The 56085-nt window shown below is 70.6% G+C and carries 58 protein-coding genes (2 of these 58 cut by a window edge); 36 read left to right on the forward strand and 22 right to left on the reverse strand.

Features of this window, described 5'->3' with window-relative positions; genetic code table 11:
- From AB0M48_RS04980 to AB0M48_RS04990, 3 genes are all read left to right on the forward strand, one after another.
- Positions 1–1473: the 3' portion of a helix-turn-helix domain-containing protein gene (locus tag AB0M48_RS04980; RefSeq protein ID WP_363836038.1), read on the forward strand. The gene continues 714 nt to the left of window position 1, outside the view; 1473 of the gene's 2187 nt are visible here — the last part of the coding sequence; its start codon lies beyond the left edge, outside the window; it ends in the stop codon at positions 1471–1473.
- Between the two features lie 229 nt (positions 1474–1702).
- Positions 1703–3529, forward strand: a complete 1827-nt coding sequence (locus tag AB0M48_RS04985) for a protein kinase (RefSeq protein WP_363836039.1) — start codon at positions 1703–1705, stop codon at positions 3527–3529.
- A 3-nt stretch (positions 3530–3532) separates the two neighbouring features.
- On the forward strand, positions 3533–5671 hold the full coding sequence (locus AB0M48_RS04990; protein WP_363836040.1) for an ATP-binding cassette domain-containing protein: 2139 nt from the start codon (positions 3533–3535) through the stop codon (positions 5669–5671).
- On the opposite strand, the gene AB0M48_RS04995 is transcribed toward AB0M48_RS04990, so the two are convergent.
- The 3 genes from AB0M48_RS04995 to AB0M48_RS05005 all read right to left on the reverse strand — a co-directional run bounded on the left by AB0M48_RS04995 (position 5662) and on the right by AB0M48_RS05005 (position 10161).
- Positions 5662–6627: a hypothetical protein gene (locus AB0M48_RS04995; protein ID WP_363836041.1), complete on the reverse strand. Its 966-nt coding sequence runs from the start codon at positions 6625–6627 to the stop codon at positions 5662–5664. The two genes, AB0M48_RS04990 and AB0M48_RS04995, sit on opposite strands and share 10 nt — an antisense overlap.
- Positions 6628–6758: 131 nt before the next feature.
- Positions 6759–8861: a tetratricopeptide repeat protein gene (locus tag AB0M48_RS05000; protein WP_363836042.1), complete on the reverse strand. Its 2103-nt coding sequence runs from the start codon at positions 8859–8861 to the stop codon at positions 6759–6761.
- 82 nt (positions 8862–8943) lie between these two features.
- Positions 8944–10161, reverse strand: a complete 1218-nt coding sequence (locus tag AB0M48_RS05005; protein WP_363836043.1) for an SEFIR domain-containing protein — start codon at positions 10159–10161, stop codon at positions 8944–8946.
- A 206-nt stretch (positions 10162–10367) separates the two neighbouring features.
- On the opposite strand from AB0M48_RS05005, the gene AB0M48_RS05010 reads away from it, so the two are divergent.
- From AB0M48_RS05010 to AB0M48_RS05030, 5 genes are all read left to right on the forward strand, one after another.
- Positions 10368–12101 (forward strand): S8 family serine peptidase, encoded by a 1734-nt coding sequence (locus AB0M48_RS05010; RefSeq protein ID WP_363836044.1) that lies wholly within the window; start codon positions 10368–10370, stop codon positions 12099–12101.
- A 68-nt stretch (positions 12102–12169) separates the two neighbouring features.
- Positions 12170–12811, forward strand: coding sequence for a hypothetical protein (locus AB0M48_RS05015; protein ID WP_363836045.1), 642 nt, complete (start codon positions 12170–12172; stop codon positions 12809–12811).
- A 16-nt stretch (positions 12812–12827) separates the two neighbouring features.
- Positions 12828–13730, forward strand: a complete 903-nt coding sequence (locus AB0M48_RS05020) for a LysR family transcriptional regulator (RefSeq protein ID WP_363836046.1) — start codon at positions 12828–12830, stop codon at positions 13728–13730.
- A gap of 69 nt (positions 13731–13799) precedes the next feature.
- Positions 13800–14795 carry a putative sulfate exporter family transporter gene (locus tag AB0M48_RS05025; protein ID WP_363836047.1) on the forward strand — a complete coding sequence of 332 codons (996 nt, stop codon included), beginning with the start codon at positions 13800–13802 and terminating at the stop codon, positions 14793–14795.
- Positions 14796–14825: 30 nt separating this feature from the next.
- A complete protein-coding gene (locus tag AB0M48_RS05030) occupies positions 14826–15359 on the forward strand; it encodes a cysteine dioxygenase family protein (protein ID WP_363836048.1) in 534 nt (177 codons plus the stop codon).
- Here AB0M48_RS05030 and AB0M48_RS05035 read toward each other — a convergent pair.
- Positions 15346–15960, reverse strand: coding sequence for a TetR/AcrR family transcriptional regulator (locus AB0M48_RS05035; RefSeq protein WP_363836049.1), 615 nt, complete (start codon positions 15958–15960; stop codon positions 15346–15348). The two genes, AB0M48_RS05030 and AB0M48_RS05035, sit on opposite strands and share 14 nt — an antisense overlap.
- A gap of 74 nt (positions 15961–16034) precedes the next feature.
- Between AB0M48_RS05035 and AB0M48_RS05040 the strand changes: the two genes are divergently transcribed.
- Genes AB0M48_RS05040 through AB0M48_RS05075 form a run of 8 tightly spaced genes read left to right on the forward strand, consistent with a single transcriptional unit; the run spans position 16035 to position 23223 of the window.
- A complete protein-coding gene (locus AB0M48_RS05040) occupies positions 16035–16700 on the forward strand; it encodes a 3'(2'),5'-bisphosphate nucleotidase CysQ (RefSeq protein ID WP_363836050.1) in 666 nt (221 codons plus the stop codon).
- Positions 16697–17584, forward strand: a complete 888-nt coding sequence (cysD, locus tag AB0M48_RS05045; RefSeq protein ID WP_363836051.1) for a sulfate adenylyltransferase subunit CysD — start codon at positions 16697–16699, stop codon at positions 17582–17584. Before AB0M48_RS05040 ends, cysD begins: the two co-directional genes overlap by 4 nt.
- A complete protein-coding gene (gene cysC / locus AB0M48_RS05050; protein WP_363836052.1) occupies positions 17584–19359 on the forward strand; it encodes an adenylyl-sulfate kinase in 1776 nt (591 codons plus the stop codon). Before cysD ends, cysC begins: the two co-directional genes overlap by 1 nt.
- A 58-nt stretch (positions 19360–19417) precedes the next feature.
- Complete coding sequence (locus tag AB0M48_RS05055) at positions 19418–20473, forward strand: DUF1214 domain-containing protein (RefSeq protein ID WP_363836053.1); 1056 nt, start codon at positions 19418–19420, stop codon at positions 20471–20473.
- On the forward strand, positions 20470–21618 hold the full coding sequence (locus AB0M48_RS05060) for a sulfotransferase (protein WP_363836054.1): 1149 nt from the start codon (positions 20470–20472) through the stop codon (positions 21616–21618). The genes AB0M48_RS05055 and AB0M48_RS05060 overlap by 4 nt, the downstream gene beginning before the upstream one ends.
- On the forward strand, positions 21618–22397 hold the full coding sequence (locus AB0M48_RS05065) for an SDR family oxidoreductase (protein ID WP_363836055.1): 780 nt from the start codon (positions 21618–21620) through the stop codon (positions 22395–22397). The genes AB0M48_RS05060 and AB0M48_RS05065 overlap by 1 nt, the downstream gene beginning before the upstream one ends.
- Positions 22394–22861, forward strand: coding sequence for an SRPBCC domain-containing protein (locus tag AB0M48_RS05070; RefSeq protein ID WP_363836056.1), 468 nt, complete (start codon positions 22394–22396; stop codon positions 22859–22861). The genes AB0M48_RS05065 and AB0M48_RS05070 overlap by 4 nt, the downstream gene beginning before the upstream one ends.
- A gap of 47 nt (positions 22862–22908) precedes the next feature.
- Positions 22909–23223: a hypothetical protein gene (locus AB0M48_RS05075; protein ID WP_363836057.1), complete on the forward strand. Its 315-nt coding sequence runs from the start codon at positions 22909–22911 to the stop codon at positions 23221–23223.
- Here the strand turns inward: AB0M48_RS05075 and AB0M48_RS05080 are convergent, their stop codons facing one another.
- Positions 23224–23859: a TetR family transcriptional regulator gene (locus AB0M48_RS05080; RefSeq protein ID WP_363836058.1), complete on the reverse strand. Its 636-nt coding sequence runs from the start codon at positions 23857–23859 to the stop codon at positions 23224–23226.
- 74 nt (positions 23860–23933) lie between these two features.
- On the opposite strand from AB0M48_RS05080, the gene AB0M48_RS05085 reads away from it, so the two are divergent.
- A complete protein-coding gene (locus AB0M48_RS05085; protein ID WP_363836059.1) occupies positions 23934–25148 on the forward strand; it encodes a cytochrome P450 in 1215 nt (404 codons plus the stop codon).
- Positions 25145–25339, forward strand: a complete 195-nt coding sequence (locus AB0M48_RS05090; protein ID WP_363836060.1) for a ferredoxin — start codon at positions 25145–25147, stop codon at positions 25337–25339. Before AB0M48_RS05085 ends, AB0M48_RS05090 begins: the two co-directional genes overlap by 4 nt.
- Positions 25340–25341: 2 nt before the next feature.
- On the opposite strand, the gene AB0M48_RS05095 is transcribed toward AB0M48_RS05090, so the two are convergent.
- From AB0M48_RS05095 to AB0M48_RS05120, 6 genes are all read right to left on the reverse strand, one after another.
- Positions 25342–25815: a cupin domain-containing protein gene (locus tag AB0M48_RS05095; protein ID WP_363836061.1), complete on the reverse strand. Its 474-nt coding sequence runs from the start codon at positions 25813–25815 to the stop codon at positions 25342–25344.
- A 260-nt stretch (positions 25816–26075) separates the two neighbouring features.
- Positions 26076–26966 (reverse strand): LLM class flavin-dependent oxidoreductase, encoded by an 891-nt coding sequence (locus AB0M48_RS05100; protein ID WP_363836062.1) that lies wholly within the window; start codon positions 26964–26966, stop codon positions 26076–26078.
- 26 nt (positions 26967–26992) lie between these two features.
- Positions 26993–27283 (reverse strand): antibiotic biosynthesis monooxygenase, encoded by a 291-nt coding sequence (locus AB0M48_RS05105; protein WP_363836063.1) that lies wholly within the window; start codon positions 27281–27283, stop codon positions 26993–26995.
- Positions 27284–27326: 43 nt separating this feature from the next.
- Entirely contained in the window at positions 27327–27797 is a 471-nt protein-coding gene (locus tag AB0M48_RS05110) for a MarR family winged helix-turn-helix transcriptional regulator (protein ID WP_363836064.1), read from the reverse strand.
- Between the two features lie 9 nt (positions 27798–27806).
- Positions 27807–28430: a hypothetical protein gene (locus AB0M48_RS05115; RefSeq protein ID WP_363836065.1), complete on the reverse strand. Its 624-nt coding sequence runs from the start codon at positions 28428–28430 to the stop codon at positions 27807–27809.
- A 92-nt stretch (positions 28431–28522) separates the two neighbouring features.
- Positions 28523–29077, reverse strand: coding sequence for an EF-hand domain-containing protein (locus AB0M48_RS05120; protein WP_363836066.1), 555 nt, complete (start codon positions 29075–29077; stop codon positions 28523–28525).
- A gap of 217 nt (positions 29078–29294) precedes the next feature.
- On the opposite strand from AB0M48_RS05120, the gene map reads away from it, so the two are divergent.
- Entirely contained in the window at positions 29295–30113 is an 819-nt protein-coding gene (gene map / locus AB0M48_RS05125; RefSeq protein WP_363836067.1) for a type I methionyl aminopeptidase, read from the forward strand.
- Positions 30114–30205: 92 nt separating this feature from the next.
- Positions 30206–30493 (forward strand): helix-turn-helix transcriptional regulator, encoded by a 288-nt coding sequence (locus AB0M48_RS05130; RefSeq protein ID WP_363836068.1) that lies wholly within the window; start codon positions 30206–30208, stop codon positions 30491–30493.
- Here the strand turns inward: AB0M48_RS05130 and AB0M48_RS05135 are convergent.
- The 5 genes from AB0M48_RS05135 to wecB form a co-directional block, all read right to left on the reverse strand.
- Complete coding sequence (locus AB0M48_RS05135) at positions 30439–30771, reverse strand: S26 family signal peptidase (RefSeq protein ID WP_266041482.1); 333 nt, start codon at positions 30769–30771, stop codon at positions 30439–30441. The two genes, AB0M48_RS05130 and AB0M48_RS05135, sit on opposite strands and share 55 nt — an antisense overlap.
- Complete coding sequence (locus AB0M48_RS05140; RefSeq protein ID WP_363836069.1) at positions 30771–32552, reverse strand: ABC transporter ATP-binding protein; 1782 nt, start codon at positions 32550–32552, stop codon at positions 30771–30773. The genes AB0M48_RS05135 and AB0M48_RS05140 overlap by 1 nt, the downstream gene beginning before the upstream one ends.
- Positions 32549–33484, reverse strand: a complete 936-nt coding sequence (locus tag AB0M48_RS05145) for a MauE/DoxX family redox-associated membrane protein (RefSeq protein ID WP_363836070.1) — start codon at positions 33482–33484, stop codon at positions 32549–32551. The genes AB0M48_RS05140 and AB0M48_RS05145 overlap by 4 nt, the downstream gene beginning before the upstream one ends.
- Before the next feature lie 58 nt (positions 33485–33542).
- Positions 33543–33704: a hypothetical protein gene (locus AB0M48_RS05150; protein WP_319982767.1), complete on the reverse strand. Its 162-nt coding sequence runs from the start codon at positions 33702–33704 to the stop codon at positions 33543–33545.
- A gap of 100 nt (positions 33705–33804) precedes the next feature.
- On the reverse strand, positions 33805–34920 hold the full coding sequence (wecB, locus tag AB0M48_RS05155) for a UDP-N-acetylglucosamine 2-epimerase (non-hydrolyzing) (RefSeq protein ID WP_363836071.1): 1116 nt from the start codon (positions 34918–34920) through the stop codon (positions 33805–33807).
- Positions 34921–35026: 106 nt separating this feature from the next.
- Between wecB and AB0M48_RS05160 the strand changes: the two genes are divergently transcribed.
- Genes AB0M48_RS05160 through AB0M48_RS05210 form a run of 11 tightly spaced genes read left to right on the forward strand, consistent with a single transcriptional unit; the run spans position 35027 to position 44922 of the window.
- Positions 35027–35854, forward strand: a complete 828-nt coding sequence (locus AB0M48_RS05160; protein WP_363836072.1) for a hypothetical protein — start codon at positions 35027–35029, stop codon at positions 35852–35854.
- The gene (locus AB0M48_RS05165) at positions 35851–36795 is read left to right on the forward strand and encodes a polysaccharide deacetylase family protein (RefSeq protein WP_363836073.1); all 945 of its coding nucleotides are present in this window, start codon (positions 35851–35853) and stop codon (positions 36793–36795) included. The genes AB0M48_RS05160 and AB0M48_RS05165 overlap by 4 nt, the downstream gene beginning before the upstream one ends.
- Positions 36786–37958 carry an O-antigen ligase family protein gene (locus AB0M48_RS05170; protein ID WP_363836074.1) on the forward strand — a complete coding sequence of 391 codons (1173 nt, stop codon included), beginning with the start codon at positions 36786–36788 and terminating at the stop codon, positions 37956–37958. Before AB0M48_RS05165 ends, AB0M48_RS05170 begins: the two co-directional genes overlap by 10 nt.
- Positions 37940–38974, forward strand: a complete 1035-nt coding sequence (locus tag AB0M48_RS05175; protein ID WP_363836075.1) for a glycosyltransferase — start codon at positions 37940–37942, stop codon at positions 38972–38974. The genes AB0M48_RS05170 and AB0M48_RS05175 overlap by 19 nt, the downstream gene beginning before the upstream one ends.
- The gene (locus tag AB0M48_RS05180; protein ID WP_363836076.1) at positions 38971–39825 is read left to right on the forward strand and encodes a hypothetical protein; all 855 of its coding nucleotides are present in this window, start codon (positions 38971–38973) and stop codon (positions 39823–39825) included. The genes AB0M48_RS05175 and AB0M48_RS05180 overlap by 4 nt, the downstream gene beginning before the upstream one ends.
- Positions 39822–39974, forward strand: a complete 153-nt coding sequence (locus AB0M48_RS05185) for a hypothetical protein (RefSeq protein WP_363836077.1) — start codon at positions 39822–39824, stop codon at positions 39972–39974. Before AB0M48_RS05180 ends, AB0M48_RS05185 begins: the two co-directional genes overlap by 4 nt.
- Complete coding sequence (locus AB0M48_RS05190; RefSeq protein ID WP_363836078.1) at positions 39971–40120, forward strand: hypothetical protein; 150 nt, start codon at positions 39971–39973, stop codon at positions 40118–40120. The genes AB0M48_RS05185 and AB0M48_RS05190 overlap by 4 nt, the downstream gene beginning before the upstream one ends.
- Positions 40117–41367, forward strand: coding sequence for a glycosyltransferase 87 family protein (locus AB0M48_RS05195; protein ID WP_363836079.1), 1251 nt, complete (start codon positions 40117–40119; stop codon positions 41365–41367). The genes AB0M48_RS05190 and AB0M48_RS05195 overlap by 4 nt, the downstream gene beginning before the upstream one ends.
- Positions 41364–42764 carry an oligosaccharide flippase family protein gene (locus tag AB0M48_RS05200; protein ID WP_363836080.1) on the forward strand — a complete coding sequence of 467 codons (1401 nt, stop codon included), beginning with the start codon at positions 41364–41366 and terminating at the stop codon, positions 42762–42764. The genes AB0M48_RS05195 and AB0M48_RS05200 overlap by 4 nt, the downstream gene beginning before the upstream one ends.
- Positions 42761–43828, forward strand: a complete 1068-nt coding sequence (locus AB0M48_RS05205) for a glycosyltransferase (RefSeq protein WP_363836081.1) — start codon at positions 42761–42763, stop codon at positions 43826–43828. Before AB0M48_RS05200 ends, AB0M48_RS05205 begins: the two co-directional genes overlap by 4 nt.
- Entirely contained in the window at positions 43825–44922 is a 1098-nt protein-coding gene (locus tag AB0M48_RS05210; RefSeq protein ID WP_363836082.1) for a glycosyltransferase family 4 protein, read from the forward strand. Before AB0M48_RS05205 ends, AB0M48_RS05210 begins: the two co-directional genes overlap by 4 nt.
- On the opposite strand, the gene AB0M48_RS05215 is transcribed toward AB0M48_RS05210, so the two are convergent.
- Together AB0M48_RS05215 and AB0M48_RS05220 are read right to left on the reverse strand one after the other, a co-directional pair.
- A complete protein-coding gene (locus AB0M48_RS05215; protein WP_363836083.1) occupies positions 44903–46030 on the reverse strand; it encodes a putative glycoside hydrolase family 15 protein in 1128 nt (375 codons plus the stop codon). The genes AB0M48_RS05210 and AB0M48_RS05215 overlap by 20 nt on opposite strands.
- Positions 46031–46119: 89 nt before the next feature.
- Entirely contained in the window at positions 46120–47463 is a 1344-nt protein-coding gene (locus AB0M48_RS05220; RefSeq protein ID WP_363836084.1) for a sugar transferase, read from the reverse strand.
- A gap of 338 nt (positions 47464–47801) precedes the next feature.
- Between AB0M48_RS05220 and AB0M48_RS05225 the strand changes: the two genes are divergently transcribed.
- From AB0M48_RS05225 to AB0M48_RS05245, 5 genes are all read left to right on the forward strand, one after another.
- Entirely contained in the window at positions 47802–48626 is an 825-nt protein-coding gene (locus AB0M48_RS05225; RefSeq protein WP_363836086.1) for a glycosyltransferase, read from the forward strand.
- A complete protein-coding gene (locus AB0M48_RS05230; RefSeq protein ID WP_363836087.1) occupies positions 48626–49960 on the forward strand; it encodes an NAD(P)/FAD-dependent oxidoreductase in 1335 nt (444 codons plus the stop codon). Before AB0M48_RS05225 ends, AB0M48_RS05230 begins: the two co-directional genes overlap by 1 nt.
- Positions 49957–50892, forward strand: a complete 936-nt coding sequence (locus AB0M48_RS05235; RefSeq protein ID WP_363836088.1) for a lysyl oxidase family protein — start codon at positions 49957–49959, stop codon at positions 50890–50892. Before AB0M48_RS05230 ends, AB0M48_RS05235 begins: the two co-directional genes overlap by 4 nt.
- A gap of 364 nt (positions 50893–51256) precedes the next feature.
- Positions 51257–52360, forward strand: coding sequence for a tryptophan dimethylallyltransferase family protein (locus AB0M48_RS05240; protein ID WP_363836089.1), 1104 nt, complete (start codon positions 51257–51259; stop codon positions 52358–52360).
- Positions 52361–52425: 65 nt separating this feature from the next.
- Positions 52426–53787 (forward strand): tryptophanase, encoded by a 1362-nt coding sequence (locus AB0M48_RS05245; RefSeq protein WP_363836090.1) that lies wholly within the window; start codon positions 52426–52428, stop codon positions 53785–53787.
- Between the two features lie 52 nt (positions 53788–53839).
- Here AB0M48_RS05245 and AB0M48_RS05250 read toward each other — a convergent pair whose 3' ends face one another.
- The 4 genes in view from AB0M48_RS05250 to AB0M48_RS05265 are tightly spaced (at most 25 nt apart) and all read right to left on the reverse strand, a layout consistent with a single transcriptional unit that may run on beyond the window.
- Positions 53840–54448, reverse strand: coding sequence for an ATP/GTP-binding protein (locus tag AB0M48_RS05250; RefSeq protein ID WP_363836091.1), 609 nt, complete (start codon positions 54446–54448; stop codon positions 53840–53842).
- A complete protein-coding gene (locus AB0M48_RS05255) occupies positions 54429–54806 on the reverse strand; it encodes a DUF742 domain-containing protein (protein WP_266041505.1) in 378 nt (125 codons plus the stop codon). The genes AB0M48_RS05250 and AB0M48_RS05255 overlap by 20 nt, the downstream gene beginning before the upstream one ends.
- Positions 54803–55240, reverse strand: coding sequence for a roadblock/LC7 domain-containing protein (locus AB0M48_RS05260; protein ID WP_266041506.1), 438 nt, complete (start codon positions 55238–55240; stop codon positions 54803–54805). Before AB0M48_RS05260 ends, AB0M48_RS05255 begins: the two co-directional genes overlap by 4 nt.
- A 25-nt stretch (positions 55241–55265) precedes the next feature.
- On the reverse strand, positions 55266–56085 hold the final stretch of the coding sequence (locus AB0M48_RS05265; RefSeq protein WP_363836092.1) for a nitrate- and nitrite sensing domain-containing protein. It continues 1577 nt past the right edge of the window; 820 of the gene's 2397 nt are visible here — the last part of the coding sequence; the start codon falls outside the window, past its right edge — the gene reads right to left on this strand; it ends in the stop codon at positions 55266–55268.

A 56085-nucleotide genomic window follows, 5' to 3' on the forward strand; every position in this document is an offset into this window, starting at 1 on the left:
GACGCGCTGTCGCCCCCGGAGGCGTTGCGCCTGTTCCAGTCGTTGATGCGCGGCACGACCACGGTCGACGAGCCGGACGCCGCCGCGATCGTCGCGCACTGCGGGCACCTGCCGCTCGCGATCCGGATCGCCGCGGCCAGGATCCTGCGCGGCGGCTGGAGCGCGCGGCGGTTCCTGCAACGGCTGGCCGACCGCTCGACCAAGCTCGCCTACCTGGAGGAGACCGAGCGGGGCGTCAGCGCCGCCCTCGCCATCACCTGCGACCTGCTGCCTCCCCAGCAGCGCGAACTGCTCGGGCTGATGGCGAACCACCCCAGCACGAGCATGCCGGTGCCGTCGGTCCAGGCGGTCGCGGGGCTCGGCCCGGGAGACACGGACCTGCTGCTCGACGGCCTGCACGAGGCCCACCTGGTCTCCAGGTCCGGGGACGAGCAGGTGCACCTGCACGACCTCGTGCACACCTACGCCATGCAGCACGTGCGCCCGGCGGACGAGGTGTCCCGCCCGGCGTTCGACCGGCTCACCGACCACTACCTGGCCGCCGCGATCGCCGCCGACAAGCTGCTCGAACCGGCACGGCACCGCCCCGCGATCGAGGCGTCCCTGCACTCGGAACACCCGTTCGAGGACGCGGCCGGCGCGCTGGCGTGGATGCGGTCGCAGTGGCCGACGCTCGTCCGGCTGACCGACCTGGTCACCGACCAGCGGTGCTGGCAGCTCGCTCTCGCGGTGAGGGGCTTCTTCTTCCAGGAGAAGCTGTACGACTCGTGGATCCACATGCACCTGGCCGCGCTCACCGCCGCGGCGGGTGATCCGGCGGCCACGGGCAGGGTGCTCAACGGGATCGGCATGGCCCGGCTGGAGATGGGGCAGGTGGCGGAGTCCGTCGAGTGCCACGAGCGGGCGCTCGCGTCGTTCGTCGAGGCGGGTGACAAGCCGGGCGCGATCGACGCCTCGGCCAGCCTGGCCTGGGCCCGGATGCACCAGGACGAGGTCCTGGCGGCACTGGAGGGGCTCACCGCCGCCCTCGCCGAGTACCGGCGGTCGGGGCGGGACCGCAACACCGTCATCACGCTGCGGGGCGTCGCGTTCGCGCTGACCTGCCTGGACAGGTTCGACGAGGCCCGCGCGCACGCGACGGAGGCCCGCCGGTCGGCGTCGGCGCCGATCGACGTGGTCAGGGGCATCAACTGCCTCGCCTGGGTCGAGTACCGCGCGGGTGCCGCGGCCAGGGCACGGGACCTGTACGCCGAAGCCGCCGACCTGGCCGAGCTCGCGGACAACGGCTACGAGCGCGCCCGTGCGCTGACGGGGCTGGGCAACCTGGCCGAACGCGCGGGTGACCACGACGGGGCAGCCGTGTGGTGGGCGCAGGCGGCCGAGCACTACGCGGACCTCGTCCCGGTGGTCGTGTGGGAGGCACGGGCACGCGAAGAACTGACCGGGCGTGATATTCGAAATCAACTGGCATAATCTCTTCCCCTCACCATTCTGTCCAATATTTGTCATCTTTCGCTTCCGCGGGCACGACTCAACAACCGAGCGCTTTTCTTCGTAACGCTCAAAGACGACTTCACGATGGTCGTTCAGGATGTGTTCTTCGCCGGTTTCGGCATCCCGTTCGCCGATACCGCGCGCCATTCGGGCAGCGGCGGAGAACGAACGCGGCAGGAACAACTCGCAATGACGGGAATCCACGGACATGGACGAACAACCTCTCGGCAGCAACTACCGCCTGGGCGAGCAGATCGGTGCCGGCCGGATGGGGCGGGTGTACCTGGGCAGGCACGTCGACGGGCGCGAGTTCGCGGTCAAGAAGCTGCGCAGCGACCTGAGCGACGACAGCGGGATCATCGCGCGGTTCCACCAGGAGTGGGCCATCCTGCAGAAGCTGGAGGGGCCGAACCTCGTCCGGGTGCACGACCTGGTCGTCGAGGGCGAGACCGTCGCGTTCGTCATGGACCTGGTGCCCGGCGGTGACCTGAGGCACGTGCTGGAGGCGACCGGGCGGCTGCTGCCGTCCGAGGTCGCGCGGATCGGCGCCGGCATCGCCAGGGCGCTGGCCTCGGCCCACGCCCGCGGCGTCGTGCACGGGGACGTCAAGCCGGAGAACGTCCTGATGGACTCCAGCACGGCGGAACGGGTCCCGAAGCTGACCGACTTCGGCATCGCGACGGTGGTCGCGTCCGCGGGCACGCGCACCAGCACTTCGCGGGTCGGCACGGTCGAGTACATGGCGCCGGAAACGGCCGCCGGAGGTCCGGTGTCCCCCGCCGTCGACGTGTACGCGCTGGGTGTCGTCCTCTACGAACTGACCTGTGGTGTCACGCCGTTCGCGTCGCCGTCGATCCCGCAGACGCTGATGGGACACGCGCAGTCGTTGCCGGGCAAGCCTCCCGGCATCACCGAGGAGCTCTGGGCGGTCATCGCCCAGCTGCTGTCGAAGAACCCCCTCGCGCGCCCGGACGCCGCCGTGGTCGCGGGCCGGCTGGACGAGCTCGCGACGATCCTGTACCAGCGCAACGCCCCGGTCGCGGAGCACCTGGTGGTGCCGCCTCCCGGACGGCCGCTGGGCACCGAGGCGGAAACGTTGCTGCCCGGCGCACTTCCTCGCTCCACCACGCCGCCTCCCGCGAGGAGATCGATCATGCGCAAGCTGCGAGTGGCCGGAGCGATCGTGGTGGTCGCGGCCGTCGCCGCCACCGGCACGTACCTGTTCGCGTCGGGCAGCACGGGCACCAGCAACACGGGCGGCTCAGGTGACAACGCCGCAGCGACGTCGGTCACCGTCACCACGACCAAGAGCACTTCCAGCGCACCCACCTCCACCCGTGTCACGCAGCTCAGCGAGATGCCGGACCTCGTGGGCAAGTTGCTCGGCGACGCGCGGGACGAGCTCCCCGCCAGTCTCGACCTGGTCGTCGAAGAGGTCTTCGACAGCACCAAGCCCGACGGGACGGTGACCAAGCAGGACCCGGAACCCGGTGGTGCGGTGGGCAAGAAGGTCACGCTCACGGTCGCCCGGCCTGCCTTCACGACTTATCTGGACTCGCTCACCGCCGCCTCGGGCAGCTGGACCAACAGCCAGGGCGAGATCGTCGGCATGAAGGACAAGTCCTACTCGCATTCGGTCTTCGCCAGGGTGGACGGCTGCTCCAGCAAGGACAGCGTCGAGTACAACCTGAACCAGGGCTACCGGCGGTTCGTGGCGACGGCCGGGATGAGCAACGATTCCGCCGCGTCCGGCCTGCAGGTGCAGTTCGAGGTGTTCGCCGACGAGGGCCGGCTGCTCACGACGGGCAAGGTCAAGCTCGGCGAGGTGGTGGACTTCGACCTGGACGTCACCAAGGTGCTCAGGTTGAAGATCCAGTGGCAGCCGCTCCGGGACAGGGAGACCTGCTACACCACGAACGCCTGGGTGCTCGGTGAGGCCAAGCTGCTCGGCGTCGCCGGTGAGGTGCCGACCTCGGGGCTGCCCGCGACGTCCACCCGCGGCTCCGCGACCACTACCACCACGACGACGAGGTAGGCCGTGCTCGAGGTCAGCTCCGGCGGTCGCACGTGGACGTTCCCGGTGGGCGCCGACGTGGTGATCGGCCGCGGTCAGGACTGCGACGTCGTGCTCGACGACCCTCGGGTGTCGCGCGTGCACCTGCGGATCGGCTACGACAACGGCTGGGTGCTCCACGACGACGGGAGCACCGGTGGCTCGCGGATCGGCGACCAGCAGATCCGCGAGCACCGCCTCCGCGGCGCGGTGCAGTTGCTGCTGTCGAGCAGTTGCGAGGTGTCGGTGCGGGACCGCGGCACCGGTTCGGTCAGCATCGGGCGGGCGGCGGACAACGACGTGGTGCTGGACGATCCGCTGGCGTCACGCCGGCACGCGGTCGCGACGCGGGAGGGTGCGGGGTGGCGGATCACACCGCTGGGCATCAACCCCGTGCTGCAGCACGGGCTTCCGGTCGGTGACGAGCCGGTCTCCCCCGGCGCCGTGCTCACGTTCGGCGCCACGGACGTCGCCGTCACCGCGGACGGCTTCTCGGCTGCGGCGGGCGCCCGCCGGCTCGTCGTGCGGGACGTCGAGCACCAGCTTCCGAGTGGGAAGCGGTTGCTGTCCGGGATCGACCTCGACGTCGGCCCGGGTGAGCTCGTCGCGGTGATCGGCCCTTCCGGCGCCGGCAAGTCGACGTTCCTCAAAGTGCTGACGGGGCAACTGGTTCCGAGCGGCGGGACCGTCACGTTCGACGGTCGCGACGTGCACGCGGGCGGTGACGAGGTGCGGTGCCGCATCGGCGTGGTGCCGCAGGAGGACGTGCTGCACACCAAGCTCACCGCGCGGCACGCGATGCACTACGCGGCGCGTCTGCGCCTTCCGGCCGACACCTCGCGCGGCGAGCGGCGCACCCGCGTCGGGTCCGCTCTGTCCGAAGTGGACATGGAGGCGCACAGGGCGACCCGGCTCAGCAGGATGTCGGGCGGCCAGCGCAAGCGGGTGTCGATCGCACTGGAGCTGATCACCGAACCGCCGCTGCTCCTGCTGGACGAGCCGACGTCGGGACTCGATCCCGCTCTGGACCGGCAGGTCATGTCCGGCCTGCGCGAGATCGCGAACGCGGGGCGGGCGGTCGTCGTGGTCACGCACAACCTCGCGTGCCTCGACCTGTGCGACCGGATCCTCCTGCTCGCCCCCGGTGGCGTGCCGGTGTACTCGGGGGCGCCGGCCGACCTCTTCGGCCACTTCGGCACCCACGACTGGGCCGACGTGTACGAGGCCGTCCTGCTGCACCCGCCTCCAGCCACGGCGCCACCGTCCGAACCGGCGCCGCCCCGTCCCGCCGCGGTCCCCCAGACGATGGCGCGCCCATGGCTGCACCAGGCGGCGACGCTGGTGTCACGGCACTTCCGGCTGATCGCCGCCGATCCCGCCTACGCGATGTTCCTGCTGCTGCTCCCGGTGGCGCTGGGACTTCTCGCGCTCGTCGTCCCCGGCACCGGTGGCCTCGGGCCGCCCGACGCCGGGCAACCCCAGGAGGCGGCGCAGATCCTGGTGCTGCTCTTCGTCGGCGCGGCGTTCGCGGGCGGCGCCGGCGCGGCCCGCGAGGTCGTGGCGGAGCGGGCGATCCTCGCGCGGGAGAGAGCCGCGGGACTGGCCCCTCGGGCGTACACGCTGAGCAAGGCCCTGGTCTTCGGCATCGTCAGCGCGGTCCAGGCGGCCGTGCTGGTCGCGGTCGCCGTCCGGGTCAAACCCGGTCCGGACGACCCGGTGGTGCTGCACCACGCCGTGCTCGAACTCGGGCTCGCCTTGTGGTGCACCGCGTTCGCGTCCGCCACCATCGCCTTGTTCGCCTCGGCGGTGGTCCGCAGTGCCGAGCAGGTGATGCCCGTCCTCGTGGTGACGGTGATGCTGCAGCTCGTGCTGTGCGGCGGCATGATCCCGGTGGACGACCGCCCGGTGCTGGAACAGCTCTCCTGGTCGGCACCGAGCCGCTGGGGTTACGCCGCCGGCGCGTCCGTGGTCGACCTGACCGGACGCGCGCCGGCGTCGTCGAAGGACTCGTTGTGGGAGCACGAACCCGAGTCCCTGGCGCTCTCCGTGTCGGTGTTGTTCGGCATGACGCTGCTGCCGCTGTACGGGCTGGGGCGCCGGGTGCGCCGGGTCCGTCAGGCCTGACCGGTGGCCCAGCCGAAACCGTAGGACAGCTGCGGTTCCAGGTTGTCGAAGCTCGTGTGCACCTCGCCGAACCTGTTCGGTCGGGCGAGGTCACCGGTCCACACCGGATCGTCCAGTTCCAGCGGGGGAACGCCGGCCAGCCGCCACACCCGCTGCGGGCGCAGCACCGCGCCGAAGCGGACGTGCAGGGAGAACCTGTCGCACTGGTAGCGCGGAGTGCACACGTAGTGCGGGGCGATGCCGCGTTCCACCGGCACCTTCACCCGGAACGCGTACTCGTGCTCGTCGCCCCGGGCCAGCGGCTCCGGCAGCCGCAGCACGAACCCGATGCGGTTGCGCGCCTTCATCATCCCGTCGCTGAGCTCACCGCCGTAGAGCAGGTCGACGCCCAGGTCCTCGATGCTGCCGGAGCCGGTCCAGCCCGGGGGCGGGGTCAGCGTCAGGCCGACCTCGACCTCCTCCACACCGTCCTGCCCGGCGACGATCCGGCGGGTCTCGTACACCTCGGGCACCCGCAGGTCGAAGCTCATCACGACCCTCAGGTCGAGGGTGTGCCAGGGAGGACGCTTCCGCACGTCCACCAGCCGCCGGGTCTCGAGCGCGAGCTGGGTGAGCCGCACGAGGGCGCTGTCGATCCTGCGCTGGACGGTGCGCGGGTCGACGAACGCCGTGTCCGCGATCTCCTTGATCCGCTCCTGGTACATCCGCGGCGCGGCGGAGTCGAGCCCGAGTGCCGCCCGCAGCAGGTTCTGCTGCTCCGGGTGGCACTGGTCGATCAGGACGTTCAGCTGGTCGCGCACCTTGCGGCGGACGCGCTCGCCGGTGTCGCCGTCCTCGACGCCGCACACCCGTTGCAGGGCGCGCCCCACCCGCGCTCCGATGTCGTCCGTCTCGACGCCAAGGCCTTTGCGCAGAGCCTTCAGCTCGTTCACGAGCTGTTCGGCGGGGACACTCATCACACCTCCGGCACGCCAACGGGCGTGGAGTTTAGCCCCGTTGATCACGGCGCTCTCCGGCTCGTTGTCCAGTCCTGCACCGACATCACCCGAACGGATGGCTCATCCGGCCGGAGTCATGTCCACTTCTCTCACTCGGTGTCACCGGGGATCAGGTCGATGAACTGCTCCGCGTCGTAGGCCTCCTGCGCACCGAGCCCGGCGTAGAGCTCCTGTGCCCGCAGCATCTCCCGCCGTGCCGCGGTGTTGTCGCCGGTGGCCAGCGCCGCCCGGCCGAGGCCGAAGTGCGCACGCGCCAGTTCGTAGCTGCTTCCCAGCTGCTGCGCCAGCGTGAGCGCTCGCCGGTGGGCGCCCGCGGCCTCTCCCGGTTCGCCCGCCTCGTTGTGCACCTCGCCCAGGGAGTTGAGCGCCATCAGCACGTCCAGTTCGGCGCCGGGCCCGCTGAACAGCTCCATCGCCTCGGCGAGGTGTTCCCTGGCCTGTTCGAACAGCGACAGCGCCGCCGCGAAGGCCGCCATCCCGCGCAACGTGATGCCGGCGTTGAGGTGCGCGCCGAGCCGCCGGTAGTTCTCCAGCGCCTGCGCGGCGACCTCCAGGGCCTCGGTGTGCTTCCGGCGCTGGTGCAGGACCCACGCCTCGTTGCCGAGAGCGTTGCTCACGCCACGCAGGTCGCCGGCCTCCTCGAACAGTTCCCGCGCACGGACGAAGTGCGGCTCGGCGGCCTCGCCGTCGCCGCGTTCGAGCAGGGCCACGCCGAGGTTGTTGTGCGTCAACGCCTCGGCGCGGCCGTCACCGAGCCGCCGGGTCGCGGCGAGAGCCAGTTCGTGCGTGACGATCCACGCGTCCCAGTCCTTGGTGAGGAAGAAGAACCCGCGCAGCGTGTAGGCGAGCTGCCACCGCCGTCCGTCGAGTTCCGGGTCGCCGGCGCGGAGCAGCCCGACGAACGCGTCGCGGCCCGCGTGCAGCCAGGCGAGCGCCTCCTCGCGGGTGGCGAAGTTCGGGGTGTGCCGTGGCGTGCCGTCGAGGGTGAGGCGGTAGCGGTGCGGGGTGAGCAGGCGGTCCGCCAGTTCCGCGGTGTGCAGGTGGTGGTCGAAGTAGCGCGTCATGGCCTGGTCGCCGTCGGTGTCCTCCTGCCGCACCAGCTCCGCCGCGTAGACCCGCAGCAGGTCGTGCATCTCGACGCGGCCCTGCGACCGTTCGCGCACGAGCCGTGCCCGCGCCAGCACGCCGGCCGTCCGGCTCGCCGCCGTGACCGGGACGTCCAGCAAGGCGGCCAGGGCGCGCTTGTCGAACTCCCTGCCCGGCGCGAGGCCGAGCAGCCGGAACAGCCGCGCCGCCTCCGCGGGCAACTGCCGGTAGGACCAGGAGAACACCGAACGCACCGCGGTGCGCGGGTCGTCCCCGGTGTCGAGCACGTCCAGCCGCGCCTGCTCGTCGGAGAGCTCCTCTGCCAGTTCGGCGACCGTCACGTCGAGCGAGTTCAGCACCAGCCCGGACGCGATCCGCAGGGCCAGCGGCAGGTACGCGCACCGCCGCGCCAGGTCCACCGCGGCCGCGGGCTCGGCACGCAGCCGCGGGCCGATCAACGTGTGCAGCGCCTCCAGCGCCTCCTGCTCGCTGAACACGTCCAGCCGCACCTGCTCGGCGCCGTGGTCGACGACGAGCCCGGTCAGGTTCGCCCGGCTCGTGATCACCACCGCGCACGACCCCGTACCGGGCAGCAGCGGCCGCACCTGGTCCTCGGAGCGGGCGTTGTCCAGCAACACCAACAGCCGCCGTCCGCTCACCAGCGACCGGAACATCGCGGTCCGCTCGGCGACCTCGGCCGGAACCGTCTCCGCCGGCGCGCCGAGCGCCCGCAGGAACGCCCCCAGCGCCTCACCGGGCGTCACCGGCACACCCACCCCGTACCCGGACAGGTCGACGTACAGCTGCCCGTCGGGGAAGTCCTCCACGACCCGATGCGCCCAGCACACGGCGACGGTCGTCTTCCCCACGCCGCCCATGCCCGAGAGGACCACCAGCGGCAACGTGCCGGAGTCCTCCTCCGCCGCCGCGTCGAGCGCCGCGAGCACGTCCTCGCGTCCGGTGAAACCCCTCGGCACCGGCGGAAGCTGCTTGGGCACCACCGAGTGCTCACCGGGTGCCGCGTGCAGGTGCAGGTCGCCGGTGATCGTCCCGGCCTGCACGACGACGCCGGACGCCGTCCCCTTCACCACGTTGCGAGTCGTCATGAGCTGCCCCCCGCCACCGCCACGGTGATCACGACAGCACAGATGGGCCCGGCAGGCACACCGCCGGACGTGCAGTGCGGATTCAACGACCGGGTACCCGGAACTTTGCGAGCAACCGTTCGGCCAGCTCGACCGCGATCTGGCCGGTCGTCGCAACGAGGTCTGCCGAACTCACGCACTCGTCAGCACGAAGCCTGACAAGAGCAACGTTGCTCATCGGCATGCTCGCCTGATTGCTGGTGAGATCATGTGCCTCGCCTCGCCGGACGAGACTGACCGGGTCGATGCCCGCGGTCGGCACCACCAGCTCCGGAAGAGCGGGGCCGAGTTCGGCGAGTGCGGACAACATGAGCTGGATCTTGCGCACGACGTCGTCGGGGATCAGCACGCTGCCGATCCGCCCCTGCGGCAAGATCATCCAGGCGGACCGCTGGCCGGTCCTCAGGACCGCCATGCCGCCGCCATCGGTGCGGAACGGATCTCGCGACGACACCCGGACGGCGTCCTCCGCCAGTGAGGTGTCGACGCCGGCACGCACGTCGAGGATTCCCCGCTCAGCCGCGTACAAGGGCAACCCGCGTTCGAGGTCGCGCAACCGGGTCATCGAAATCCTGGCGTCGCCGACCGGTGCCAGGTGGACTTCGAGCGTCGCGGGCCACTGAGCCGGCCACGTCCTCGACAGGGCCTCGATGTCCGTTCGCCACAGGACATCGACCTCGTCGGACAGACCACGCCACGACGGCTCGGCCACCGGCGGCCGGTCCGCGGCTTCCTGTGGCAACACCGGCGGTCGGCCCAGGGGCGGACGCACGGCCTTCGGCCGCTTGAAGATCACTCTGAGCAAGCCTTCGACGCCCTGGTCCGTCAGCTCGTCGATCCTGTAGTGATCAGCCGCACGAGGCTGCAGGAAGTGCGGGATCTCGGCCACGTCACGGCCGGGCAGGACGACGGGGAGCAGCTTCGGCAGCCACTTCCCACGATCGTCCTGGAGAAGGTCGCGGATCACGGACATCTCGGCCCGCGCGCCGCGGTTCTCCGTGGCGGGCCCACCTCCGTCGCCTACGATCTTGCACTGCGGTGACGCCACGATGATCGTGTAGTCCGAGGTGGTGATGTGCCTGTGCGCCCACGCATACCAGTCCTGCCGCTGACCCTCGGCCCATTGGTCGAGCTCGACCAGCACGTAGTTGGCCGAGAGCAGGCCGGCGAAGGCGCGCACGTCGGCCTTGTGCTGTGGTGAGTCGTGTGTGTAGGCGACGAACACCGTCGGGGGCGGCGCGTCCGGGTCTGGTGCAACCATCGCCGCGAAGCTTAAACAGCCGATTCCGACCGGCTCCGAACGACCCGGCGACCCACGCCTGACGTGCGACGTTCGTAGTGAGCCGAACGGGGCATCTTCGAGTTGCCGCGTCCCGAACGCCCTTCACACTCCTCTAAGGACTCTGACGGGCCCCTGCACCCGCGCGAAGTGCGCGGGCATCGCCCGCTTAGGAGTTGGAGGAATCCGTGTTCCTGGGTTCACGATCTCGTCTGCGCGCCGCGGTCATCGCCGCGGCCGTGGGCGCCGGTGTGCTGGTGGCGGCCACCCCCGCCGCTGCCGCACCCGCCGCGGGTACGCGTGCTTATCTGGTCATCACGGCGCCCGGTGCCACTTCTGGCGCCGAGACGGCTGTGAGCACCAACGGTGGCACTGTGTGGACGAAGTACGACGCCATCGGCGTCATCGTCGCGCACTCTGCTGCCGCTGACTTCGCCACCAAGATGCGCACCGTCAGCGGTGTGCAGAAGGTCGGTGCCACGCGCACCAGCGACATCCCGGCCGAGGCGGCGAATCCGCCGATTCCCGCCTCGCCGACGCAGAGCACTCCGGCGGCCGGTGAGCCGTTGCGCACGGACATGACCCAGATCGGTGCCGACAAGGCGTGGGCGATCAACACGGGATCGTCCAGCGTCACGGTCGGTGTGCTCGACACGGGCGTCGACGACCTGCACGCCGACCTCAAGCCGAACTTCGACGCGGCCAACTCCGCTTCCTGCGCCTACGGCAAGCTCGACACCCGTACTGGTTCATGGCGTGCCAACACCGCTCCCACCCAGATCAGCTCCCACGGCACGCACGTGGCCGGCACGATCGCGGCGGCGAAGAACAACCTCGGCATGGTCGGTGTCGCCCCCGGCGTGAAGATCGCCTCGGTGCGCGTCTCCGAGGGGGCGAACGACATGTTCTTCCCGGAGAACACCATCTGCGCCATGGTCTTCTCCGGTGACCGCGGTTTCGAGGTGACCAACAACAGCTACTACACCGACCCGTGGCTGTTCAACTGCCCGGACAACGCCGACCAGGACGCGATCCTGGAGGGTGTGAAGCGCGCGATGGCCTACGCCGAGGGCAAGGGCGTGCTCAACGTCGCCGCGGCGGGCAACTCGAACTACAACCTCGCGAACAAGACCAGCGACTCGACCAGCCCCAACGACTCCACCGCCGTGCAGCGCACCGTCACCAACGCGTGCCTGAGCGTCCCGACCGAGGTCTCCGGCGTCGTCAGCGTCGCGTCGATCACCTCGGCCAACGTCAAGTCGTCGTTCTCCAACTACGGCACTGACAAGATCCACATCGCGGCGCCCGGCAGCGACGTCTACTCGACCCTGCCCGGCGGCCGGTACGGCCTCCTGTCCGGCACGTCGATGGCCTCCCCGCACGTCGCGGGCGTCGCCGCGCTCCTCAAGTCGACCAACCCCACCGCCACTCCGGCCCAGCTCCGCACGCTGCTGGCCACCCAGGCGGACGACCTGAACTGCACCGACAGCCGTTGCAGCGGCACCACGGCGAAGAACAACTTCTTCGGCGAGGGCCGCGTGGACGCGCTGGCGGCGGTCGGCGGCACCCCGCCCGCCGTGAAGGAGTTCGAGAACACGACCGACGTGTCCATCCCGGACAACGGCGCGGCCGTGACCAGCCCCGTCACGGTCTCCGGCGTCACGGGCAACGCCCCGGCCACCCTGAAGGTCGACGTGAACATCGTGCACACCTACCGAGGTGACCTGGTCGTCGACCTGGTCGCCCCGGACGGCACGGCGTACCGGCTCAAGGCCTCCAACGGTGATTCCGCCGACAACCTCGTGGCGACCTACACCGTCAACGCGTCGAGCGAGGTCGCGAACGGGACCTGGAAACTGCAGGTCAGGGACGTCGCCGCCCAGGACGTCGGCTACATCGACTCCTGGAAGCTGACCTTCTAGAACGGCATTCGGACCAACCTCGGCGGCCACGGCTAACTAACGTCCCTGCCTGCAGCGATAGCAGTGACGTGGAACCCGATCTGTGGTCGGCGGCCGCCGAGGCCCTCGACGAGCACGAACACGCCCTCGTGATGGCCCGGCTGGCAGGCACGACCGTCGGCCCCGGCCAGACCGAGCGCCTGGCCAGGGGCGAGCGCGACGTCGTGTTCCTGCTGCCCGACCGGCTGGTGCTCGTGCGGCCGGAGCCGTTCTGGTCAGGTTCGTACGACCGCAAGCAGATCGTGCGCATCATGCTCGCCGCCGGGCACGTCCAGTTCGACGTGACCGGCGGCGACAGCCTCGAGTTCTGGATCGACACGGACCTCTCCCCCGCCGAACCGTTCGTCGAGCAGGCCCAGAACTGGCTGGCCCCGCGCAAGAGCTCGGCCAGCGGTGCGGTCATCGGGTTCGGGCTCGCGATCATCATCGCGTTCCTGTTCGTCCTCGGGCCGGTGGACCTGATGCCGTCGGACGGCCGGCTCACCGTCAAGTCCAGCTGCGGCGACTTCCTCCGCGCGGGCGTCGACGAACAGGTCGAGCTGCTCAGACGGCTCTTCGGACAGGTCGGCACGCCCGCCGAGGCGGACAAGCCGACGACGCTCGACGCCTCCCGGCGGCACTGCGGTGAGCACAACGGCGCGACGCTCGACTCGCTCGTCACCGGGAAATGAGCCCTACAGTGCGAGGGTGTTCGACACCCGCCAGCTCGAGGTCTTCGCGACGGTAGCGAAGACCGGCTCGTTCAGCGCCGCCGCGCGGCTGCTGCACTGCTCCCAGCCCGCCGTGAGCCAGCAGATGCGCGCGCTGGAGCGGCAGGTGGGCGGGCCGCTGTTCGTGCGGACGGGCCGGGGGCTGCACCTCACCGAGGCCGGCCGGATCCTCGCGGAACGCGGGTCGGACCTGCTGGACCGGCTGGCGACGACCCACCAGCAGGTCAGCGCGATAGCCACGCACGACATCGGCACGATCCGGATCTGCGCGTTCCCGAGCGCCAACGTGTCACTCGTGCCCGCGGCGGCGGCGATCCTGGCCGAGGAGCGGCCTCAGCTGCGGCTCGAACTGGTCGAGGAGGAGCCGCCGGACTCGTTCGCGCTGCTGCGGCGCGGTGAGGTCGACCTGGTGCTGAGCTTCAGCTACCTCGACGAACCGCAGGACGAGGCCACCGTGAACGGCATGCTGAGCGTGCCGTTGCTGCGGGAGCCGCTGGCGTTGCTCGTGCCCGCCGGGCACCGGCTCGCCGGCCGGGAGCGGGTGTCGCTGGCCGAGGCGGCGGAGGAACGCTGGATCGCCGGTTGCGTGCGCTGCCAGCGCGCGCTGCACCAGGCGTGCGGGGCGGCCGGGTTCGTCCCGGACATCACCTGCTCGACCGACGACAACCTGGCCATCCAGAGTCTCGTCACCGCTGGTCTGGGCGTCGCGCTGGTGCCCAGGCTGCTGCTGTCGTTCCTGCAGCACCCCGGCCTGACCGCGGTCGAGGTCGAGTCGGCGGCGCAACGGCTCACCTCGCTCTACACCTGGCCGGACCTCATCCAGCTGCCGATCATGCGGGCGACGGTGGACGCGTTGATCTCCGCGTCGGCCAAGGCATAAGCGCGCCTTATAGGCCTCCAAGAAATGGTCATCTACTGCGCATAGCCCGTGCTGGTCATCGTTATCAGCATGGGCATCGTCAGGACGACTCCGCGCACGGCCGACTCGGTGTTGCCCGGCCTCGCGCTGGTCGCCGCCGGTGTCGCGGTCGCGATGGTCGTGTCCTGGCTGCAGCCCTCGGTCAGCGCGCTCACCGTCGCGGTGCTGCTCGGCGCCGTCGTGGCCAACGTCGTGACGCTGCCGTCGTCGGTCACTCCGGGGATCAAGCTCGCCGCACGGCGCCTGCTGCGCCTGGGTGTCGTGCTGCTCGGGTTGAAGCTCGTGTTCCAGGACGTGCTGAAGCTCGGCTACGAGATCCTGCTGCTCGCGGTGATCGCCGTGGTCGTCACGTTCGTCGTGACGCGCTGGCTCGGGCGGGTGCTCGGGGTCAGCGAGGGTTTGTCGTTGCTCATCGCGACGGGGTTCTCGATCTGCGGCGCCTCCGCGGTGGCCGCGATGAACAGCGTCCGCCGGCAGGACGAGGAGGACGTGGCGAAGGCCCTCGGTCTGGTCACGCTCTTCGGCACCGTGGCGATGTTCGGCCTGCCCGCGCTGTTTCCGCTGACCGGCCTCACGCCCGCGCAGTACGGGGTGTGGGCGGGTGGCAGCGTGCACGAGGTCGCGCAGGTCGTGGCCGCCGCAGGACCTGTCACCGGTGCTCTGGCCATCGCCGTCGCGGTGAAGCTGACGCGGGTCGTGCTGCTCGCGCCGATGCTCGCCGCCGTGAGCTTCGCCGAGCGCCTCAAGTACCCGACGTCCGGGCAGCGTCCGCCGATCGTGCCGCTGTTCGTGCTCGGTTTCCTCGCGATGGCGGCGGTGCGGGCGACCGGCCTGCTGCCCGACGTCGTGCTGTCGGCGGCGACGTTCGTGGACAACGTGCTGCTGGCGGCGGGCATGTTCGCGCTCGGCACGGCGGTGCGCCTGCGTTCCCTGATCCGCTCCGGCCCGGCGGTGCTGCTGCTGGGCCTGCTCTCGACCACGGTGATCGTCGTCCTGGTGCTGACCGGCACGGTGTTGATCGGCTGATCTCCGCTTTCCTCAGAGGAGGACCCGCTCATGACGCACAGCCTGCTCTCCCCCACGGCCACGCTTCTGGTGGGCTCGCTCCGGGCCGCGATCGCCGGCGGTGGCGACGACGAGGCCGTCGCCGCTCGGGTGGCGCGGACCCTGGAGGGCCACCTCACCGACCCGTTCCTGCTGAGCGCGGCGCAGCGGGAACCCGACCCGAACGCCTACCGCCAGCACGTCCTGCACGTCGAACCGGACGGCAGCTTCTCCGTCGTCGCCCTGGTGTGGTTGCCGGGCCAGGAGACCTGCATCCACGACCACGTCTCGTGGTGCGTCGTCGGCACGTACGTCGGCGAGGAGGAAGAGACCACCTACCGGCTGCACGGCGACCAGCTGATCCCGTTGCGCGTCAACAAGACCCCGGAAGGCGTGGCGTCCTACCTCGTGCCGCCGGGCGACATCCACAAGGTGTGCAACAACTCCAGCTCCGTGGCGATCTCGATCCACGTCTACGGGGCCGACGTCAGCATCCTCGGCACGAGCATCCGGCGGCGCTACGACCAGCCCGTCAGCGGGCGATGATCCCCCGTTCGATCGCACCGGTGGCGAACTCGACGAGCTGAGCCGGCTTGACCCGGTTGATGCGGGCGCCCTGCAGCAGCAGGTCGTCCGCGAGGCCGATCAGCGAGTCCCAGACCCAGTGCGGCAGCGCGGGATCGTCGATCAGCTCCTGACCGCACGCCTCGGCGGTCTCCTTCAACGCCTTCGCGAGCGCTTTGAGCGTCTTGCGGTAGTCCTGAGCCGACCCGGCGACCTCCTTGCCCCTGCGGCCGCCGGAGAGCACCTTGGCCTCCCACTGCGCGGCCGACCGCCCGAACCGCCGCCACAGGTCGGTGATCTGCGGCTCGACCTCCTTGAGCACGCCCGCGATGCCGAGACCGCGGTCGACGGTGGCCAGAGTGCGTTGCAGCTCGTCCAGGCGCCGTTCCATCAACGCCGCGAAGACGTCCTCCTTGCCGGAGAAGTACTGGTACACGGTGCCGGAACTGACCCCCGCGCCGACCGCGATCGCGCGCATGGTCAGGCCCGCGTAGCCCTGCTGTTCGAGGATCAGCTCGGCGGACGACAGGATGTCGCGCCGCCTGCCCTCCGCGTCCCCCCAGGCCGTCTGCTCGGTGCTCACGGCGTTCAGCCTACTTTGAACAACGTTCAGAAGCATATTGAACGTTGTTCGTTTTGGTCGCTACGCTCGGGTGCATGGCGGAGACCGATGCGGAGCTGGCGAGACGATTGGCCACCGAGACGGGCCGGTTGCTGCTCAGCGTGAGACCGGGCGACGGTGACCACGTCGCGCAGCTCTTCCTGGCCGCACAACTCGGCGAGCACCGCCCGGCCGACTCGGTGCTGTCGGAGGAGGCACCCGACGATCCGCGCAGGCTGGCCGCCGACCGGGTGTGGATCATCGACCCGCTGGACGGCAGCCGCGAGTACGCCGAGCCCGGCCGCACCGACTGGGCCGTGCACGTGGCGCTGTGGGAACGCGGCGAGCTCGTCGCGGGAGCCGTGGCGGTGCCCGCTTTCCGGCCTGCGCCAAGGCCTTCGCACCGCCGGATCCGGATCGTGGTCAGCCGCACCCGGCCGCCCGCACACGCGCGGCGGATCGCCGGGACGATCAACGCCGTGCTGGTGCCGATGGGCAGCGCGGGCGCGAAGACGATGGCCGTCGTGCGCGGCGAGGCGGACGCCTACCTGCACGCGGGCGGCATGTACGAGTGGGATTCCGCCGCACCCGTCCACGTGGCCCGCGCGGCCGGGTTGCACGCCTCCCGCGCCGACGGACGGCCGCTGGTCTACAACCAGCCCGATCCCTGGCTCCCCGACCTGCTGATCTGCCGCCCGGAACTCGCGGGGGTGCTCACGTGAACCACCTCGACCAGCTGGAGGCCGACAGCATCGACATCTTCCGCGAGGCCGTGGCGGAGAGCGAACGACCGGTGCTGCTGTACTCGATCGGCAAGGACAGCTCGGTGCTGCTCCACCTGGCGCGCAAGGCCTTCTACCCGTCGAAGCCACCGCTCCCGTTGCTGCACGTCGACACCACGTGGAAGTTCCGGGAGATGATCGCGTTCCGGGACGCGACGGCCGCCTCGCTCGGGCTGGACCTGATCGTGCACCGCAACCCGGACTGCGTGGCCGCGGGCATCAACCCGTTCGACCACGGTTCCGCGCGGCACACCGACCTGTGGAAGACGCAGGGTCTGCGGCAGGCGCTGGACGAGCACCGGTTCGACGTGGCGTTCGGTGGCGCGCGGCGCGACGAGGAGGCCTCGCGCGCCAAGGAGAGGGTGTTCTCGTTCCGGACCGCGCAGCACCAGCGGGACCCGAAGAACCAGCGGCCCGAACTGTGGCGGCTCTACAACACGCGGGTCGCGCCCGGCGAGAGCATCAGGGTGTTCCCGCTGTCGAACTGGACCGAGCTCGACGTGTGGCGCTACGTCGAACGCGAGCGGATTCCCGTGGTGCCGCTGTACTTCGCGGCCGTGCGACCGGTGGTCGAGCGCGACGGGGCGCTGATCATGGTCGACGACGACCGGATGCCGTTGCACGAGGAACCACGCCACGAGCTGGTCCGGTTCCGGACGCTCGGCTGCTACCCGCTGACGGGCGCGGTGCGCAGCGAGGCGCGCACGGTCGCGGAGATCGTCGAGGAGATGCGGGCCGCGACGACGTCGGAGCGGCAGGGACGGGTGATCGACCACGACCAGAGCGGGTCGATGGAGCGCAAGAAGCGGGAGGGGTACTTCTGATGGAGCTTCTGCGGTTCATCACCTGCGGCAGCGTGGACGACGGGAAGAGCACGCTGATCGGGCGGCTGCTGTACGAGTCGAAGCTGCTGTACGCCGACCACCTAGCGGCCCTGGAAGCGGACTCGCGCCGGGTCGGCACGCGCGGCGGCGAGCTGGACTTCGCGCTGCTGGTGGACGGGCTGGCCGCCGAACGCGAGCAGGGCATCACGATCGACGTCGCCTACCGGTTCTTCGCCACCGAGGCGCGGCGGTTCATCGTCGCGGACACCCCTGGGCACGAGCAGTACACGCGCAACATGGTCACCGGCGCGTCCACCGCCGATGCGGCGGTTCTGCTGCTCGATGCGCGCAAGGGCGTGCTGAGCCAGACGCGCCGACACGCGCGCATCGTGTCGTTGCTGGGCATCCGGCACGTGGTTCTGGCCGTGAACAAGCTTGATCTAGCGGACTATTCGCGGGAGCTGTTCGACGAGGTCAGCGCGTCGTTCGCGGAGTTCGCCGCCGACCTGGACTTCACGGAGACCACCTGCGTGCCGATGTCGGCGACCGAGGGCGTCAACGTGGTCGGCCGCAGCGAGCTGACGCCCTGGTACGACGGCCCGACCCTGCTGCAGTGGCTGGAATCGGTCGATCCGCACACAAGGCGAGACATGTCGTCTCGTTTCCTCGTGCAGTGGGTGAACAGGCCGGACGCGACGTTCCGCGGGCTGTCCGGGCGTGTGCTGGGCGGGACGCTCCGGCGAGACCAGACGGTCCGTCTCGGCAACCGCACCACCAGCGTGGCCCGGATCGTCACGATGGACGGTGACCTGGACGAGGCGCCGACCGGATCTTCGGTCACCGTCGTGCTGGCGGACGACGTGGACGCGAGCCGGGGCGACGTCCTGGGCGATGCGCAGGACCCGCCGCGCATCGCGGACTCGTTCCAGGCGCGGCTGGTGTGGCTGCACGAGAACGGGCTGCTGCCCGGCCGGCAGTACCTGGCGAAGATCGGCGCGCGCACGGCCGGCTTCACCGCGACCAAGGCGTTGGGACTCAACGAGATCGGCGTCGACAACGTGCACTTCGACGCGCCCGTGCCGTTCGAGAGCTACCGGACCAACCGCGATCTCGGCTCGTTCGTCGTGCTCGACCGGCTCTCCAACGCCACGGTCGGCGCCGGGATGATCGATTTCGCGCTGCGCCCGGCGAACGTGCGCTGGCAGACGCTCACCGTCGACAAGCAGGCCCGGATCGCACGCAACGGGCATCGTCCGTGCGTGGTGTGGCTGACCGGGTTGTCCGGCGCGGGCAAGTCCACGATCGCCGACCTGGTCGAGAAGGTGCTGCACGCCGAGGGCAGGCACACGTTCCTGCTCGACGGCGACAACGTGCGGCACGGGCTCAACTCCGACCTCGGGTTCACCGACGCCGACCGGGTCGAGAACATCCGCCGCATCGCCGAGGTCGCCGCGCTGATGGTCGACGCCGGGCTGATCGTGCTGGTCTCGTTCATCTCGCCGTTCCGGGCCGAGCGGGCGCTGGCACGGGATCTGGTCGGCGAGGACGAGTTCTGCGAGGTCTTCGTGGACACGCCGCTGGCCGTGGCCGAGGCACGGGACCCGAAAGGCCTGTACCGCAAGGCCCGCAGGGGTGAGCTGGCGAACTTCACCGGCATCGACTCGCCCTACGAACCACCCCTGGAACCCGAGGTGCGGCTCGACACGACGACGTTGAGCCCGCAGGCCGCGGCCGACGCCGTGGTGGCACGGCTGCGCGCGCTCGGCGTCTGTTGAACGTTGTCCAAAAGGTGTACGTTCAGCTAGAACACGTTCTAAGTTCGGGAGGCATCCGGTGCCGGATCAGGCGTGGTCGCAGTTCTGCCGGGCGTTGGAGAAGGCCGGTGAGGTGATTGGATCCGAACAGGCGCCGGACACCCCGCTCGACCGCGCGGAGGGCTACCGCTACCTCTCCCGGCTCACCCGCGAGATGCTGTACTCCTGCCTGGACAACGCCGATCCCGACTTCCCGCGCTTCCACGAGCTCGACCTCGTGAAGATCGGCGCGGACAACCCGGACAACGTCTACCTGTCCGCGAACATCCGCGGCGACCGGACGTACCGGATCACCGGGACGCGCGGCACCATCGCGTACTTCAGCATCGGGTCGAAGGCCAACCGGTACGCCAAGGACGGCACGATGGCGTCGACCGGTGAGCTGTCCGACGCCGACCTCACGCTCGCGCCGGACGGCACCGTGGAGATCATCGCCAGTGCCGAACCCCAGAAGGGGAACTGGTTGCCGCTCGCGCCCGACTCCACCGGCCTGGTGGTGCGCCAGACCTATCTCGACCGCACCACCGAGACACCCGGCCGGTGGCACGTCGAACAGGTCGGCGGGCCCGCGGAACCCGCTCCCCTGACCCCCGAATTCCTCGCCAAGGCCTTGCAGCGAGCAGCTTTGTCGGTACACGGCACCGCGGCCACGTTCGCGCACTGGACGCGCACGTTCATGACGCGGCCCAACGAACTGCCCGACTTCGGCCAGGAGATGTTCCAGCGGGCCGGCGGCGATCCGGAGATCTTCTACCTGCACGGGTACTGGACGCTGGAGCCCGGCGAGGCGTGGGTGATCGAGACCGACGTGCCGGACTGCCCGTACTGGAACTTCCAGCTCGGCAACTGGTGGATGGAGTCCCTGGACCACCACCGCAAGATCACGGTCAACAAGCACACGGCGACGTTGTCCGGCGGCCGGCTCACGATCGTGGTGGCCGCCGAGGATCCCGGAGTGGGCAACTGGATCGACACCTGCGGCCACAGTTCGGGCACCGCGTTGCTGCGCTGGCTCGGCGCGTCCGTCCACCCGATCCCGAAGTGCCGCGTGGTCGGCCTGGAGGAGGTTCGATGACGGTCACGACCGCGCTGAACGTGCCGGAGCTGCTGGACGGGGCGTGTGCCAAGACCGGGCTCTCGAACTTCGGCGACGACTGGTTCCGCGAGCCGCTGGACGTGCTCGTGCGCAGCCTCAACACCGAGGCCGCGCTGTCGCCGCTGGGCTTCGAGCTGACCAGGAACCGGCTGACCGCGCTGCTGGCCGACCGCCTGCGGCTGCGGGAGCTCCAGCGCTCGAACCCCGAGGTGCTCGACGTCCAGGTCCGGGTGGCCGCCGAGATCTGCGGCCTGCCGCGCACCGGTTCGACGTTGCTGCACCGGCTGCTCGCCGCGTCGCCCCAGGTGACGTCCACGCTGTCGTGGGAGGTCGCCTACCCGCTGCCGTTCCCCGGCGAGGGCCCTGACGCCGAACAACGCAAACGCCGTGCGCAGGAACGCATGCAGATGTTCGCGCAGCTCTCCCCCGACTTCGGCGACCTGCACACCGTGGTGTGGGACGGGCCGGAGGAGGACGTGATCCTGCTGGACCGGACGTTCGTGTCGATGAGCTTCGACTCGTTCTACTGGGTGCCCGCCTACGGCGACTGGCTGCGCTCGGCCGACCAGCGGCCCGCCTACCGCGAGCTGCGCGAGTGGCTGCAGGTGCTGCAGTGGCAGAACACCTCCCGCTCGCTGCCGTGGGTGCTCAAGTCGCCGCACCACCTGATCGCGGCCGACACCGTGCTGGACGAGTTCGCCGACTGCAAGATCGTGATGACGCACCGGTCCCCCGTCAACGCCGTGCCGTCGTACGCGTCGATGGTGCGCGCGATGTCCTCGCAGTACAGCGAGAACGTCGACCCGGTCCGGATTGGACGGTACTGGTCCCGCAGGTTCGCCGCGACGCTGGAGGGTTTCGCCGCGGCCCGGTCCGCGCGCCCCGAGCGGTTCGTGGACGTGCGGTTCGCCGACACCGTCAGCAAACCGCTGGAGGTCGCCCGTCAGGTGCTGGAGGCGCTGGGGCTGCCCGCCGGCCCCGCCGACGACGCGGCGTTCGAGGCCTACCTGGCGCAGAACCGCACCGAACGGCACGGCTCGCACTCCTACGCGCCATCGGACTTCGGGCTGTCCGAGGACCAGCTGCGCCGTGACTTCGCCTTCTACTCGGAGGTCTACCTGTGATGCTGCAAGACGAGGTCGTGGTGATCACCGGCGTCGGTCCCGGCCTCGGCTCTAAGCTCGCCGTCCGCGCCGCCGCCGAGGGCGCGAAGGTCGTGATGGCCGCCCGCTCCGCCGACGTGATGAAGCAGGTGGAGAAGGACGTCGCCGCGGCCGGTGGCGAGGCCGTCGGCGTGCGGTGCGACGTGCGGCGGCCCGAAGAGGTGGCGGTGCTGGCCGAGACCGCCGTCGAGCGGTTCGGCACGATCACCGGCCTGGTGAACTCGGCGTTCGGGCACCCCGGCTGGTTCGACCTGCTGGACACACCGGAGAAGGCAGTCCGCCGGTCGATGGACATCATCCTGTTCGGCGCGCTGGACGTGACCCGCGCGGTGGTGCCGCACATGAAGGCCGCCGGACGCGGTTCGATCGTCAACGTGGGCACGATGACCACCCGCAAACCCCTGCGCGGCGAGGGCGGGTACGCCGTGGCGAAGGCGGCGATGGCGACCGCGACCCAGTTCCTGGCGCTGGAACTGGGTGAGCACGGCATCCGCGCGAACCAGGCCGTGATGGGCTGGCTGGACGGACCGGGCGTGCGCTTCTACCTCAAGTTCACCGCCGAGGCGCGCGGGATGAGCGAGCAGGACGTCTACGACGAGATCGCCGCCCGCAACCCGCTGGGGCGCATCCCGACCGACGACGCCTGCGCCGGAGCGGTCCTGTTCCTGTTGTCCCGGCACGCTTCCGAGGTCACCGGTGCCGTGCTCGACGTCAACGGCGGGGAGTACATGCCGGCATGAGCCACCTGCCCGAGAGCCATGTGATCGAGTCCGTCGTCGTCGAGATCGACGCACCCGCCGCGTTCGTGTGGGACGTCCTGCTCGACTACCCGCACTATCCACAATGGAATCCCTACACGCTGGCGGTGTCCACGACGCTGGCCGTCGACTCACCGATCGATTTGACGCTGCCCCGCCCGGACGGCGGCGAGGGCACGTTCGTCAGCCGCGAGTACATCCGCGTGGTCGAGCCGCCCCGGTTGTTGCGGTACGACACCGGGGACACGTTCCCGGGCCTGCTCGGCACGCGTGACCAGCTGATCACGCGACTCGCCGCGAACCGGTGCAGCTACCGCACTTTCGAGACCTTCACGGGCAAGTACGCCGGCGCCGTGTTCAAGGCACAGGGCACGTACGTCAAGCAGGGCTTCGACTCGGTGGCGCACGCGTTGAAGGAGCGAGTCGCCGCACTGCTCAAAGTGTGAGTAGTTGTACCGATGCCGCCACGGACCAGCGTCGGCACTCTCGACGTGTGACCGAAATCGACCGTGGCCGCCTCGCCGCACTGGCCGGGTTCGCCACCACCGCCGTCCTGCTCGTCCTGACCGTCGTCGCGTTCCTGAACGACGCGCTGGAGTCGTTCGGCTGGCAGGGCGGCGAATACGCCTACTCGTTCCTCTGGATCGCGCTCGGCTCGGCCATCGCCGGCCTCGTGGTGAAGGTGGCCGCGCCCGCGCCGTGGCGTTCCGCCGGAACGGGAATGGCACTGGCCGGCACGGCCGGCGTGGTCGTCGTGATCACGCTGGTCATCGTGTTCATGTGGGCGCTGTCGAACTTCTCGGCGTAGCTACAGCACCTGCGACAGACCGCGCAGCGCGGCGGCGATCTGCTCGCGATGCCCGTCCAGCGTCCCCGTCGTGATGCCGTTCACCGCGGACCTGGCCACGTCGTCGGTGGCGACCTTGAGCACCGCGCTCATGGTGGCGGCCTGCACTCGCACCTCGATGGCGTTGCGCGACAGCCCTGCCCGTTCGGCGAGCACGTCCGCGAGGGCGTCCTCCGCCCGTTCGCGCAACATCAGGTAGGCGGCGCGCAACGCCCGTTCGCCGTGGGTCAGCCGCACGACGGCGAGAACCGCTTCGATGTCCTCGTCGGACGCGTCCAGCAACGGGCTGTACGCCTCGCGGAGGTGGTCGACCAGTTCGAGTTCGCGCGGCCAGGCGCGCACCACCGCGCAGAAGGCGTCGACCATCTTGGTCAGCAACGGTTCGACGCAGCTCTCCTTGTGCGGGAAGTAGCGCCAGAACGTGCGTTCGGAGACCCCCGCGGCCCGGGCGATCTGCTCACCCGACGTGGCCGCGACCCCCTGCTCGGCGAACAACCGGACCGCGTGCCGCGAGAGGTCGAGGCGCTGACGCTGACGTTGCTCGTCGCTGACCGGCGGCCGGCCCCGGCGTGGCTTTTCTGTCGCAACGTCCGTCATCGGGCGATTCAACCACGTCACCCGATCGCCAACATTTATTGGCACCATCTGCCATCAAGCGCTACGGTCAGTGCATGAGCATTGACGCAGAGCGCCTGAAGCTGCCGCTGGCCAGGCCGAACGTCCTCGATCTCGCTCCGCTCTACGAGGTGCTGCGACGCGAGGCACCGATCGCCCCCGTGACGACACCGGCGGGCGACCCGGCCTGGCTCGTGACCCGGTACGAGGAGGTCCGCCTCCTGCTGGGAGACAAGCGCTTCGGCCGTTCCCACCCGGAGCCGGAGAAGGCCTCCCGCATCTCGACCGCCGCCGTGCAGGACGGCCCGACCGGCGAGTTCGCGACGGAGGAGGCCGACCACACGCGCATGCGCCGCCTGCTCACGCCCGCGTTCTCCGCCAAGCGGATGCGAATGCTGGGCGAGAACATGGAGCAGCTGGTCGACAGCTGCCTGGACGCGCTGATCGCCGAGCACGAGACGACCGGCGTGGTCGACCTGCACCGCGGCCTCGCGTTCCCGTTGCCGGTGGCCATGATCTGCCGCCTGCTCGGCGTTCCCGAGGAGGACAACGAGCTGTTCGCGTCGCTGTCCGAGCGCATGGCGGGCACCGAGATCGGCGAGGAGGCCCACAAGGCGCGCGAGGAGTTCTTCCGGTACATGGTGGGGCTCGTCGAGACCAAGCGCGGTGCCCTCGGCGAGGACGTGATCTCCGACCTCGTGCGCGCACAGGCACAGGACCCGGCGTTCGACTACGTGGAGATGGTCCGGCTGTGCGTCGGACTGTTGTTCGCGGGCCACGAGACCACGGTCAACCGCATCGGCCTGGGCGTGCTGTTCCTGCTCACCGAGCGGTCGCGCTGGGACGCTCTCGTCGCCGACCCGGAAGGCCGCGTCGACGCGGTGGTCGAGGAGGTCATGCGCCTGGGCGCCCCCGGTGACCTCGGCCTGCTGCGGTACGCGCGGGAGGACGTCGACATCGCGGGCGTGACCATCAAGGCCGGTGACGCGGTGGTCATCTCGACCAACGCCGCCAACCGCGACGCGTCCGTGTACTCCCACGCCGAGGAGTTCGACCCGGACCGTCCGGAGAAAACGCACCTCGGTTTCGGTCACGGCGCCCACTTCTGCATCGGTGCTTCCCTGGCCCGCACGGAACTGCGCGTGGTGTTCGCCGCGCTCGCCAAGCGCCTGCCGTCGATGCGGCTGGCCAAGGAACTCGACCAGCTGCAGGTCCGCGCGACGCTCACCGGCGGCGTGGCGGAGCTGCCCGTCACCTGGAGGTCGGCGTGAACATCGTGGTGGACCAGGGCAAGTGCGTCGGGGCCGGGCAGTGCGTGCTCGCTGCGGACGACGTGTTCGACCAGCGCGACGAAGACGGTCTGGTCGACCTGCTGGACGCCAGCCCGCCGCCGGAGCGGCTGGCCGACGTCCGGCACGCGGCGGCGGTGTGCCCGGCCTCGGCGATCGAGGTCGAGGCCTGATCTCAGCCCTCCACGAAGTACGAGTCGTGCTCGTCGAGGAACGCGGCGCGGTCGGCCGCCGCGACCTCGCCGAGCCGTTCGAAGTACTCCTCGCGCGGCGCACCGGGAGTGAACAGCAACAACATCTCGGCCGGTGCGTCGGCGTCGTTGCGGAAGGCGTGCAACCCGCCCTGCGGCACGTGCAGGAAGTCCCCCTCCCCCGCCTCGATCCACTTGTCGCCGTTGTAGAGGCGCACGGTGCCGTCGAGGATGAAGAACGACTCGGAGATCGTCCGGTGGAAGTGCGTCGCCGGACCGCCGGCCTTCGGTTTCATGACGACCCGGTAGAGGCCGAACTCGCCGCGCGTGGTCTCGGTGGTCGCGAGGTAGTGGATGCCGTTCCCGGGCTCACCGTTGTCGATCGGGGTGCTCGCGGGCCGGTAGCGCGCGCTCACCTCGCCGGTGTCGCCGAGGTAGACCTTCTTGGGATAGGACATGCTGTTCATCCTTTTCGCGTGGGTACCTACCAAGAAGACCCGATTGCCCACGCGGATGTGACAGCTGGTCCTTCGTGAGCTTCCTGCTGCAGCAGCCCGGTTTCGACACCTCGACGCTCACCTACGCCCAGTACCGTGACCTGTTCCGGCAGTCGGTCCGCGAGTTCGACGGCGGCAAAGGACCGCAGCCCATCAACGCCCTGGGTCAGCTCGGCGACTGGGTCGAGCGCGGCAAGGGCGGCCTCCAGCTACCGCTGCGTCTAGCTCAACCGCACGCGCACGACGGGCGCGACCTCTTCACCGAAGCGGCGCGCCTGATCGGCGGCGTCCTCCTCCGGCCACAGCACGAAACCGGTGAAGGACTGGGCGGCGAGCTTCGTCAGCACGTCCGCCCAGCCCTGCGCGTCCGTGCGGATCGGCTCCGCCCCCTGGAGGCCGACCGGCCCGGGCGTGTCCGTGATGGTGCCGACGAGCTGCGCGATCCGGCGCACCTCCCCCGGCTCGCGACCGGCGTCCGTGGCCACCCGGTCGATCAGCGCGTTGCTCTCCGCCCACTTCTCGTACGGCAGGTACGACGGGATCGGCGCGGCCCAGCCGTCCGCCACCCGTCCGGTCAGCGCCAGGCTGCGCGGACCCTGCGCGCCGACCCAGATCTCGACGCCGCCGGGGCCGGGTTCCTGCGAGGCCATGTGTTCGACCGAGTAGTACTTCCCGGACGCGGTCACGTGGTGGCCGCGCGGCTGCCAGAGCCCGCGCAGCAACGCGATCGCCTCTTCCTGTGCGTCCAGCGCCTCCTTGGGGCTGCGCCGCGGCACGCCGAGCTTGGTGATCGCGTCCCAGTACCCGCCCGCGCCGAGCCCCAGGTGGAACCGGCCGCCGGACAGGCGGCTGAGCGCGCTCGCCTGACGCGCCAGCATCGGCGCGGGCCGCAACGGCAGGTTCGCGACGTCGGGGAAGAACGAGATCTTCCCGGTGCGCGCGATGAAGTCGCCGATGAGGGCGAACGCGTCGAGGTGGTCGGCGACGTACGGGTGGTCCTGGACGCCGACGAGGTCGAGCCCCGCCTGTTCGGCCGCCGCGACGACGGCCCTGTTCTCGTCGATGTCGACGGTCGGTACGACCGAGACGCCGAAGCTGAGTGCCTGCACCATCACTGCCTCCTCCTGGACGCGCTCCCCTACGCGGAGAGCACGCCTTCCTCCGCGGTGACGAGCGAGTCGATCGCGTCGAAGAACGCCTTGATGCCGGGCAGGTTCGGGCCCTTCCTGCTGGAAGCGGCGTAGTCCTCCGAGGAACGCCACTCGACGATGTCGAGCCATTCGCCGCCGGGCAGCCGCACGAGCCGGGCGCCCAGGAATCCCTCGCGGTCGGCCTCGAAGTCGGCGATCATGCCCGGACGGGCGGCGAGCAGCGCCTCGACGTTCTCGGGCGCCACGCGGAAACGGGTCAGCTCCACTGCCGTAGTCACAGATTCATGATAGTCAAGATCTGTGACTAAATCCAGGTGCTGTTCAGTCCTTTGAGGACTCGACGGCCAGGCGCTGGTGCTCGGTGATGTCCACCAGCATGCGCTTGAAGCGCGTGTACTCACCCTTGCCGACCCGCTCGGCGTGCCGGTCCTGCATGGCGGCCATGATCTGGTCCGCCGCCCGCATCTGCGCGAGGCCGCGTTCGGTGGGGCAGATGAGCTTCGCCCTGCGGTCGCTCGGGTCGGGCCGGCGCTCGACGTACCCGAGCGCCTCCAGCTCGTCGACCAGCGTGCCGACGATCTGCTTGTGCTGCCCGGAAAGGTGCGCGAGGTCCGTCGCGCGCACTCCGTCCGGGTCGAGATAGGCGAGCACCGCGCCGTGCCGGTGCTTCAGGTCGTCGAACCCCATGTCGGCGAGGGTCTGGAACAGTTCGCGCTGCACCGCGAACAGCAGGCGGCCCGACAGGACTCCCAGATCGGGGTTCGAGGCGTTGCGTTCCGCGCGGGTGACCATCAGGCCACCCTAGCGGCGCACGAGGTCACGCCCGAGGACCTCCCGCAGGTGCACCTCGACGAACACCCTCAGGTAACGGTCGTTCGCCAGCTCGTCGAACGCGGCCACGAGGGCGGGGTCGGGTTCCTCGGTGAGGTTCACGATCCGCCACAGGTTGAGCGGGTCCGCCTCCGTGCCGCCCACCGAGTGCTCGACGTGGAAGATCGGCTGCCCCGTCCCCGCCGTGAACACGCGCCCGTCCGGAGCCTCCCACCGCGCGTCCCCCAGGAAGAACGCGCAGCGGTTCTCGTGGTCCAGCCGCACGTGCTCGATGATCCGCGCGGTGCGCGAGGGGTCCGCCCACTGCCGCTGCACGGACACCCGCGTGAACTCCTCGACCCGGCCGTGCCAGACGCTCGGGAACCTCTCCGCGCCCGGCTCGACGACCGTCGGGATGAAGACGTCCGGCGCCTTGGCCTTGCGCACCTCCATGTCCCAGAGCAGCGCGCCGGTGTACTCGACCGGCGGGGTCACCCGGTAGCGCTCGCGCAGCACCTCGTTGACCCGCACCGCCGGCAGGTCCGCCCTCGTGGCGCCGGGTGTGGCCCAGGCCTGCTCGAAGACCGTCTCGTGATCGAGCGTGGCGGTGGTCATGACGCTCCCAACTAGTCACAAATCCTGATAGTCAGGATACATGACCACACCGCGGGTGAGGTCGGGCACTCCTTCGCCTGTTTCGCAGGCGATCAGATGCGCTGCAACGCCCTCGGGTACAGCCAGCTGCCAGGCGTGTCCTCTGCCGGGTTCGTGTAGTAGTCGCGCACGGCCGTCACGTACTCCTGCACGCTGATCGCGCCGTCACCGTCGGTGTCCAGGTGCGCGAACGCGCGGCCGCACTCCTGCTCCGACAGCCCGCGCGCCTTCAGCAGGACCCCGAACTCGGACGCGTCCACGCGGCCGTCGCCGTTCGTGTCCATGATGTCGAGCAGGGACTGGACGACCTCGAGGAAGTCCATGTTGATCGGGCCGCCCTCGACGAACGCCTCGATCATGGCGTCGCGGTACTCCGCCGGGCCGATCTTGCCGTCGCGGTCCGTGTCGCAGTGGCCGGCCAGCATCTCCCAGAACCGGTCGTAGGCCTCCACGAGCTCACGGCCGCGTTCCGAGGACGCCGGTTCGCCGAACGCCCGCAGCAGCCGGTCGGCCAGCGCGTAGACGTCCGCCAGCTCGATGACGCCGTTGCGGTTGACGTCGTAGTGGGCGAAGGTCGAGTCGATCCTGTGCTGCAACACCTGCTTCATGACCAGGCACTGTGGTGACCCGGCCTCGCGCGCGCAACGCGCGTCCCCCTCCTGAGTGGTGTTCTTCAGCCGCCCGGTACCGAGGCCCGCGAGGAGGCGTTGACCCCCGGCCCGCGAGCGCGCATGGTGGAGCAGCGGACCGACGGCGAGGCCTCTCGAGCAGCAGACCTCCAGCGACGGTATAGTTATACCGGTACCCGCTGATGGAGGAACAACGTTGATCGAGCTCAAGTCGCCCGCCGAGATCGAGCGCATGCACGTCACCGGCCAGTTCATCGCGGAGGTGCTCGACGAGCTCTCCGCCAGGGCCGCGGTCGGGGTGAACCTGCTCGACCTCGAACACCACGCGCGCCACATGCTCGAGGAACGCGGCGCGGTGTCCTGCTACTGGGACTACTCGCCGTCGTTCGGCCGCGGGCCGTTCCGCAACGTGACCTGCCTGGCCGTCAACGACGCGGTGCTGCACGGACTGCCCAAGAGCTACGTGCTGCAGGACGGTGACGTGCTGACCATGGACATCGCCGTCACCATCGACGGGTGGGCGGCCGACTCGGCCATGACCGTCATCGTCGGCACGCCCCGCGAGGAGGACCAGCGCCTGGTCCGCGCCACCGAGGTGGCACTGGCGGCGGCGATCGAGGTGGCGCAGGCGGGCAACAAGCTCGGCGACATCTCCGCGGCGATCGGCGAGGTCTGCGGCCGGTTCGGCTACACGCCCAACCTGGAGTTCGGCGGGCACGGCATCGGCCGCACCATGCACGAGGCGCCGCACGTGTCGAACAACGGCAGGCGCCGGCACGGCATGAAGCTCAAGCCCGGCCTGACCATCGCCATCGAGCCGTGGCTCGCCGCGACGACCGACCAGATCATCTACGACGAGGACGGCTGGACGCTGCGCTCGGCGGACGGTTCGCGCACGGCCCACTCGGAGCACACCGTCGCGATCACCGAGGACGGGCCGCTCGTGCTGACCCGCCGCAAGAGCGAACTCAAGGCCCAGGCCGATGCTGACACGTCGCAGGCTCGCCTGCCCTAGTCGCAGGGCCAGTGGCGAATTCTCGCACCCTCGGGTAACCATGCAGTGGGCTGAAGGAGAGGGAACGGAGCACCCACTACACGGGAGTCTGGATGGCCACAGGGGGCAAGACCGAGCTCGGCATCGACCTGGACGAGCTTCGTCTGCTGGTCGGATTGTCCTACCGCGAACTGGCACGCCGCACGGGGTGTGCCCGCAGCACGTTGCACGACGCCTTGACCGGACGCCGGTTTCCCCGGCTGGACACGGTGCTGGCGATCGCGCGGGTGTGCGGCGGGGACACGACGCGCTGGCGGTTGCGCTGGGTCGCGGCGTGCAAGCGCTCTCACCTTCCACGCACCGCACCGACGATGTCCTTGCAGTCGACCAATCCGAGCTGACGGGAGTCCTGTGAACGCGGATTGTCCCCCACCACGGCGACGAAACCGTCCGGCACGTGCGCCAGACCGGGCAGCGTGGCGGCCAGCCACGGTGGCACCGGATCGCCTGCTGTGGCCGCCACCCTCTTGACCCGGTGCGGCAGTTCGGGGTCCGGTACCCGGAACACGATCACCTCGTGGTGGCGGGGCCGCCGGAAGAGCCTGCGCGCCAGCAGTTTCTGACCGTCGTGCAGGGTCGGCGACATGCTGTTGCCCCGCACGGTGACCCTGATCCACATCAGTTGACCCTCGCGTCCTGGTAGCCGTCGGCCTGGAGCCGGAACAGGCGGGCGTACTCGCCGCCGGCGTTCATCAGCGCGTCGTGGTCACCCTGCTCGGCGATCCGCCCGCCGGCCAGGGTGACGATGAGACCGGCCCCGCGCAGCGCGGCCAGCCGGTGCGAGATCAGCAGCCGCGTGCGGCCTTCCGCGTGCCGCCGCACGGTCTCGTGCACCCGGTGTTCCGCTTCGGCGTCCAGCCCGGACGTCGGCTCGTCGAGGATCATCAGATCGGCGTCCGCGCGCATCAGGCACCGTGCGAGCGCCACCCGCTGCCACTGCCCGCCGGACAACGTGACGCCCGTCCGTTCCTCGTCCGCGTGGGTCCTCGACAGCACCGTGTCGTACCCGTCCGGCAACGCCTCCAGCGTCTCGGCGACCCGAGCCCTGCCCGCGGCCGCGACGATCCGCGCCCGGTCGCCGAGCTCGCTGACCTGGCCGATGCCGATGTTCTCCGCCGCGGTCAGGTCGTAGGTCATGAACTCCTGGAACACCACGCCGATCCGGGCCCGCAGCGCCACGACGTCGAGGTCGCGCAGGTCCACGCCGCCCCACGTGATCGAACCCCGCTGCGGGTCGTAGAACCGGCACAGCAGCTTCACCAGGGTGCTCTTGCCCGCGCCGTTGACGCCGACCAGCCCGACGGCCGCACCGGCGGGGATGGTCAGGTTCACCCCGCGCAGCACCCACGGACCGTCGTCGGAGTACCGGAACCAGACGTCCCGCAGCTCGATCGCCGCCTCACCGGGCGTGCCGGTCCCCGCAGGCAGGTCGTCCCGGGTGCCGATCACGTCGAGGTAGTGCCCGAACAGCCGCACCGCGCGCCCGGCCTCACCGAGTTGCAGCACCACCCCGGACAGCCCGGTCTGCACCCCGGCCACCGCCCCGAGGAACAGCACGAGGTCACCTACCGACGACCGGCCCGCGACCACGTTGAGCGCCACCACGACCGTGCCCGCCCCGGCGACGACCGCACCGAGCAACGCCAGCGCGCTCTGCACCACCGTGCCCCTGCGCTGCGCCGCCAGCCGCGCGCCGCTGACCGTGACCAGCGAGCCGACCATCCTGGTGTGCAGGAGCGAGCCGAGGCCGAACAGCCGGATCTCCTTGGCCGCGCGCACGTCCGTGAGCAACGCCCGGTAGAACAACCGCCGCCGGTCCGTCGCCACCCACGCTTCCTCCGTCGACGCCTCACGCCGCGCGGTCGCCAGCCGGGCGAACACCGCCGTCACCACGGAAGCCAGCAACAGCAACGTCATCGGCGGCCACACCACCAGCAACGCACCGGTGAAGCTGGCCAGCAGCACGACCGAGCGCACGACCTCCTGGGTGAACTGCGAGATCGTGCCGGGTGCCTCCTGCGCGGCCTGCTCGGCGAGCCGCAACCGGTCGTGGAACGCGGGATCCTCGATGCGCGCCAGCCCCGGCAGCGTGGCGACGCGCTGGAACAGCGTGCTCTCGACCGTCACCGCGACCCGTTGCCGCACGACCTCCCCGAGGTGCCCGCAGAGGTAGAGCAACGCGATGGCGACACCGCCGACGAGCGCCGACGCGACCGCCAGGAACGCCGCCCGGCCCGCACCGGCCTGACGCGACGTCAGCTCGTCCACCAGCAACATCGTCAGCCAGGCGCCGCTCGCGGGTGCGGCACCGGCGATCACCGTGAGCGCGAGGGTTCCACCGGCGAGCACCGGCGCGGCCTTGAACGGCAACGCCAGCGCCGCCAGGGCGTTGCGGATCACGCCACCGGCGCCGGAACGCCGGCGAAGTCGGCGAGCTTGGTCCCGGACGCCGTCACCACACCTCCGTGCGTGTACAGCAACGTCGGGTAGGCCATGACCTCGAACGCGGACAGCACGGGATCATCGGTGCCGACCACGGCCACCCGGCCCAGCGCACCGACCTTCTCGACCAGCCGTGCCGTGGCCCCGGGATCGCTCGGATCTCCGTCCACAACGGACACGAACCGCGCCGCGGGCGGATCGGCCAGCAGAGCGTCGGTCAGCGTCCGGCACGGTCCGCAGCCGACCGAGAAGAAGCCGACCTGCACCGGCCCGTCGAGATCGGCCTCGGTGAACGGGACGCCGCCGGTGTCCACGACCGAGAACGGCTTGACCACCAGGCCCGGCCGCGGCAGGTTCGACTCGCGCTTCGGCTGCGCGTTCTCCTGCAGCTCCCGGACCCTGGCCACCAGCCCGTACGTGAACAGCACGTGCAGCGCCACCACCACGGCGAGCAGCACGACGGCGATCGTGAGCAGGGTCAACGGTTCCTCCCGGGAAACAGGCGCCGGCACGAACGCGCCCAGAACAGCCACCGCGATCAGCAGGCCGTTGCGCACGAGGTGTTTGGGTCCCAGCACGTCCCCGCCCGCACCGAAACACTTGCAGCGCACCGCTTTCCGGCCGGTGACGGCTAGGACGACCACGCCGCAGAACGCCACGAGCAACGTCACGACGACGCCGTACCCCAGGCGCGTACCGGGAACGGCGAGCAGGACGACCGCCAGCGCCTCCCCCGCGAGCACCACGACGGCGAGAGGCCGGGCGGGCAGCGGCACCAGGGCGGCGATCGAGTCGCGGAACTCGGCGAACCCCTGCCGCGACCGCACCTTGCCGGCGAAGGCCGCCAGGAACACCACGGCGAGCAGCACACGAGCGAACAGATCGAGCACGTCGGCCTCCGGCAACGAGTGCGGGGTGCCGGCGACGAGTCGCCGGCACCCCGTCGTGTCACTTGCAGCTGCTGCTCACCGACGAGCAGATGCCGTTGCAGTTGAAGCGGTAGCCCCTCTTGCAACACTGCCCGTGCTCCGGCACGCAGGCACCGGCATCGATCTTCGGCAGCACGAGTCCGACGAGCCGCTCACCGGCCAGCTTGGCGAATCGCTTCACGGGTCCGCTCCTCCCAGTTCGACCAACATCAACGCCACTCACGCTGGTCTGCGGCGGCGGTGAGCGGAAGACGGGTCGGACGAAGTCGGACGGGCTCGGACTAGGCGTCGGCCAGCATCCGGCGGACGGCGGAGGCGATCAGCTCGGACGGCGAGCCGGTGCCGTAGGGCGACGGGATCTCCCGCAGCGCGGCCCGATGCCCCTCCACGTCGTCGAGCCACGCCAGCACCGAACTGCCCACCAGCGGACCGGGCGGGACGAGCGTGCCGAACGTGCCCTCGATCTCCGGCCGTTCGGTGCTGCGCCGCACGACCACGACGGGCCGCTTCAGCACGCTCACCTCCTCCTGGATGCCGCCCGAGTCCGACACGATCACCGCGGACCCGTGCGCCAGGGCCAGGAACTCCCGGTACGGCTGCGGCTCGATCACCTGGAGGCCGTGCAGCAGCGCTTCCAGGCCGAACTCGGTGATGCGTGCGGCGGTCCGCGGGTGCAGCGGCAGCACGACGGGCAGGGGCAGTCCGCCGAGCTCGCGCAGGACGATCTCCAGGCTGGCCGCGTCGTCCACGTTCTCGGGGCGGTGGATGGTGGCCAGGACGTAGCGGTCGGGCTTCAGGCCGAGGTCGCCCAGGACCACGTCCTGCTCGTCCGCGGAGGGCAACGCGTGCGCCAGCGCCTCCACGACGGTGTTGCCGGTCACGGCGATGCGGCTCTCCGCGACGCCCTCGCCCAGGAGGTTGTGGCGGTTCAACGATGTCGGGGCGCAGCAGAGGTCGGAGAGGTGGTCGATGAGCACGCGGTTGTGCTCTTCCGGCATCGCGCGGTCATAGCTGCGCAGACCCGCCTCCACGTGCACCAGCGGCACGTCGCAGGCGTTGGCGGCCAACGCTCCCGCGAGCGCGGAGGTCGTGTCGCCCTGCACGATCACGGCACCCGGCCGGTGCGCGGCCAGCACCTCGTCCACCGCCGAGACGGCACGGCCGAGCTGGTCGCCGCGGCGCAGGCCGCCCAGCCGCAGTTCGTGGAACGCGCCCGGTTCCGGCACCTCGCGGCGGATGAGCGAGTACATCGAGCGGTCGTAGTGCTGACCGGTGTAGATCATGGTGCACGCGCTGCCGAAGTGGTCGACCAGCGGCGCGAGTTTGATCAGTTCCGGCCTGGTGCCGCAGACGATCGTGACGATGTTCGTTTCCCGCACCGCGGCAAGGTACTGCATCGATCTTGACGAAACCGGGCACATCCCGCGCACGTTCACTCGAAAGAGTTGCCTCGGATATCGCTCGAAAGTGTTGCCGCACAAGCGTGTCGTAGTGTCCGCGCTCATGTCCGGTCATCTGGCACTTGCGGTGTCCACTGTGCTCTACGGCCTGGGGATAGTCGCGCAGACCGTCGCCGCGCGGAGGGCCGAGGAACGTCCCGGCACCGGGGTGGGGCTGCTCGCCCGCCTCGCCGCGGACCGGTTGTACCTGCTGGGGTTCACCGGGCAGGTCGGCGGGTTCCTGTTCGCGTTCCTGGCTCGCGAGGACCTGCCCCTCTACCTGGTGCAGGCCGGTTCGTCGTGCGCGGTCGGCCTCGCCACCGTGATCGGCGTGCTGCTGCTGGGCTGGCGGATCCGGCGCGTCGAGATCGCGGTGCTGGTGGTGATGGCGTGCGGACTGCTGTTGCTGACGGGTGCGGCGGCGCCGTCCACCGCCCGTGAGCTCCCGCTGGTGCCCGCCCTGGTGGTGCTGGGGCTGCTGACGCTCGCGGTGCTGCCGCTGGCACGGGTGTTCAAGGCCGCGACGCCGGTGCTCGCCGGCATCGCGTTCGCGGTGGTCGCGGTGGCCGCGCGCAACGTCGCCGGCAAGCCGGTGCTCGACCTGCTGCTGCACCCGCTGACCTGGGTGATGGTGATCGCCGCGTTCGTCGGCCAGGCGTGCCTCGCGACGGCGTTGCAGCGTGGTTCGGCCACGTCCGCGGTGGCGTCGATGGACGCGACCACCGTGGTGATCGGCTCGGCGGCCGGGCTCGCGGTGATGGGCGACCAGATCGCGGCCGGGCGGGAGTGGTGGGTCGTGCTCGGCGTGCTGCTGGTGGTGTCCGGCGTGCTGGTGCTCGGGTCCGTCGCGAAGCCCGCCCGGGAACTGGTCGCGACCAGAGGTGAGCGGTGAAGCCCGTCGCCAGTGTGTCGCTGGACCTCGACAACCTGTGGGCGTACCTGCGCACGCACGGCGACGCCCGGTGGGAGAGCAGGCCGAGCTTCCTGCCGTCCGCGGTGCCGCGCCTGCTGGACGTCTTCGGCGAACAGCGCTTGACCACCACGGTCTTCGTGGTCGGCGCGGACGCGGAACGCGACGACGGCGCCGAGGCGGTCGCGTCGATCACCGCGGCCGGGCACGAGATCGCGAACCACTCGTTCTGGCACCAGCCGTGGCTGCACCGCTTCTCCGCCGAGGAGGTCGAGAAGGAGGTCATGCGCGCGGAGGAGGCGATCATGGCCGCAGGAGCGCCGCGGCCCGTGGGTTTCCGCGGTCCCGGCTACAGCGTCACGCCCGCGCTGCTCGACGTGTTGCGGCGGCGCGGTTATCGCTACGACGCGAGCGTGCTGCCGACGTGGATCGGGCCGCTGGCCCGCGCGTACCACAACCGTTCGGCGGGGTCGACGGACGGCGGCGAGGACCTGTTCGGCGGGTTCGGCAAGGTCCGCGCTCCCAACACCGCGTACCGCTGGCGGGACAACGGACTGGTCGAGCTGCCGGTGACGACGATGCCGTTGCTGCGGGTGCCGATCCACGGCGCCTACCTGTTGCAGCTGCACCAGATCTCGCCCCGGCTGGCTCGCGGGTACTTCCGCACGGCGTTGCGCCTGTGCCTGGCGCGCAAGGTCTCCCCGTCGTTGCTGCTGCATCCGACCGACGTGCTCTCGGGTGCCGAGGCGCCCGGAATGGAGTTCTTCCCCGGCATGGCCGTGCCGGGCGCGCAGAAGGTCGAGCTGCTGGGCTGGGTGTTGTCGTTGCTGCGCCGGCACTTCGACGTGGTCGGCACGGGCGAGCACGTCGAGCGGCTCGCGGGTTCTCCTCTGCGGGAACGGGATCCGGTCGCATGTGGCTGACGGTCCTGCTGCGCGTCTTCGCCTGCGGGACGGTGGCGCTGGCGCCCCTGGAAGGCTATCTGCTGCAGGTGCACGGGCAGCTGGCCAAGATCGTGCCCGCACTGCTGATAGGTGTCTGGCTGTTCTCCCTGCACCGGCACCGACGTCTGCCCACGCCGCATCCGCTGCACCTGGTCGTCGCGTTGCTGGCGGTCGTGCTGCTCGCGACCTCCGCGGTGCACGAGGCCGAGCCGTTCACGCTCGAATACCTGGTGCGGTGGGTGCCGTTCCTGGTGATCGCGGTGGTGCTCGCCGATGTGGCCGCGCGGGAGGTGCCGGTCCGCGCGTTGCTCGCGGCGACGGTCGCCGGTGCGGTCGTGGCGGCGGGCGGCGGGCTGCTCAGCCTGGCCGGTGGTTCGTTGCGCGCCACCGGACCGCTGGAGGATCCCAACGACCTGGCGTTCTTCCTCGTGGCGGCGCTGCCGTTGCTGATCGCGCTGCCGGCCAGAGGCTCGCAGCGGATCGTCTTGTTGGTGCTGGGTGCGGTGTTGGTGGCCGGTGCGGCGGCGACGTTCTCGCGGGGTGGCGGGATCGCGCTGGCCTGCGCACTGGTGTGGCTCATCGTGCGGCGTGCCCTGCCGGTCCGCGTGGTGGTCGTGACGGCCGCCGTCGCCGGTGTGGCGGCTTCGGTGTTCGCCTCGACGGCGCAGGCCGAACTGTCCCGGGCGCTGCAGGAGAAGAGCCACATCGCGGGCACCAACGCCGACACCCGGATGCTGCGCTGGCAGGCCGCCTCGCGGATGCTGGCCGACAACCCGGTGCTCGGCGTCGGGCCCGGCGGGTTCCGCCAGGAGTACGCGTCCGCCGGGCACAACGCGGAGATCGACGAGCAGACCCCGGTGGCGCACAACCTGTTCCTCGAAGTGGCCGCCGAACTCGGGGTGCCGGGGTTCGCGCTGCTGATCGCGTTCGTCGCGGTCGGGTTCGTGGCGAGCGAACGGGCGTTGCGGCGCGTGGCGGATCGGCGTGAGGCGGTGGCCGTGCAGGCGTCGCTGATCGCCGTGCTGGTCGCCTCGATCTTCCTGTCCGAGCAGTACTACCTGCCCCTGTGGTCGCTCGTCGCCCTCGCGGCCGCGATCGAGCGGCGTTCTCAGAAGGAGTCTCGATGCGCGTTCTCCACGTGATCAGCGAGATGGGCGCGGGTGGTGCCGAGGCGCTCGTGGCCGGGATGGCCCTGGCGGGCGGCGACGTCGGCTGGGAGTCCGCGGTGGCGAGCGGCGGCGGGTTCCGCGTCGATGCGTTGCGCGCCGGTGGTGTCCCTGTTTTCGACGTACCGGTGGCACGGCGTTCGCCGCTGGGTGTGGCGCGTGCCGCCTGGGCGACGCGGGTGGCCGTGCGCCGGTTCCGGCCCGATGTCGTGGTGGCGCACAACGTCTCCGCGTCGCTCGTCGCACGCATCGCCACGCCGCGACGGCCCGTGGTGACGGTGTTCCACGGCGTCGCCGAGGCGGACGTGCCCGGTGCCGTGAAGGTCCTGCGCCGCGTGTCGACCGTCGTCGTGACCGTCGCCTCAGCCGCGTCGGAACGGCTGCGTGACGCCGGACTCGACTCCGTGGTGGTCATCCCCAACGCCGTCTTTCCCTCCGCGCCGACGGCGGACCGGGCGACCGTGCGGGCCCGGCTCGGGACGCCGCTCGACGTGCCCGTCGCCCTCTGCCCGGCGCGGCTGGAACCGCAGAAGCGGCACGACGTGCTGCTCGACGCGTGGGCCCGGATCCCCGGCGACTGCGAACTGTGGCTGGCCGGGGACGGCAGCCTGCGTGCGGAACTGGAGGCGCGTGCCGACGGCCGGGTCCGGTTCCTCGGCACCCGCACCGACGTGCGCGACCTGCTCGAAGCCGCGGACGTCACCGTGCTCACCAGCGACTGGGAGGGCATGCCGATCGCGCTGCTCGAATCACTGGCGGCGGGCCGCCCGGTCGTGGCGTCCGATGTGGACGGTGTGCGGGAGGTGCTGTCCGGCGGTGGCGGCGTACTGGTCCCCCGCCGCAGCCCCGAGGAAACCGCGAAAGCGTTGCGCGGCCTGCTCTTCTCCCCCACCGCGCGTTCGGTGGCCGCGTCCCACGACGGCCCGGCCGACGCGCACACCCTGATGAAGTCCTACGACGAACTGCTTCGTACCGTCCTGGAGGGACGATGAAAGCTCGCAGAGCTGTGGTGGAAGGCGTGCTGGCCGCCGTGCTGGTCGGTGCGGCCGTGCTGCTGGCCGTCGCACTGCGCGACGGCGTGACCGAGGGCAGGCTGACCCTGCTCGCCACACCGTCCGCACCCGGCAGCGCCCAGTTCGGTGAGGTCACCTCGCTGGCGACGCCGGCGGTGGTGCAACTGGTCCGCAGCCCGTCCGTGCTGGACGCGGCGGCCGGCGCGGCGGGCACGACGCCGGACCGCCTGGCCGACGCCATCGCCGTGGAACTGGTCCCCGCGTCCGGCGTGGCCCGCATCTCGGTCCGCGCCGACTCGGCCGCCCACGCCGCCTCGGCCGTGACCGCGGTGGCCCGGGCGGTGATCGAGGCCGACCTGCTGGCGCCCGCCGCCAAGTTTCGCCTCGTCGACCCGCGCCCCGAGACCACGCAGGTGTCGCCGGACTGGCGCCTCGCCACGGGCCTCGCCCTGGTGGCCGCGGTGATCGCGGGCGTGGCCGTGGTGGCGGTGCGCCGCCTGCGCGCCAACGCGGTGGGTGCCGCTTTGTCGACGGCGGGCATCAAGCACCCGGTCGTCGTCGCCGCCGACGACGACCCCGCCCTCATCGACCGCCTCACGGCGTTGTGCGTGGCGGCGGCCCGGCCGGTGCGGGTGCTGCCGGTGAGCCCGTCGCTGGCGGAACGCGCGGAGGAACTCGCGCGGGCGTTGCCGGACAAGGCTTCCGAGCCCGCGGACGGCACGGCCGTGATCGCCGTCGCGTCGAACGACCGCGCGCACCGCAACGACCTGGCGACGGCCCTCGCGGTGCTGCCTGCCTCGTCGGTGCTGGTGGCGGTGGTGCTGGCGTGACCACCACGAACGTGACCACGAAGAAACTGTCAGACCTGCTTGAGATGATGGGAGTGGGGGCCCGATCCCCCCAGGGGGCCGGCCAGTCGGAATCGATCCCGACGGTTGCCGCCCTCGCCGCGCCGCACGTGACGGCGGTGGCGGCGTGACGATCTCCTCCCGCTGGACTGCCCTCCTGCGCCAGATGGACCGCCGGGCCGCGCTCACCGTCGCCGGCGTCACCTTCCTCGCGGCACTGGCCGCTCTCGCCGCGGTGGCCGTGGCCTCGGTCATCATGGCGGTGGTGCCGGAATGATCACCACGACCAGCCGCGCCGGCCTCGCCAAGAAGATCGGCCTCGCCCTCGTCGCCCTGGCCGGCGCCCTCAGCGCGTTCCGCGCGCTCAAGCCGGCGTGGGAGGTGCCGCTTCCCACCGAGTCGAACCTGCCGGAAGAACGCATGCAGGACTTCCGGGACGCGCTCTACTTCCCGATCCGCGAGTTCCTGAACGGCGGCAACCCGTACGACCCGGCGGTGATGTTCGAGCACTGGCCGGTGCGCCAGAACTTCAACCTCTACCAGCCCTACCACCTGGTGCTGCACCTGCCGTTCGCGCTGCCGGAGTACCGGGTGGGCGCGGTCGCGTTCGCGCTGGCGTGCCTGGTGTTGCTGGTGGGTCTCGCCGTCATGGCCGCAGGGCGCGCGAAGCTGCCCGTGGTCGCGGGCACCGTCGTGATCAGCACGCTGCTGGTGACGAGCCAGGTCGGCAAGGCCCAGATGTACGTCGGGCAGGTCAACCCGCTGATCGCGGTCGGCGCGGCCGGGGCGTTGCTGCTGCGCACGAAGAGCCCGGCGTGGGCGTCGGCGGCGCTGGCACTGGCCTGGTTGAAGCCGCAGTTCGGGCTGCCGCTGGCGATACTGCTCTTCGTGCGCGGTGACCGGAGGGTCGCGCTCCTGGGCACGGCGATCGCCGCGGCGGCCAGTCTGCCCGTGGCCGCGCTCCTGGTCGTCAGGGGCGGTGGGGCCGGCGCGTTCCTCGACGTGATCTCGCGGAACCTGGAGTGGGCGAGCAGCACCGGGTACGGCGCGGTCGACTCCCTGACGGCGCAACGGGTCGACCTGCCGGCGGTGTTCTTCCGCACGACCGGGTGGCTGCCGCCCGCGGCGGAACTGCTGGCGCTGTGCGGGGTTCTCGCGGTCACCGCGCTGCTCGCCCGCAGGCTCGACCGGACGGCGAACGGGTCGGAGGCGGCGGATCTGCTGACGTGCCTCGGCATCGTGGTCGCGCTGGTGCACCAGCCGGGCGACGTGCTGATCGCGGTACCGGCGATGACGGCGCTGGCCGTCGTGTGCTGGCGGCGGCGCAAGGACGGCCACTGGCGGTGGGCCGGCGTGGCCACCCTGCTGCTCGTGGTTCCGTTCGCGCACCTGTACTTCGTCGACACGGCCGTCAAGAGCGTTCTCGGAGCGCGGGCCGCCGTCACGCTGGACGGGGTCGCGGTCGTGGCGGCCTGGCTGGTGCTGGCGGTGTTCGCGGCACGGCACGTCCGGCGCGCCGCATGACCGATGTGGCGGTGCGGGGGTCGCTGTGGCTCTTCGCGGTCAACCTGGTGAGCAAGAGCAGCCAGATCGTGGTGACCCTCGCGCTCGCCCTGTTCCTCACCGAGGCCGACCTCGGCGCGGTGGCGCTGGTCGTGTCGGTCGTCAACATCGGCCAGGTCGTCCAGGCGATGGGCGTCTACGACATCGTCAGCCGCACCGCCCTGGATCCCCTCAGGACCGCGGGAACCGTGCTCACGATGAGCGTCGCGACCGGAGTGGCGCTGACGGCGGTCATCATCGCCGCCGCGCACCCGATCGCCACCGCGCTCGGCGCACCGGAGGCAGCCGGGATGCTGCGGCTCGCGGCGCTGACCCTGCCGTTCACCGCGGCGGGCGGGGTGCAGATGGCGTTGATGCACCGCGAGCTCGACTTCCGGCGCCGTATGCTCCCCGACGCGGGCGGCATGCTCGTCGGCGCGGCGGTCACGGTCACGCTGGCGGCGAACGGAACCGGGCCCACGGCGCTAGTCCTGGGCCTGCTCTGCACCGCGGTCGCGCAACCCGTGCTCGCCGCCGCGGCCGGAGCGCGGATCCGCCCCGGCTGGGACCACGAAGCCGCGACGGAGGCCGCGAAGTGGCTCGCGGTCGTGGGGCCTGGGGCGTTGATCGCCGTACTGCTGATCAACGTCGACTACCTGGCGATCGGGCACGTCCTCGGACCCGAGGCGGTGGGCGGGTACTCGCTCGCGTTCCGCATCGCCTGGGTGCCGTACATCATGATCGCCGTCGTGCTGGGCGGCGTGCTGTTCCCGATCTGCGCCGAGCTGGTCCGGAGTGGACGGACGGACCGGCTGCCCGCCACCCTGCGGCGATTCACCGTCGCCACCCTGGTGGTCACCGGCGGCCTGTACGTCGTGGTCGCGCTGTCCGCGCACGGGATCGTGGTCCTCGGCGAGCAGTGGGCCGGCGCGGCCGGGCCGCTGGTCCTGCTGTGCGGCTACGGACTCGGCCTGAGCCTGCTGCACGTCTGGTACCAGGTGATCAGGGCGGCCGGGCACGCCCGCCAGTACCTGGCCCTCGAAGCCACCCACCTCGCCGCCCTGCTGACCGCGCTGGTCTTCACCACCGGGGAGGGTCCGGCGGCGGTCGCGCTCACCCAGGTGACCGTGGTGTGGCTGCTGGTACCGCTGACCTGGCTGGTCCTCGCCCGCAACGGCCTCGCGTTCCCCGTCCCGCTGCGCGCCGTCGCCGGCGTCGCCGGGGCCGCGGCCGCGTGTCTCGCCCTCAGCACCGTCCTGCCGGACAGCACCACCCTCCCCGGCCTGATCACGACCGGCCTGCTGCTGCTCGCCACCTACTGCGCGATCGCCCTGCCCCTGAACCGCACCGTCCTCATCGGACTGAAGGAGCGCGCGTGAAGATCGTCCACGTGACGCAGCCGGTCGAGGCCGGGGTCGCCGTCGTGGTGCTGGACCTGGCCAAGGCCCAGCGACGACGCGGCTGGGACGTCAGCATCGCCTGCCCGTCCACCGGCTGGCTGCCCGCACAGGCCCGCGAAGCCGGCATCCCGCTGCACCCCTGGCACGCCACCCGGAGCCCAGGTCCACGCACCGCGCTGGAACTCCGGGCACTGCGCAGGACCCTCAGGAACATCGAGCCCGATGTCGTCCACCTGCACAGCTCCAAGGCCGGTCTGGCCCGGCTCGTCCTGCGCGGCCGCACGCCGACGATCTTCCAGCCCCACCTGTGGTCGTTCCGCGTCGCCACCGGACTGCTCAGCCGTGCCTGCCGGTTCTGGGAGGCCGCGGCCTCCCGCTGGACGACCCTGCTGCTGTGCGTCAGCGACGACGAGCTGAAAGCCGGGCGCACGGCAGGGGTGACCGCACCAGCCGAGGTCGTCTGCAACGGTGTGGACACACAGCGTCTGAGCCCGAAGACCAAGGCGCACGACATCCCCACGGCGGTGTGCGTCGGACGACTGGCTCACCAGAAGGGCCAGGACCTGCTGCTGGAAGCCTGGCCCCAGGTGCTCGCGAAGGTGCCGGACGCCGAACTCCTGATCGTCGGCGACGGCCCGATGGCGGCGCGACTGCGCACCACCGATCACCCGAACACCCGCTGGCACGGCCACAGCGACGCGGTCGACCGCTTCTACGCCGAGGCCGACGTCGTGGTCCTGCCCTCCCGCGCCGAAGGCATGGCGCTGGTGCCGCTGGAAGCCATGGCCTGCGGACGCTCCGTCGTCGCGTTCGACGTCGAAGGCGTCGGGCAGAGCCTCGGCGACGCGGGCGAGGTGGTCCCCGCGGGCGACACGACAGCCCTGGCGCAAGCGATTGCGCTCCGGCTCGCCGACCCGGAACTCGCCGCCGCCGAAGGAAAACGCGGCCGGCTCCGGGCCGAAACCCTGTTCGACCGCGACCGCATGACCGGCCAGATCGCCACGCTCACCGCGGCACTGGTCACCGAGGAAGGACGACGATGACACGGATCGCCTACCTGCTCACCCAGGACAGCGGTGGCCCGGTCGACGTGACGGTGCGCCTGGCCGCCGCGCTGGCCAAGTCGGGCGAGGCCGAGGTGCGGGTGTTCGGCCCGCGGCCCCGTCGCGGCGCGGAGCTCATCGACCCGTACTTCGAAGAGACCCTGGTGACGCGCAAGGGGGACATGGCCGCCGCACGGCAGGCGCGGGCCGCGATCAAGGCCTGGCACCCGGACGTCGTGCACGCCCAGGACCGCCGGTCCGGACTGGTCAGCGCGGCCCTCGCGACGACGGGCACCAAGATCGTGCACACCTACCACGGCGTGCCCGACGAGGTGGCCGAGCCGTGGTTCCGCAACGTCCGCGGCGCCACCCCTCCCCCGGCCTACACCAGGGCGGTGCTGGCCGCCGACGCCGCCGTCGCCCGGGTCGTGCACCGCACCGTGGTCCCCGCCAGGGAGATGGGCCGGTTCCTGCGCGAACGGCTCTACGTGCCACCGCACCGCATGACCCACATCGACAACTGCGTCGAGGTCGGTTCCGCGAACCCGCCCGCCGGCCCGGTGCGCAAGCTGGTGTTCGTCGGGCTCCTGGTGGAACGCAAAGGTTTGCTGGACCTGCTCGACGCGCTGCAGACCACGATGCCGGAGGACGCGACGCTCACCGTCGTCGGCGACGGCCCGCAACGGCTCCAGGCCGAGGGCCGGGTCACCCGCCGCGGCCTCACGAACCGGGTGAAGTTCCTGGGCTTCCGCAGCGACGTGCCCGAACTGCTGCTGGAGCACGACGCCCTGGTGCTGCCGTCCACAATGGAGCAGCAGCCGCTCGTCGTCGCGGAGGCCATGGCCGCGGGCAAGCCCGTGGTCGCCACGGACACCGGCGGTGTCGCGGACATGCTGGGCGTTCCCGGCGACGACTGCCCGCAGCCCGGCGACGTGGCGGCACTGGCCGCACGGCTGCGCGCGCTGTTCGACGATCCCGATCCCGCGAGCACCGGACACCGGCTCGCGGCGAGGGCACGGGAGCGGTTCACCGCGGAGGTCTGCGCCCGCAGGCACCTCGACCTCTACCGCAGGCTCACGGCTTCGGGCCGTTGACCAGCACCACCGCGTCGGCCGACGGCAGGTCGAGCTGGGCGGGCACCGGTTCGCCCCTCAGCGTGACGAGGCCCGGCGGGGGCGTCAGCAGCACGGACGTCTTCGTCGGGTTCACGGCCACCCAGCCGCCCGAGTAGCGGCGGTTCCACACGCCGTTCGGCAGGCGGTTGGCCGTCTCGACCGCCTCGCCGAGGCGTGCGTCCTGGTACAGCGACCAGTAGGGGTTCTTGTAGTCGGGCTGCGCCCTCGTCCAGCACGTGTGGGGGCTCGCCAGGAGCGCGGCGGAGGCGTACCCGACGCGTTCCTCCTTGTCCGACCTCGTGTGCGTGATCAGCAGCAACCAGGACTCACCGAGCGCCGCCTGCGCGCGCTGCTCCTTGAACTGGTTGCCCTGGAACGTGATCAGCTCACCGGTGCCGTCGTCGCCCTGCAGGCCGAAGTTCTCCTCCATCGCGCCCGCGTACCGGGAGTGCGCCGACCAGCGGCCGGGGGTCAGCTGCGACTCCGACACGTTGGGGATCAGCATCTTCCCGGCCTTCTCCAGGGCGTCACCGGTGAGTGCGAGCAGGGCGTCGAGGCCGTCGCGCAGCAGCCGGTCGGACGCCGCGGCGTCGGCGGTGCCCGCGATCACCGCGCTGGAGTAGTACTTGAGCGAGCTGAAGTCGTTGTCCGCCAGCACGCCGTCCCAGCCCTCGCGCAGCACCTCGCCGACGACCGCGTCGGCCCAGGCCTTCTGGTAGGCCGGGTCCCAGACCGTCATCTGCCAGTGCTTGGGGTAGCCGTCCCACTCGATGCGCTTCCCCAGCGTGCTGGTCGCGAACCACGCCGGCTGATTCCGCTCCGCGGCGTGGTAGCCGATCCCGGTGGGCAGGTACCGGGCGTCGCGGTCGCCCTCGACGGCGCCGTAGTAGTTGCGCGTGCTGGAGAAGTCCTTGTACACGAGCACTTTGACCTTGGGGTTCAGCTCGTGCAGCTTGCGCATGGCCGCCGTCTCCCACGCGTTGAGCACGACGACGTCGTAGTGCTTGGCCGCGGACCTGATCTCCCACTGCGTGGGCGAGTCGCCGATCCCGTACCACCACGCGCACGGCGCCAGCGCCTTCGGCATCGGTCCCGTGATGATCGGGTCCGGTTCGGCGGCGCTGACCGCACATGCACTCGAAAGAAGTACGAGAGCGACAGCTGCGAATCGACGTATCAGCGATTTCTCCGACAACACAACTCACCCGCTGTCATCAGTAGAATCCTCAGGTCGAGCCACAACGACCAATTCGCGATGTAGTAGTTGTCGTATCGAGACCTGTCGGCGATGGAGGTGTCACCTCGCAGACCGTGCACCTGGGCTAGTCCAGTCAAGCCGGTCGGAACGCGATGGCGCGCCCAATATAGCTCGTGAATGGACGAAAACTCGCGAACGAAACCGGGACGCTCCGGGCGGGGCCCGACAACGCACATGTCGCCACGCAGCACGTTCCAGAGCTGGGGCAGTTCGTCGAGCGAGGTGCGGCGCAGGAACCGGCCGACCGGACCGACCCTGGAGTCGCCCACGACCGACCACTTCACCTGCGAGTCGTCCTCGCCGGACTGCCGGACGCTGCGGATCTTGTAGAGGGTGAACGTGCGGTCGTCCATGCCGACGCGGACCTGCCGGAAGAACAGCGGCCGTCCGCTCTCGACCAGCACCGCGAGCGCGCACAGGCCGATCACCGGCGACAGCACGACCAGGGCGACCGCCGCCAGCAGCAGGTCGGCCGCGCGCTTGATCCACCAGGTGGGCCTGCTGGTCGGCGCGGTGCCGAGGCGCATCAGCGGGTAGCTGCGCAGCCGTTCGATGCCGGGGCCGTCCGGGTGCAGCTCGTACATGCGGGGCACGACGAGCGTCGAGCAGCCGAGCCGGTGCGCGGTGATCGCGGCGTCCACCAGCGGCGAGTCGCGGGTGTGCGAGAACGCGAGCACGACGGTGCCGGCCTTGAGCCGCACGATCGCGTCGGCCAGGTCGCCGTCGACCACCTCGAGCATCGGCGGCTGCCGGTCCGGATCGGGGCCGGAGTCGGCGAACGCGACGGGTCGCAGGCCGAACTGGGGGTGTTCCAGCATGGTCCTCGCGAGGTTCACGCCGACCTCGCCCGCGCCGACGATGATCGTGCGGTCGCAGCGGTCGAACCGGCGGCGGCACCACCGGCCGAACGCGAACACGCACCACCGCACCGGCTCGATGGCCAGCGCGAACACGATCATCGCCCACTGCGCGGCGGCCAGCTCGGCCGCGTCGGCACCGCTGGTCAGGCCGATGCCGGTCAGCAGGGCGAAGGCCAGCGCCGTGCTCGCCGCGGACCGGGGCAGGTCCTGCAGCCACGACAGCCACAGCCGCCGCCGGTAGAGCCGCCAGGCTCCCCTGATCGTGATCACCGCCGCCACGACCGCGCTGCCCCAGCCCCAGCCGAGGCCGCGCTGCACGCACACCGCGGTGAGCGCCACGGCGTCGGCGAGGACGAGCAGCACCGCGACCGCGTTCACCCGGCTGAGCAAGTCCCGGCGCACCGAGGACGGCTTGAGGGGGCGCTGCGACGGGCGTCCGGGATCAGCCTCGCGCGCGTGGAGTGGTCCAGCTGGAACGGCAACCGCCGAGAATCGCCTCATTGAAAGATCATCCGATCGAAGGAGTCGTGGTCGCAGGAGCGCACGAAAGGGTGAATGAACTCTGAGAAATCATCTCTTCGGGTATCAATATTCCCTCTTCAGTGTCCCGCGCGAACGCAGATGGTGAGGTTTCGACGTTGTTCCTGCCCTGAAATCACCCAGGGCTGCACTCAAAGCTTTAGCACGCCGTGTCAATAATTCACGCCATCAACCACGAGCCACCGAAGAGGGGGCGTCGAGTGAGAGTCGACGAACACGGCATCCGGCATTCGGCCGGTGAACCGGTCGCAATCGTGCAGAAGCCGATCCGCACGTGCGGCGATGTGCACGTCGTCCTGCCCGCCTACAACGAGGCCGTGGCGCTGCCGTCCCTGCTGGCGCGCATCGCCGGCACCGACCTGGCCGACCGGATCACGGTGTGGGTGGTCGACGACGGGTCGTCGGACGGCACCGGTGAGAGCGCGACCGGCGTGCGCGGGCTCGACGTCCGCCTGGTGACCCACCCGGTCAACCTCGGGCTCGGCCAGGCCGTCCAGTCCGGGCTGCGGGCGGCGCTCGCGGAGGCCGCACCCGAGCACGTGCTGATCGTCATGGACGCCGACGACACGCACGACCCCGGCGTGTTCCCCGCGATGCTGGCCGAGATCAAGGCCGGCGCGGACGTCGTGATCTGCTCGCGTTTCGTCGCGGGCGGCGACGACTCGACCGCGCCGCAGTGGCGCAGGCTGCTCTCGCGCGGCGCCCGCGTCGTGTTCGGCAGGGTGCTGCACTTCGACGGGGTCCGCGACTTCACCAGCGGCTTCCGCGCCTACCGGGTGAGCCTGCTGCGCCGGGCCACCGCGCACTGGGGCGAGCGCCTGGTCGAGGAACGCGGTTTCGCCTGCATGGTCGAGCTCCTGCTCAAGCTGCGGCACTGCGGGCCGATCGTCAGCGAGATCCCGCTGCACCTGCGCTACGACCGCAAGCCCGGCGCCAGCAAGCTCCGGCTCGGCCGCACGCTCAAGCAGTACCTGCTCCTGCTCACGCGTGACCGCCTCGCGCCCGTGCCGTTCCGGAAGCTCTGATGCCCCAGCGCGTCGTCGTGATCGGCGGGGGCATCTGCGGCCTCGCCACCGCGCACCGCCTCGCCCGCGAGGGCCTGGCCGTGACGCTGCTGGAGGCGAGCGACCAGCTCGGCGGTCTCGGCACGTTCTTCACCTCGCAGGGCCGGTCGGTGGAACGCTTCTACCACTGCGTGATGCCGACCGACACGGCGTTGCTGGCGTTGCTGGACGAGGTCGGCCTGCGCGAGAGCGTCGGCTGGAACCCCACCTCGATGGGCATGATCGTCGAGGGCGAGCACCGCTCGTTCAACTCGGCGCTGGACCTGCTGAGGTTCCGGCCGCTGAGCCTCGCGAACCGGATCCGCTTCGGCGTGGTCTCGCTGCTGTTGCGCAGGCTGGGCAAGGGCAAGGACCTCGACGGCATGCGCACCGAGGACTGGCTGCGCGGCCTGTACGGCGACAAGATCTGGGAGCTGCTGCTCGCGCCGTTGTTCGGCGCGAAGTTCGGTGCCGCGTTCGGCGATGTGCCCGCGCTGTACGTGTGGCAGCGCCTGGGCCGCGAGAGCAACGAGTCGGTGCGCGGTTATCCGGCCGGTGGCTACAAGAGCGTGATCGACGCGCTGAGGGCGGCCATCGAGGCGCACGGCGGAGAGGTCCGCACCTCGGCCCCGGTCTGGCGGCTCGAAGCCGGCGAGGACCGGGTGCTCGTCACGCTGCCCGGCGGCGAGACGATCGAGGCGGACCACGCGGTCTCCACCGTGCCGCTGCCGGCGTTGCGGGCCATCGCGGACCCCGACCTCCTGCCGCTGCTGCCCGACGACCGGCTGCCGTACCAGGGTGTCGTCAACACCCTGTTCTTCCTGCGCAAGCCGTTGTCCGGGCACTACTGGGCGCCGGTGATCCGCTCGGGCACCGACTTCGACGGCGTGATCGAGATGACCCCGCTGACGGGGTCCGAGCGGTACGGCGACCGGCACCTCGTGTACGTCATGCACTACACCGATCGCGAGTCCGCGCTGTACCGCGAGGACTCCGAGAGCATCGCCCGCCGGTGGACCGAGCAGCTGCTGAGCCTCCACGAAGGACTCACGGCCGACGACGTCGACGAGGTGCGCGTGTTCAAGGCACCGTTCGTCGAACCGGTCTACCCGCTCGGGTACCTCACGAAGCGCCCGGCCGTCGAGGTGCCCGGCACGCGGCTGCTGCTCGCCACCACGGCCCACGTCTACCCCGATGTCACCAGCTGGAACTCGAGCGTCGAGCTCTCGCGCGCGGTGACGGCCACGCTCCTGCGCGACGCCAGGAGTCCTTCGACCCAGGAGAGCACCGCATGGTCAGCAGAATCGGCGCGGTGATCGCAGCACTGACTTTCACCGCGGTCAACCTCGTCTCCTCGCAGCACGTCCAGGCCGACCCCGCGCCGCTGCTGCCCGATCTCCGCCAGGCGCCCATCGGCTGCCCCGGCGGCCACGACGGCTCGCCGTTGCTGTGCCGCGCCTGGGACGTGTGCCTAGTGGAGGACGCCTCGGCGCCGCGCGGCAAGTGCATGTTCCGCGGCGGCAGCGCGCAGGCCGTGCGGCTGCGGTTCACCACCTCGATCGACAACATCGGTGACGGCCCGTTGCTGCTGCACGCCCACCGCGACAGCACCGCCACGCCGACGATGAACGTGCGCCAGGCCATTCAGTCCGGAGTGGATGGTTCGATCGCCGGGTCGTACAACGAGGCGCGCCGCGAGACCAAGTCCAGCGCCTACTACGAGCCCGCTCCGACGCACACGCACTGGCACCTGCTCAACTTCGAGTACTTCCAGCTGCGCGCGCCGGACGGCAGGGTGGTCGTGACGGACCGCAAGAACGGTTTCTGCATCGGCGACCGCTACACCGTGTCCGACGACCTACCGCACCGCCCGAAGGATCCGGAGAGCCCGGAGGGCAAGCTCGCGCAGCGCCTGAAAGGTCACATGTGCGAACACCACAACCCGTCCGCTTTGGACGTGATGTTCGGCATCTCGGTCGGTTCCGGTGACGACTACAAGCACGACGTCGACTTCCAGTGGCTCGACCTGACCCATGTGAAGTCCGGTGTGTACGACGTCGTGAACGTCGTGAACGCCGACCGCGCGTTGCTGGAGAAGAACTACGACAACAACGCGTCGTCGATCGCGATCTCCGTGCAGTGGCCCGACGGCGCGGACAATCCGCCCGCCACGATCGAAGAGGCACCGTCGGTGCGCCTGATCCGCAGCTGTCCCGGCAAACCGCGGTGCGCGAAGTCGAGCAGCTGAGCAGTTTCCGAACAAGCCCCGAACGGGGGTGTCCGCGGCGCGGGCACCCCCGTTTCTTTTGTACCGGGACAAACGGGCGCGATGCGGGCGCTTTACCACGTCGGCCACTAATGGCACAAACCTTACTCTGCGACACCATTAGCGTCCGCGCATAGCACACCCGTACTCGCAGACGCAATTGCCCGCGAGATCAGTCATAACGGTCAAGTCAATAGACCGAGTGGTGCAATCTTCATCACAGGGCAGAGTGTCGCACGCAACCCCCTTGGCTCTTGACCTGGGCATGTGGCTGGTTGAGAGAATTCACTCCGCCATTCCACCCCGTCAGGATTGCGACCCGACCTGATTCCCCGGCCGATCAGGAGTGCCCATCTTGAGCGCGCCAGCCGTCTCGTTGCATGATTTCGCCATTGGCCAACTACGCAACCTCCTGCGCGCCGTCGGTTTAGCGGACTCCGCTAATACGGCGACAAGACTGCTGGGTGAGGCATTAGGCCCCGGCTGCCGGGCCCCCCTCTCCGCAGTTCCCCAATGGCCCTCATTCGTCGCCGACGACCACTCCCCCGTCGAATTCTCGGTGGCTTTGGCCCAAAACGAACGGCCCGCCGTTCGCATGATCGTCGAGTCGCTCGCCGAGCAGCCGGGCAAACAGGCCAACCTGACCGCCGCGCTCGGCGTGCTGGACCGCCTCGCGGACCGGTACGACCTGCGGCTCGGGCAGTTCGACCGGGTGCGCGACCTGTTCCTGCCGGACGACCCGCAGGGCACGTTCGCGTTCTGGTACTCGCTGATCGTCCAGCCGTCGGGCGCGCAGGCCGTCAAGGTCTACCTCAACCCCGAGGCGCGTGGCCGGGAGAGCGCGACCGGCCTGGTCGCGGAGGCACTCGCCCGCCTGGGCCTGGACTCGGCCTTCCCCGTCGTCGCCGAGCACGGGTTGCGGCGCGGAGGCCTGGACCGGTTCTCGTTCTTCGCCCTCGACCTCACGGACGAGAACCGGGCGCGGGTGAAGACCTACGTGTCGCACGACGACGCGATGATCGCGGACGTGGTGGGGGCCGCGGCGGCGACCCCGGACGTCGACCCCGCGCTTCTGACGGACGTCTGCGAGCTCGCCCGCGGCGGCGCGGGACCGTTCACCCGGCGCCCGCTGATGTCGAGCTACACGTTCCTCTCCGGCGACACCGACCGGCCCAGCGGCTACTCCCTCTACATCCCGGTGCGGGACTACGTGCAGGACGACCTGGAGGCGTGCGAACGCGTGCTGGCGATCATGGCGCGGTGCGGGCTCGACACCACGCCGTTCGTCATGGCGCTCGCGAGCCTCGTCCGAAGGCCGCTCGGCGACGGCGTGGGGCTGATCGCCCACGTGTCCCTGCGCCTGGGCCGGCCGAAGCCCGGAGTCTCGGTCTACCTGTCCTCCGAGGCCTACGACGTCACGCCACCCCGCACCACCGCACTATCCACTTAGGGGTCTGTTCCATCGAACGAGACCGATGGAACAGACCTCATCGCTGCACCAGAAAGGCCACCGCCGTGGAGCCGTACCGCATCAAGGTCGTCGAGCCCATTCCCATCACCACCCGCGACTACCGGGAACGCCGCTACGCCGAGGCCGGGTACAACCAGTTCAACCTCACGGCGGAAGACGTCACGATCGACCTGCTGAGCGATTCCGGCACTGGCGCGTTGTCCGCGGAACAGCAGGCCGCCGGAATGCGCGGCGACGAGACCTACGCGGGTTCCCGTTCCTGGTTCCGGTTCCGCGAGGTGACCGAGGAACTCACCGGGTACGAGCACATCCTGCCCGTGCACCAAGGCCGTGCGGCGGAACGGATCCTGTTCAGCGCGCTGCTGAAGCCGGGACAGCTCTCGGTCAGCAACACGCACTTCGACACCACCCGCGCGAACGTCGAACTGGCGGGCGGTGTGGTGCGGGACCTCCCGTCGCCGGCCTTCGCGGACCTCGACAGCGACGAGCCGTTCAAGGGCAACATCGACCTCGTGGCACTCGAGGAGGTGCTGGAGGGACCCGAGGACGTCGGCCTGGTGCTCATGACGATCACCAACAACGGCGGCGGCGGGCAGCCGGTGTCGATGGCGAACCTCAAGGCCGTGAAGAAGTTGTGCCGCAAGCACGGCGTGCCGTTCATCCTCGACGCGGCCCGCTTCGCCGAGAACGCGTGGCTCGTGACGCAGCGGGAGGAGAAGTACCGCGACCACTCTCCCCGCGAGGTCGCGAAGAAGGCGTTCCGGCTCGCCGACGGCTGCGTGCTCAGCCTGAAGAAGGACGGCATCGTCCACATCGGAGGGATGCTCGCGCTGCAGGACACCGAGCTGGCCAAGCGGTGCGAGCTCCTGCTGATCGCCACCGAGGGGTTCAGCACGTACGGCGGGCTTTCCGGCCGCGACCTCGACATGTGCGCGCAGGGCCTGATGGAGGTCACCGATCCGCTGTACCTGCGCGAGCGGGCCGAGGCCACCGCGTACCTCGCCGACTGCGCGCGGGAGGCCGGTGTGGACAGTGTGCGGCCGGCCGGCGTGCACGCGGTCTACCTCAACGCGGGCAGGCTGCTGCCCCACATCCCGCCGAGCCGCTTCACCGGCCACGCGCTCGCGTCGGAGCTCTACCTCGCGGGCGGAATCCGTTGTGCCGAGGTGGGTTCGCTCTACCTCGGCGACATCGACGCCTGCGGCGACCTGATCACGCCCGCGCCGTTCGAACTGGTGCGGCTCGCGATCCCGCGCCGCGTGTACACCCGCAGCCACCTGGAGTACGTGGCGGAGACGCTGGCGGGAATCGCCAAGAACCCCGAACAGGTGCCCGGCTACCGGCTCACCGAGGTGCCGCCGATCCTGCGGCCGTTCCGGTGCCGGCTGGAGCAGATCAAGCCCTAGGACGAGCTGAAGCCCTTGGCGCACCGCACCAAGGGCTTCAGGAACAGCTGGGTCAGGCCATCACGTCGAGCCGGTTCATCGCGTGCTCGATCACGCGGACCAGCACCGCCTTGCACGACTCGCGGTCACGGGCGTCGCACAGCACCAGCGGCACCGTGTCCGCGATGTCGAGCGCCACGCGCATCTCCTCCGCCGTGTAGGAGTGGCTGCCCTGGAAGCAGTTCACCGCCACCACGAACGGGATGCCCCTGCGCTCGAAGAAGTCGATCGCGCCGAAGCCCGCGTCGAGCCTGCGGGTGTCGACCAGGACGACGGCGCCGATCGAGCCGATCGCGAGCTCGTCCCACAGGAACCAGAAGCGGTCCTGGCCCGGGGTGCCGAACAGGTAGAGGACCAGTTCGGAGTTGATCGTGATGCGGCCGAAGTCCAGCGCGACCGTCGTGGTGGTCTTGCCCTCGACGCCGTAGAGGTCGTCGATCTCCTCACCGGCCTCGGTGAGCAGTTCCTCGGTCCGCAGCGGGGTGATCTCGCTGACCGCGCCGACCATCGTCGTCTTGCCGACGCCGAAACCGCCGGCGACGACGATCTTGACCGACGAGGGCACGAGGAGCTCTTCCCCGCCCTGCCCGGAGTCGGGCCGATCAGATTGCACGGACACCATCGAGCACCTTCTGGAGTAGGTTCATGTCGACCGGGGTCACCGTGGTGGCCGGGCCGCTGGTGATGACGTCACCGCGCTGGATGAGGTCGCTCAGGAGCACCTTCACCACGACGAGCGGCGCGTGCAGGTAGGCGGCGACCTCCGCCACGGAAAGCGGTTTCCGGCAGAGCTTGATGATCTCCAGGTGCTCCACCGACAGCGTGGCCTGGTCCGTCGTCGTGCGCAGCGCCCGGACCTGGGTCGTCAGGGTCAGGTCCTCGCCCGCGGGCTTGGGCCGGGTGCGGCCGCTCACCATCGCGTACGGGCGGACCATGGGGCCCGCCGCCTCGTCGTACCACCAGTCGGAGGAGTTGCTCATGACAACCCGAGGGGGTTGGGCATCCTCGGCGACGCCAGTGTTCTCGGGGCCGACGAGAGGTACGCGCCGACTCGCTTCACGAGCATGTTCATCTCGTAGGCGATCATGCCCATGTCCGCGTCCTCGTCACCCACCACCGCGAGACAGGCGCCCTGTCCCGCCGCTGTGACGAACAGGTGTGCGCGCTCCATCTCCACGATGGTCTGGCGGACCTGCCCACCGCCGAAGTGCCGTCCGGTGCCGCGAGCGAGGCTCTGGAACGCCGACGCCATCGCCGAGAGGTGGTCGGAGTCGTCCTTGGAGAGCTCGGGAGAGTGGGCGAGCAGCAGGCCGTCCGCGGAGAGCACCACCGCGTGCCGGGCACCGACCACTCTCGCGACGAGGTCCTCCAGCAGCCAGTTCAGCTCGGGGTGCCCGCTGGTCAGGTCGTCCACGGAAATAGCCCTTTCAGTTTCGTGATCACGGTTCCACGACGTCGTCGGCCTGGCGGGCGTCACGCGTGCCCTGCTGGAAGGCGGACATTCCGTCGCGGGTGCGTTCCGCCCGTTCCTCGGGGTCGAACTCCGCGAGTTCGGGCATCGGCCGGGGTTCGTCGTTGGCCAGCTGCGGTACGAGGTGCTGCTGACGCCGGCGGCGTGGCAGCTCCGGCCGGGTGTTCTGACGCGTCGTCGCCTCACCTTCCGCCGGGTCGTCGGCCGGCCAGGCCCCGGCCAGGCGGCCTTCCCGGGGCAGCTCGATGTGTCCGCTGCTGCTGTCCAGGTCCCTGTCCGGGCCTGGGGTCAGGTCGTTTCCCACTGCCCTCCCGGCCCAGAAGTCGTCCAGGTGGAAGGTCTCCGTGGGCCTCTCGCCGGGCCGGGAGTCGCGCACCAGGTCGCCCTGCATCGGGACCGAGGCCTCCAGGGCCTCCGGTGACCGCGAGGCCTGCTGCAGCGCCTGCTGGCGGAACGTCGGCTTGGGCATCTGCTGGGAGTCCGCCGGGTCCACCGCCCCCGCCTCGCCGACGATCAGCTCGGACGGGATCAGGACCAGCGCGATGGTGCCGCCGGACGGGCAGTCGCGCAGCTCGACGTGGATGTGGCGGCGCGCGGCCAGCCGGGCGACGACGAACAGGCCCAGGCGGGACTCGCCGCGCAGCCTCATCGCCTCGAAGTCCGGCGGCGCGACCAGCATCTTGTTGTGCAGCTCGCGGTCCTCGGGCTTGATGCCGAGGCCGTGGTCCTCGATCTCGATGACGAGTCCCTGCGGCACCTCGCTGCTGTGGATCTCGACCTGCGAGCGC

Origin of the sequence: Lentzea sp. NPDC051208, assembly GCF_040682435.1 — a bacterium.
In the GTDB taxonomy this organism is placed as follows: Bacteria; Actinomycetota; Actinomycetes; order Mycobacteriales; family Pseudonocardiaceae; genus Lentzea; species Lentzea kristufekii.

Coding starts and splice junctions, on each gene's coding strand:
- AB0M48_RS05095 (WP_363836061.1), bottom strand. CDS start 25,815: ATGTCCTATCCCAAGAAGGTCTACCTCGGCGACACCGGCGAGGTGAGC.
- AB0M48_RS05100 (WP_363836062.1), bottom strand. CDS start 26,966: ATGGTGCAGGCACTCAGCTTCGGCGTCTCGGTCGTACCGACCGTCGAC.
- AB0M48_RS05210 (WP_363836082.1), top strand. CDS start 43,825: ATGACACGGATCGCCTACCTGCTCACCCAGGACAGCGGTGGCCCGGTC.
- AB0M48_RS04985 (WP_363836039.1), top strand. CDS start 1,703: ATGGACGAACAACCTCTCGGCAGCAACTACCGCCTGGGCGAGCAGATC.
- AB0M48_RS05255 (WP_266041505.1), bottom strand. CDS start 54,806: ATGAGCAACTCCTCCGACTGGTGGTACGACGAGGCGGCGGGCCCCATG.
- AB0M48_RS05065 (WP_363836055.1), top strand. CDS start 21,618: ATGCTGCAAGACGAGGTCGTGGTGATCACCGGCGTCGGTCCCGGCCTC.
- AB0M48_RS05080 (WP_363836058.1), bottom strand. CDS start 23,859: ATGACGGACGTTGCGACAGAAAAGCCACGCCGGGGCCGGCCGCCGGTC.
- AB0M48_RS05060 (WP_363836054.1), top strand. CDS start 20,470: ATGACGGTCACGACCGCGCTGAACGTGCCGGAGCTGCTGGACGGGGCG.
- AB0M48_RS05175 (WP_363836075.1), top strand. CDS start 37,940: ATGCGCGTTCTCCACGTGATCAGCGAGATGGGCGCGGGTGGTGCCGAG.
- AB0M48_RS05120 (WP_363836066.1), bottom strand. CDS start 29,077: ATGAAGCAGGTGTTGCAGCACAGGATCGACTCGACCTTCGCCCACTAC.
- AB0M48_RS05250 (WP_363836091.1), bottom strand. CDS start 54,448: ATGGTGTCCGTGCAATCTGATCGGCCCGACTCCGGGCAGGGCGGGGAA.
- wecB (WP_363836071.1), bottom strand. CDS start 34,920: ATGCAGTACCTTGCCGCGGTGCGGGAAACGAACATCGTCACGATCGTC.
- AB0M48_RS05000 (WP_363836042.1), bottom strand. CDS start 8,861: ATGACGACTCGCAACGTGGTGAAGGGGACGGCGTCCGGCGTCGTCGTG.
- AB0M48_RS05005 (WP_363836043.1), bottom strand. CDS start 10,161: ATGGTTGCACCAGACCCGGACGCGCCGCCCCCGACGGTGTTCGTCGCC.
- AB0M48_RS05180 (WP_363836076.1), top strand. CDS start 38,971: ATGAAAGCTCGCAGAGCTGTGGTGGAAGGCGTGCTGGCCGCCGTGCTG.
- AB0M48_RS05170 (WP_363836074.1), top strand. CDS start 36,786: ATGTGGCTGACGGTCCTGCTGCGCGTCTTCGCCTGCGGGACGGTGGCG.
- AB0M48_RS05195 (WP_363836079.1), top strand. CDS start 40,117: ATGATCACCACGACCAGCCGCGCCGGCCTCGCCAAGAAGATCGGCCTC.
- AB0M48_RS05040 (WP_363836050.1), top strand. CDS start 16,035: ATGGCGGAGACCGATGCGGAGCTGGCGAGACGATTGGCCACCGAGACG.
- AB0M48_RS05200 (WP_363836080.1), top strand. CDS start 41,364: ATGACCGATGTGGCGGTGCGGGGGTCGCTGTGGCTCTTCGCGGTCAAC.
- AB0M48_RS05230 (WP_363836087.1), top strand. CDS start 48,626: ATGCCCCAGCGCGTCGTCGTGATCGGCGGGGGCATCTGCGGCCTCGCC.
- AB0M48_RS05160 (WP_363836072.1), top strand. CDS start 35,027: ATGTCCGGTCATCTGGCACTTGCGGTGTCCACTGTGCTCTACGGCCTG.
- AB0M48_RS05215 (WP_363836083.1), bottom strand. CDS start 46,030: ATGCCGAAGGCGCTGGCGCCGTGCGCGTGGTGGTACGGGATCGGCGAC.
- AB0M48_RS05115 (WP_363836065.1), bottom strand. CDS start 28,430: ATGACCACCGCCACGCTCGATCACGAGACGGTCTTCGAGCAGGCCTGG.
- cysC (WP_363836052.1), top strand. CDS start 17,584: ATGGAGCTTCTGCGGTTCATCACCTGCGGCAGCGTGGACGACGGGAAG.
- AB0M48_RS05130 (WP_363836068.1), top strand. CDS start 30,206: ATGGCCACAGGGGGCAAGACCGAGCTCGGCATCGACCTGGACGAGCTT.
- AB0M48_RS05085 (WP_363836059.1), top strand. CDS start 23,934: ATGAGCATTGACGCAGAGCGCCTGAAGCTGCCGCTGGCCAGGCCGAAC.
- AB0M48_RS05025 (WP_363836047.1), top strand. CDS start 13,800: ATGGGCATCGTCAGGACGACTCCGCGCACGGCCGACTCGGTGTTGCCC.
- AB0M48_RS05135 (WP_266041482.1), bottom strand. CDS start 30,771: ATGTGGATCAGGGTCACCGTGCGGGGCAACAGCATGTCGCCGACCCTG.
- AB0M48_RS05070 (WP_363836056.1), top strand. CDS start 22,394: ATGAGCCACCTGCCCGAGAGCCATGTGATCGAGTCCGTCGTCGTCGAG.
- AB0M48_RS05030 (WP_363836048.1), top strand. CDS start 14,826: ATGACGCACAGCCTGCTCTCCCCCACGGCCACGCTTCTGGTGGGCTCG.
- AB0M48_RS04995 (WP_363836041.1), bottom strand. CDS start 6,627: ATGAGTGTCCCCGCCGAACAGCTCGTGAACGAGCTGAAGGCTCTGCGC.
- AB0M48_RS05110 (WP_363836064.1), bottom strand. CDS start 27,797: ATGGTCACCCGCGCGGAACGCAACGCCTCGAACCCCGATCTGGGAGTC.